This window comes from Cupriavidus sp. DF5525 (assembly GCF_040149425.2).
Taxonomy (GTDB): domain Bacteria; phylum Pseudomonadota; class Gammaproteobacteria; order Burkholderiales; family Burkholderiaceae; genus Cupriavidus; species Cupriavidus pickettii_A.
Window position 1 is genome coordinate 2,768,591 of record NZ_CP168265.1, and the last position, 54,489, is coordinate 2,823,079.

The following is a 54,489-nucleotide window of genomic DNA, read 5'->3' on the forward strand; positions in this document are numbered from 1 at the left end:
GTTAGCGTGGACTGGGCTTCACGCAATGCGGGGATATGCTGGGGCAGACAACGCATGCGCCACTCATCAGCCCGGCCCCGACGGGCCCGCCTGCGGCGGGCAGCCTGCGCGCCGGCTGGTCAGCGCCCGCCACCATTGGCCTGACAGCACGTAGCGCGGGAACGTGATCCATTGCTCGGCCAGGATGCGGCCGGCGATATCGGCCGGGCCCGCGAACGGCTCCGGCGCATTGGCTTCCAGCCGGTGGCCGCGGCCCTGCAGGGCCATCGACATGCCCATGCAGACCAGCCCCAGCGCCACTGCCGGCAGGCTCAGGCGCAGCAGGCCATAGATGGCCAGCACCGTGCCCGCCATGAACATCGGCACGGCCACGATATGCAGCAGCAGGTTGCGGGGATGCTGGTGATTGCGGCCATAGCCGCGCCACTGCCAGCGCAGCAGCGGTTCGTCGCGCATGATGGTCTCTCTCCCTTGCCCCTCTTTCCTGGCCCTCGCCCGAACCTGGACAGTCCTGGGCAGGCAGCCGCGCGCCTTATTTGTTGCGCTGCGGTACACGGCGGCGCTCGCTGTGTTGTGGCGATGCGCGGCACGTGCAAGGACTTTACCCCTCACACGGGCGCGAAGAAAGATGCTTGCGACGAACGGCGGGCACGGGGCGCGAACGGTACCGTGCCGGGGTAGACGGCAGGCCAGCAGGTGCGCGGCACGCCGCCTGGGCGAAGGGGATCAGGCCGCCAGGGCCTGGCGCTCCTGCTCCGACAGGGCGCTAGTCACCGTATCGCGCGACAGGTGCGGCGCGAACATGTTGATAAAGGCATGCGCATAGCCGCGCAGGTAGGCGCCACGGCGCACCGCCACGCTGGTGGTGTTGGAGGCGAACAGGTGGTCGGCCGAAATCCGCACCAGCCCGGAGTCCTTGCGCTCGTCATAGGCCATCGAGGCGATGATGCCCACGCCCAGCTCCAGCTCGGCGTAGGTCTTGATCACGTCGGCGTCCAGCGCGGTCAGCACGATCTCGGGCTGCAGCCCCGCTTCGGCAAAGGCGCTGTCGATCTTGCGGCGGCCGGTGAAGCCGGCGTCATAGGTGATGAGCTGGAAGCCGGCCACGTCTTCCAGCGTCGGTTCGGGCAGGCACGTGAGCGGGTGGTCGGGCGAGACCACCAGCACGTGCTGCCAGGTGTAGGCCTCGAACGAGGTCAGCCCGGCCTCGGTCGCCAGCGCCTCGGTGGCGATGCCGATATCGGCCTGGCCCGTCAGCAGCAGCTCGACGATATGGGTCGGCGACGCCTCCTGCAGGGCCAGCGTCACATGCGGGTATTCGCGGCGGAACGCCTGCACCACGCGCGGCAGCGCATAGCGCGCCTGCGTGTGGGTAGTGGCCACGGTCAGGCGCCCGGTATGGCGGCCGGCGAACTCGTCGCCGGCCTGGCGCAGGTTCTCGGCCTCCTGCAGCAGGCGGTCGACGATGCGCACGATCTCGCGCCCGGGCTCGGTGAGGCCGGTCAGGCGCTTGCCGTAGCGCTCGAAAATCTCCACCCCGAGTTCCTCTTCCAGCTCGCGGATCTGGCGCGATACGCCGGGCTGCGAGGTATAGAGCGCGTTGGCGACTTCGGTCAGGTTGAACTGGCGGCGCACCGCCTCGCGGATCGATCGGAGTTGCTGGAAGTTCATGTCGTCGCCTTTTCTTGTTGGGTGGACGTGGTGCCGCTGGTGCCACTGGTGCCATTCCCGCGCGGTTGCGTAAATACGCGCAGCTGGCGCGGGCGCACCGCGAGCAGCTCGCCTTCACGGAAGCCCGCATGGCGGAAGCGCTCCAGCGGCAGCGCCACTTCGATCACGTCCTGGTTGTCTTCGCGTTCAAGTTCGAGCTGTGCGACCGGGCCCAGCGTCAGCGCGCGGCGCAGCGTGACGGCGATGCCGTCGGCGCCGGGCGCGTAGCGCTCCAGGTCCAGGTCATGGGGGCGCACATAGGCGACCGCATCGCCGGCGGTCTCGTGGCCGCTGCCGACCACCGGCAGCACCGCTTCGCCGGTGTGCAGCAGGCCGCCGCTCTCGCCCACCTCCAGCCGGCCGTGGAACAGGTTCACGTTGCCGAGGAAACCGAACACGAACGGCGTGGCCGGATGGTTGTAGACCGCCTCGGGCGAGCCGTACTGCTCCACGTGGCCGCGATTCATCAGCACCACCTGGTCGGCCACTTCCAGCGCCTCTTCCTGGTCGTGCGTAACGAACACGCTGGTCACGTGCAGCTCATCGTGCAGGCGGCGCAGCCAGCGGCGCAGTTCCTTGCGCACCTTGGCGTCGAGCGCGCCGAAGGGCTCGTCGAGCAGCAGCACGCGCGGCTCCACCGCCAGCGCGCGCGCCAGGGCGATACGCTGGCGCTGGCCACCGGAGAGCTGCGACGGGTAGCGGTCGGCGAGCCAGTCGAGCTGCACCAGCTCCAGCAACGAGCGCACCTTGTCGCGGATCTGCGCTTCGCTCGGGCGCTCCGCGCGCGGCTTGACGCGCAGGCCGAAGGCCACGTTCTCGAACACGCTCATATGCTTGAACAGCGCATAGTGCTGGAACACGAAGCCCACCTGGCGCTGGCGCACATGCTGGTCCGAGGCATCGCGCCCGGCCAGCACGATCTGGCCCGCGTCCGCACGCTCCAGGCCGGCGATGATGCGCAGCAGCGTGGTCTTGCCGCAGCCGGACGGCCCCAGCAGCGCGGTCAGCTCGCCTTCGTCGAAATCGAGCGAGACGTTGTCCAGCGCGACAAAGTCGCCAAAGCGCTTCTCTACGTTCTTGACCTGGATGCTCATGATGCTGTTCCTTGCACGGAAGCTTGCAGTGTTGCCAGCGGACGCTCGGGCGCCGCTTCTTCGGTTTCCTTGCGGGCGCGCCACTCCACCAGCGTCTTGATGCCGAGGGTGACCAGTGCCAGCAGGGTCAGCAGCGAGGCCACCGCAAAGGCTGCCGCAAAGTTGTACTCGTTGTAGAGGATCTCCACGTGCAGCGGCATGGTGTTGGTCAGCCCGCGGATATGGCCCGACACCACCGACACCGCGCCGAACTCGCCCATCGCCCGCGCATTGCACAGGATCACGCCATACAGCAGGCCCCAGCGGATATTGGGCAGCGTGATATGGCGGAAGGTCTGCCAGCCCGAGGCGCCCAGCACGATCGCGGCCTCTTCCTCTTCGCTGCCCTGTGCCTGCATCAGCGGGATCAGCTCGCGCGCCACGAAGGGGAACGTCACGAAGATGGTGGCCAGCACGATGCCCGGCACCGCGAACATGATCTTGATGTCGTGCGCTTCCAGCCACGGACCCAGCCAACCCTGCGCGCCGAACAGCAGCACGTAGACCAGGCCGGAGATCACCGGCGACACCGAGAACGGCAGGTCGATCAGCGTGATCAGCAGGTTCTTGCCGCGGAAGTCGAACTTGGCGATGGCCCACGCCGCCGCCACGCCGAACACCACATTGAGCGGCACCGCGATCGCGGCCACGGTCAGCGTGAGCTGGATCGCGGCGAGCGCGTCCGGCTCGATCAGCGCTTCCCAGTAGGTCTGCACGCCCTTGCGCAAGGCTTCATAGAAGACCGAGGCCAGCGGCACGAACAGGAACAGCGTGAGGAACAGCACTGCCACCGTGATCAGCGTGTAGCGCACCCATGGCGCTTCGCCGGTGGCGTCGAATCTGTGATGGCCCCTGGCGTTGCCCTGCCCGCCCAGGCGTCCGGAAACTGCGCCCGCCATGTCAGAACTCCTTGCCCGTGGCGGGCGCTTCAGGTGCCAGCGCTGCGCGCAAGCCCGACTGGTGGCGGCGCGTCCAGGCCTGCAGCAGGTTGATCAGCAGCAGCAGCGCGAACGAGATCACCAGCATCACCACCGCCACCGCGGTGGCGCCAGCATAGTCGTACTGCTCCAGCTTGGAATAGATCATCAGCGGCGCAATCTCGGACACCATCGGCATGTTGCCGGAGATAAAGACCACCGACCCATACTCGCCGGTCGCACGTGCGAACGACAGCGCAAACCCGGTCAGCAGCGCCGGCAGGATGGCGGGCAGGATCACGCGGTGGAAGGTCTGCAGGCGGTTGGCGCCCAGGCTGGCGGCGGCCTCTTCCAGTTCCTGCTCGACATCCTCCAGCACCGGCTGCACCGTGCGCACCACGAACGGCAGGCCGATAAAGGTCAGCGCCACCACCACGCCCAGCGGCGTGAAGGCGACCTTGATGCCAAGCGGCTCCAGGTAGCGGCCGATCCAGCCATTGCCGGCAAACAGCGCCGTCAGCGCGATACCGGCCACCGCGGTGGGCAGCGCGAACGGCAGGTCCACCAGCGCATCGATCAGACGCTTGCCAGGGAAGCGGTACCGCACCAGTACCCATGCGACCACCAGCCCGAACGCCGTATTGACGATGGCTGCCACCAGCGACGCGCCGAAGCTCAGTTGCAGCGAGGCCACGACGCGCGGCGCCGTGACCGAGGTCCAGAAGGCGTCCCACGTCATCGTGAACGTCTTCAGGAACGTGGCCGACAGCGGGATCAGGACGATCAGCGTCAGGTAGAACAGCGTAAAGCCGAGCGACAGGCCGAAGCCGGGCAGCACCGTGAAACGCTGCGTGGCCGGGCCGCGGGGTGCGCGGGCTGCGCCGGATTCCGGCGCGCGGGGGGCGGCTGGCGGGGGCGCGTCCGCCAGGGAAATGGATGGTGGCATGTCGTCTCGTCTGCGAGCGGTGCGCCGCCGGGCCAGGGATGGCCGGCCCCGGCGGGCCCGTTCCTTATGACGCCGGCGCATATCGCGCTGGCCTACGAGACAGATTCTGCAGAGTCGCCCTTATAAACAGAACGAATCTTTCTGAATTTTCTTAGACGGTTTAGATATAAGGGATGGTTGGGGCGACTTCGACACCCGCTTCCCATGCCGCGCTCGGACCACTTCCGGTGCCCGCTTCACCACCCTGGCCGATCCGCTGGACCAGCGTATCGAGCAGCGCGAGGCCCTCAGGCCACTCGCCAAGCCCGGAATCGGTATTGATGTGACCCAGCATGCCCGAATCGACCAGTTCGCTGCCCCACAGCGTGCCCCAGCTGAAAGCGGTGCGTTGCGGCATCCACGGGTCGTTGCGGCTGGCGACAAGAATCGTCGGGAACGGCAGCCGGAACGCAGGCAGCAGCGCCGCCACGCCAAATTTGTCCGGATCCGCTGGCGCCACCAGCAGCGCGCCGGCAATCCCAACCGGATCCAGCGCCGCCTGGCGCAGCGACGCCAGGCAGCCGAAGCTGTGCGCCACCAGCACCGCGCCCCGCGAGGCCACGCGCTGTGCGCGCATCACCCCTTCGGAGACGCGCTCGGCCCACAGCGGCAGGCTCGGGCGCGACCAGTCGTGCTGCTCCACGCGCTGCCAGTCCGGGAATTTCTGCTCCCAGCGGCTTTGCCAGTGCCCCGGTCCGCTGCCATGCAGCCCTGGCACGGTCAGCACCTGCAGGTGCCGCGGGATCTCCAGTCGCGTGCGCGCCCCGGTCGATGGCGAGAGGGATTGCGTCATACCGGCTCCTTGCTCAGTTCATTGACCGTGGCCGCATGGGTCGCCCGCAGTCCGGCCACGCTCATCGGCGCGCCGGCGAAGGCGCCCTGCCCCAGGCCGATGCCGGCGGCCTGGAGCCGCTCCACGCTCTCGGCATCCTGGAGCCGCCGCCCGATCAGGGTGACGCCGGCGCTGTTGGCGCTGGCGCGCAGGCCGGACAACTGGCGGTCGGTCCAGGTGCGGCGCATGTCGAGCTTGAGCCAGTCAGGCAGCGCGTGCGCCATCAATGCGCCCGCTTCTGCCGGATCGGAAGCCTGCAGGCTCACCGCGAAACCGTTGCGGCGGTAGTTGCCCACCACGTGCAGCAGCAACGGCAGGTCGTCGTTGGCACTGGCCGGCACCTGGATCACGAAGCGCTCCAGCGGCAGCCCCAGCGATTGCAGCGCGCGCCGGAAGGACGCGCCGTGGTCGTCGGCCACCGCGACTAGCAAGCGGTTGTGCACGTTCAGCACCAGTTTTTGCTCGCCGTCGGCGGCAAAGTAGTTGATCGCATGCAGCAGGCGCGAGAGCCGGTCAAGCGACACCAACGTGTGGTCATCGGCCGCCATCGCAAACAGCTTCCACGCAGCCAGGCCTACGCCGTCCTGCGCGTAGGTGTGGACCGAACCCTCGTGAGCCACCACGTGACGGTCAGCCAGCGTCACCAGTGGCTCGAACACGCTGGTCAGCGAGCAGTTGAAGAACTGGCCCTGCACCTGCCCACGCGCGTCGCGCCACAAATGCCGGTCAGCCACGGGCTGGCGCGGCAGCGATTCGAGATAGCGTTGGAGCGCAGGGACTGCGCCCGTCGGTTCATGCACGCCTGGCATGGCGATTCCTTCGGTTGACCGGGCCCCTTGGCCTCAAGGTCTGATTGGTGATGGTGGCGGCTGCAATGTGCGCCGCCGCATCGCGTCCACCCGCTTGCTCATGATAGGAGTTCAGCGGGCGCGAGCGTATGAAGATTCCTTCATGTCGATGTGCGCAGCGCGGCCGAAGCGCTGCGCACGCATCCTGATATGCCGCTACGCAGTCCCGTTACGCAGCCCAGCTGACGGTCAGAGGCGACAGCTGCGTGGCCGCCTCCACTTGCGTGCCGGTTTGCGCAGCCGCCTGTGGCGGCTGCCGCATCACCCGCTGCAACACCGCGGCCTCCAGTTGCGCGAAACCTGCCCCGCCGCGTTCGCGCGGGCGCGACAGCGCCACGCGCTCGTCCATCGCAATGCGCCCGTCCTCGATCAGCACGATGCGGTCGGCCAGCGCCACGGCTTCGGACACATCGTGCGTAACCAGCAGCGCCGTGAAGCCAAGGCGCCGCCACAGCCCCTCGATCAGCCCTTGCATCTCGATCCGTGTCAGTGCGTCGAGCGCACCCAGCGGCTCATCGAGCAACAGCAGTTGCGGGTGGTGCACCAATGCGCGCGCCAGTGCCACGCGTTGGCGTTGCCCGCCGGAAAGCCGTGCGGGCCACGCCTGCGCGCGGTCGGCCAGCCCCACCTGCGCCAGCACCTCCGCCGCTTCGGCGCGGCGCTCGCGCGGCAGGCCCAGCGCGACGTTGTCGAGCACGCGTTTCCACGGCAGCAGCCGCGCGTCCTGGAACATCACGCGCACGTCGGCACTGGTGCGGCCGGTCTCGCCATCAACCGCAATGCTGCCGGCATCGGCTCTCTCCAGCCCCGCCACCAGCCGCAGCAGCGTGCTCTTGCCGCAGCCGCTGCGCCCGACGATCGCCAGGAATTCGCCCGGCGCCACATCGAGCGCCACGTTGTGCAGCACTTCGCGGCCGTCATAGCGCTTGACCACCTGGCTCACGTGCAGCGCCACACCACCTGCCTTGCGCGGCGCCTCTGCCACCGGCCGTGCCGACTCGCGGCGCGCGAGGCCCGCTTCAAGTTCAGCCAGCGCGGCCTGTTCCACCGGGTACATCTGCATATCGATCTCCTTGCCTTGATTGGGGCGCCAGCGCAGCCTTGCATCAGGCGGCGGCGTAGCCCGGGTGCCAGCGCAGCCAGTAACGCTCCAGCCCGCGCGAGAGCAAGTCGGCCAGCTTGCCCAGCAGCGCATAGAGCAGGATGCCCACCAGCACCACGTCGGTCTGCAGGAACTCGCGCGCGTTCATCGTCATGTAGCCGATGCCGGACTGCGCGGAGATGGTCTCCGCCACGATCAGGATCACCCACATCAGCCCGAGCGAGAACCGCACGCCCACCAGGATGCCGGGCAGCGCGCCCGGCAGGATGACTTCGCGGTACAGCCGCCAGCCGGACAACCCATAGCTGCGCGCCATCTCCACCAGCCCTGTATCGACCGAGCGGATGCCGTGATACGTGTTCAGGTAGACCGGGAAGAACACGCCCAGCGCCACCAGGAACAGCTTGGCGGTCTCGTCGATGCCGAACCACAGGATCACCAGCGGGATCAGCGCCAGCGGCGGGATGTTGCGCACCATCTGCAGCGAGCTGTCGAGCAGCGTGGCCGCGGCGCGGAACGTGCCGGTCAGCAGCCCCAGCAGCAGACCGAGCCCGCCGCCGATGGCAAAGCCGGCCAGCGCGCGCCAGGTGCTGACCCACACGTGCTTCCACAGTTCGCCCGAGCGGGCCAGTTCCCATGCGGCCTGCACCACGGCCAGCGGGGCCGGCAGCACGCGGCTGGACAGCCAGCCGTTCTGCGAGGCGGCCTGCCAGACCACGATCAGCAGCACCGGCACGATCCACGGCGCGAGCGCGCGTGCGAGTTGAGGTGAGTGGCGTGGCGGCGGCAATTGCGGGGCGCTCATGGTTGTCCTCCTTCAGCTCTGCGCCGCGCGCGGCACGATGCCGGTCGCCATCACTTCGCCGAACGGGCCCGACAGCACTTTGCCCGGCAGCTTCTCGCGCACCGAGCGCGGCAGCAGCGGGAACACCAGTTCGGCAAAACGGTAGGCCTCTTCCAGGTGCGGATAGCCGGAGAGCACGAAGGTGTCGATGCCAAGTTCTGCGTACTCGCGCATGCGCTCCGCCACGGTGTGCGGGTCGCCCACCAGCGCAGTGCCGGCACCGCCGCGGACCAGGCCGACACCTGCCCACAGGTTGGGGCTGATCTCCAGCGCCTCGCGCGTGCGGCGCGCGCCACCGGCATGCAGCGCTGCCATGCGGCGCTGCCCTTCCGAATCCATCTTGGCGAACACCGCCTGCGCGCGCGCCACGGTGTCGTCGTCGAGCCGGCTGATCAGGTCATCGGCGGCAGCCCAGGCGGCTTCATCGGTCTCGCGCACGATCACGTGGAGGCGGATGCCGAATTTCACCGTGCGGCCGTGGCGCACGGCGTGGCGGCGCACGTCGTCGAGCTTCTTCGCGACGTCGGCCGGCGGCTCGCCCCAGGTCAGGTAGGTATCGACCTGCTCGCCCGCGAGCGCATGCGCCGGCGCCGACGAACCGCCAAAGTACACCGGCGGGTGTGGGCGCTGCAGCGGAGGGTACAGGACGCGCGCGCCCTTCACGCTCAGGTGCTTGCCTTCGAAATCGACCTGGCCGCTGTCATGGCTGGTGGCCAGCACCTCGCGCCAGATGCGCAGGAATTCGGCCGAGGCTTGGTAGCGCGCGGCGTGGTCGAGGAACAGGCCATCGCCTTCCAGTTCGGCGGTGTCGCCGCCGGTGACCAGGTTGATCAGCAGCCGGCCGTTCGAGATGCGGTCGAAGGTCGCCGCCATGCGTGCGGCCAGCGTCGGCGCCATCAACCCCGGGCGCACCGCGACCAGGAATTTCAGGCGCTGCGTGACCGCCGCCAGCGCGGACGCTGCCACCCACGGGTCTTCGCACGAGCGCCCGGTGGGGATCAGCACCCCCTCGTAGCCCAGCGTATCGGCGGCCACGGCGACCTGCTTCAGGTAGTCGAAATTGACCTCGCGTGCGCCCTCGGAGGTGCCGAGGTAGCGGCTGTCGCCGTGGGTGGGGATAAACCAGAATACGTGCATGTCGTTCTCCTTATGTTCTTGCCAGGTGCGCGATGCCTATCGCTGCGCCTGCTGCTGCGGCACGTCCCAGCGCGCATCAGCCACCTTGATCGGCCTGGGGATCAGCTTGAGCGAGTGGAAGACGTCGGCGATGCGCTGCTGCTCGGCCAGCACTTCGGCGCTGACCGGGCGCGCGCCGTAGGAGAAGCGCGATACCGCGAGGTCGAGCACATCGGCGGGCAGGCCGACCTCGCCGGTCAGCACGGCGGTGGCGTCCTTCGAGTTCTTCTCCGCCCAGTTGCCCAGCGTGGCCAGTTCGTCCAGGATCAGCCTGACGATCTCCGGCTTTGCCTGCGCATACGGCCGCGAGGCCAGGTAGAACTGGTGGTTGCTGACCACGTTCTTGCCGTCCGCGCCGCGGCCATCGGCCAGCACGCGCGCGCCCAGTTGCTTCTCTGCGGCCGCGAGGAACGGGTCCCAGATCACCCATGCATCGACCGCGCCGCGCTCGAAGGCCGCGCGTGCATCGGCCGGCGGCAGGTAGACCGGCTGGATCTCGCCATAAGGCACGCCGGCCTTCTCCAGTTGGCGCACCAGCAGGTAATGCACGTTGGAGCCCTTGTTCAGCGCTACGCGCTTGCCGCGCAACTCGGCCACCGAGCGGATCGCCGAGCCCTTGGGCACGACGATGGCTTCAGCGGTCGGCGCCGGCGGCTCGTTGCCGACATAGACCAGCTGCGCACCCGCGGCCTGCGCAAAGATCGGCGGCGCTTCGCCGACGGTGCCGAAGTCGACCGCGCCGACGTTCAGCCCTTCCAGCAGTTGCGGCCCGGCGGGGAACTCGGTCCATTTGACGGTGATGCCTTGCGGCGCCAGCCGCTTTTCCAGCGTGCCGCGCGCCTTGAGCAGCGTCAGCGTGCCGTACTTCTGGTAGCCGATGCGCAGCACCTTGGCGTCGATGTTCTTCGATTGCGCTTGGGCGTGGCCGGGCAGCAGGCCGTAGGCCAGGCCGGTGGCGACCACCAGCGCGGCGGTGATCAGGCGGCGGCGCTGGTTTGCCGCGCGGGACAGGATGCTCGATGTCATGCGAATTCCTCCATGGCCGGGGCGATGCCCTCCGAGGCCAGATTGATGGCTAGGGTGGTGACGGCAGCAGGCCTCCCTGCCGATCCCGCTTGCGGGTGGCATGGCGTGGCTGCCGCTGCGCCGGGCTGGCCGGCGCCACTTCAGTCAGTCAGTTCAGGCGGAACATCGCTCGGCCACCGCGGCGGCCGCGGCGCGCTGCACCAGCGCGCGGGGCACCACGTCTAGCGGCACGTCGATGCGGGCATGCGCCAGCGCATCGCGCACCCGCAGCACGCCTTCGTCGAGGCGCGCCGACAGCGCGGCATCGAAGCGCACCTCGCGCACGTCGGAGGCATCGGAGGTTTCGATCTGCTGGTCCACGGCAAAGATGCCGGGCAGGATCTGGCGCGAGCCCAGCGCGGACAGCACCGGGCGCAGCGCATAGTCGATCGCCAGCGCATGGGCGAGGCTGCCGCCGGTGGCGATCGGCAGCACGATCTTGTCGCGCAGGCCGGTCTGCGGCAGCAGGTCGAGGAAAGCTTTGAGCAGGCCGCTGTAGGCGGCCTTGTACACCGGTGTGGCCAGTACCACCACCTGCGCCTCGGACACGGCGCGCGTGGCGGCGGCGATCGCGGGTTCGTCCACGCGCGCTGCCAGCAGCGGACCCGCCGGCAGTTCGCGCAGGTCGAGATGGCGGGTGCGTTCGCCGGCAGCCTCCAGCGCAGCGCGCAGGTGCCCCAGCACATGGCCGGAACGGGACTGGACCGACGGGCTGCCGGAGAGCGTCAGGATGGACATCGGGGCTTCCTTCTTCTTGTTGGGCCGGTCGGCGCCGCGGCCGCCCCACGCGGCCACGGCCCGCCGGTCTCGTGGGTTATTTCTTGCCGGGCTGATAAATCTGGTCGAACGAGCCGCCATCGGCGAAGTGGGTCTTCTGCGCCTTCTGCCAGCCGCCGAACACTTCATCGATGGTGAACAGCTTCACCTTGGGGAAGTTGGCCGCGTACTTGGCCGCAACCTTCTGCGAGATCGGGCGGTAGTAGTTCTTGGCCGCGATCTCCTGGCCTTCATCGGTGTACAGGAACTGCAGGTAGGCCTCGGCCGCCTTGCGCGTGCCCTTCTTGTCGACCACCTTGTCGACCACGGCCACCGGCGGCTCGGCCAGGATCGAGACCGACGGCGCGACGATATCGAACTTGTCGGGGCCCAGCTCCTTGATAGCCAGGATGGCTTCGTTCTCCCACGCGATCAGCACATCGCCCAGGTTGCGCTCGACAAAGGTGGTGGTGGCCCCGCGCGCGCCCGAATCCAGCACCGGCACATGCTTGAGCAGCTCGCCGACGAACTCGCGCGCCTTGGCGTCGTTGCCGCCCGGCTGGCGCAGGGCATAGCCCCACGCGGCCAGGTAGTTCCAGCGCGCGCCGCCCGAGGTCTTGGGGTTGGGCGTGATCACCTGCACGCCGGGCTTGACCAGGTCGCCCCAGTCCTTGATGCCCTTGGGGTTGCCCTTGCGCACCAGGAACACGATGGTCGAGGTGTACGGCGAGGCGTTGTGCGGCAGGCGCTTCTGCCAGTCCGGCTTGATCAGGCCCTTCTCCGCGATGGCGTCGATGTCATAGCCCAGCGCCAGCGTCACCACGTCGGCATCCAGCCCGTCGATCACCGAGCGCGCCTGCTTGCCCGAGCCGCCGTGCGACTGGCGCACGGTCACGGCGTCGCCGCCCTGGGCCTTCCAGGCCTTGGCGAAGGCGGCGTTGACGTCGACATACAACTCACGCGTCGGATCGTAGGAAACGTTCAGCAGGTTGGCAGCCGAGGCAGTCTGCGCCGCCGTCAGTGCGCCAAGTACAGCCAGGCCGATGGCCAGTTTGCGGATCATCTTGTGTTGCTCCCGTCAGTGTCGTGAATGCGCGCCAGGCGCTGTTTGCTTTGTCCGCCTTGGGGCGCGGACTTGTGTCAGGAGCAAGACTACCGAGGGGGCTATCTGAACGGAACGAATGGTTTCGCCGATCCTTTGCTGTTTTTTGCATAAGATCGGACGGAAATAAGGGCATGCCGGCGCACGGGGGCATGCGGCATGCCTAGGGGAAGGAGGAGGATGCGTCACGCCCCAAAAGAAAACGCCCGCACCGGCAAGCCAGCGCGGGCGAAGTTTCCATTCCGGAAACGGGTAGACAAGTCATGAAGAGCGCCCCCGCATCTCCATGACAGGCAAATGTTATCGGCTTGCCGGCGACCTCGGGTTGATCAAGGTCAAGTGCGGGCAAGCTGCCGCGCCGCCGCCTCAGCCGCCCTGGCGTGCGAGCAGGTCAGCCATTTCGTCGGCATGCTCCTCTTCCACCGCCAGGATGCTTTCCATAAGCCGGCGCGAGGTCGGGTCACGTTCGCCCAGGAACTGGATGATCTCGCGATAGCTGTCGATGGCGATGCGTTCGGCCACCAGGTCTTCCTTGATCATTTCCGTCAGCGAAGTACCCGCCACATATTCAGCGTGGGAGCGGCTGGTCAGGCCGTCGGGCGCGAAGTCGGGCTCGCCGCCGAGTTGGACAATGCGCTCGGCGATCTGGTCGGCATGGCCTTGTTCTTCGTTGGAATGGGCCAGGAATTCATCGGCGACACTCTTGGAGTTCGGCCCCTTGGCCATGTAATAGTGTCGGCGATAGCGCAGCACGCAGACGATTTCGGTGGCCAGCGCGTCGTTGAGCAGCTTCAGCACGGTATCGCGATCCGCGGCATAGCCCGCGGTCACGGCGCCATCATCGATGTGCTGGCGGGCGCGCTCGCGCAGCGTCTTGACGTCTGTGAGGAAAGACTTATCGGTCATTGAAGGGCTCCTTGGGGATGGGGCTGCGTCAGCGCAGCGCCTTGTAGGGAAAATCAACCCTTTTTGCGACGCGAAAAGTGTGCCACTCGGCGGATGGCGCGCAACGGCGCGTCTGGCGACGACCCGTGGGCATGCGGCGTGAAAAAATTGCACGGGGCGGGACCGCCTTACACGCGATGTGCGATGGCAAGACGAAAAAAAGCCCCTGCGCTGTTCCGCAGGGGCCTGACTGTGATCGACCGCTTGTGTGCTCCGGCTGTCTGTCGAGCCGTGGGAAGCCTTAGTCCAGCTTCCGCCCGAACGTGAACTCCCCGTCGACATAATCCACCGGCACCACATCCTTGGCCGTGAACTTGCCTTCCAGGATCGCCCGCGCCACCGGGTTCTCGATCTGCTGCTGGATCGCCCGCTTGAGCGGACGCGCGCCGAACACCGGGTCGTAGCCCGCGCTGGCAATCTTTTCCAGCGCCGTCTCGCTGACCTCCAGCGTCATGTCCATGCGGGCCAGGCGGGCCTGCAGGCGTTGCAGCTGAATGCGCGCGATCGACTCGATATGCTTCTGGTCAAGCGCGTGGAACACCACCACTTCATCGATCCGGTTCAGGAACTCCGGCCGGAAATGCGTGCGCACTTCCTGCCAGACCGCGCCCTTGATCGCTTCCTGCGGCTCGCCGGCCATCGCCTGGATGATCTGCGAACCCAGGTTGGACGTCATCACGATCACCGTGTTCTTGAAGTCCACCGTGCGGCCCTGGCCATCGGTCAGGCGGCCGTCGTCCAGCACCTGCAGCAGCACGTTGAAGACATCCGGGTGGGCCTTCTCGACTTCATCGAGCAGCACCACGCTGTACGGCTTGCGGCGCACGGCCTCGGTCAGGTAGCCGCCTTCCTCGTAGCCCACGTATCCCGGCGGCGCGCCGATCAGGCGGCTGACGCTGTGCTTCTCCATGAATTCGCTCATGTCGATGCGGATCAGGTGCTCTTGGGAATCGAACATGAACTCCGCCAGCGCCTTGCACAGCTCGGTCTTGCCGACGCCAGTCGGGCCCAGGAACAGGAACGAGCCATAGGGCCTGTTCTCGTCCGACAGCCCGGCACGCGAACGGCGGATAGCGTCGGACACCAGCCGCACTGCCTCGTCCTGGCCCACCACGCGCGCATGCAGGCGGTCTTCCATCTTCAGCAGCTTCTCGCGCTCGCCCTGCATCATCTTCGACACAGGAATGCCGGTCGCGCGGCTCACCACTTCGGCGATTTCCTCGGCGCCAACCTGCGTGCGCAGCAGCTTGTTGGGCTGCTTCTGCTCGCTGGCTTCGGCATCGGTCGCGGCCTTGAGCTTGCCTTCCAGGCCGGGCAGCTTGCCGTATTGCAGCTCGGCCACCTTGTCCAGCTTGCCTTCGCGCTGCAGCTTGGTAATCTCGAGCTTGACCTTCTCGATCTCTTCCTTCAGCGCGGCCGTGCCCTGCGCGGCGCCCTTCTCGGCCTTCCAGATCTCGTCCAGGTCGGCGTATTCCTTCTCCAGGCGCGCGATCTCCTGCTCGATCAGGTCCAGGCGTTTGAGCGAGGCTTCGTCGGTCTCTTTCTTGACCGCCTCGCGCTCGATCTTCAGCTGGATGGTGCGGCGCTCGAGCTTGTCCATCGCCTCCGGTTTGGAGTCGATTTCCATCTTGATGCGCGCGGCCGCCTCGTCGATCAGGTCGATGGCCTTGTCGGGCAGAAAGCGGTCGGTGATATAGCGATGCGACAGCTCCGCCGCGGCGACGATGGCCGGGTCGGTGATCTCGACGCCGTGGTGCAGCTCATACTTTTCCTGCAGGCCGCGCAGGATGGCGATGGTGGCTTCAACCGTGGGCTCGTCCACCAGCACTTTCTGGAAGCGGCGCTCCAGCGCGGCGTCCTTCTCGATGTACTTGCGGTATTCGTCCAGCGTGGTCGCCCCGATGCAGTGCAGCTCGCCGCGCGCCAGCGCCGGCTTGAGCATGTTGCCCGCATCGATCGCGCCCTCGGCCTTGCCCGCACCCACCATGGTGTGGATCTCGTCGATGAAGACGATGGTCTGGCCTTCATCCTTGGCGACGTCGTTCAGCACCGCCTTCAGGCGTTCCTCGAACTCGCCGCGGTACTTGGCGCCTGCAAGCAGGCCGGCCATGTCGAGCACCAGCACGCGCTTGTTCTTCAGGCTCTCGGGTACCTCGCCGTTGACGATGCGCTGCGCCAGGCCTTCGACAATGGCGGTCTTGCCCACGCCCGGCTCGCCGATCAGCACCGGGTTGTTCTTGGTGCGGCGCTGCAGGATCTGGATCGCGCGGCGGATTTCGTCGTCGCGGCCGATCACGGGGTCGAGCTTGCCGATGCGGGCGCGCTCGGTGAGGTCGATGGTGTACTTCTTGAGCGCCTCGCGCTGGCCTTCGGCCTCGGCGCTGTTGACGGATTCGCCGCCGCGCACGGCCTGGATGGCCGATTCCAGCGACTTGCGGTTCAGGCCGTTCGCGCGCGCGATGCGGCCGGCCTCGCCCTTGTCGTCGGACACGGCCAGCAGGAACAGCTCGCTGGCGATGAACTGGTCGCCGCGCTTGATGGCTTCTTTCTCGGTGGCGTTGAGCAGGTTCACCAGGTCGCGGCCGATCTGAACCTCGCTGGTGCCCTGCACCTGTGGCAGGCGCTTGATGGCGGCATCCAGCGCCGTCTGCAGGCCCTGCACGTTGACGCCGGCGCGCGACAGCAGCGCCTTGGCGGCGCCGTCGTCCTGCGCCAGCAGGGCGCGCAGCACGTGCTGCGGCTCGATGTATTGGTTGTCGTTGCCCAGTGCCAGGCTTTGCGCATCGGCCAGCGCTTCCTGGAACCGGGTGGTCAGTTTGTCAAGACGCATAGGAATCCCTCTCTCAGATAAGGTCGTGTCCTGATGCGAGGGGGCGTCGGCTCACGGTCTTGGCTGCCGGAGCGCCCGTATGCCCTGCCGGACACTGGATGTCTTACCGAAAGATAAGGCTTCGCCGCGACATTTCAAGGCCGCGAACAGACGCGTTGCTACGTCTTGTTGATACGTCTTCGAGTGCAGCATGCGATACGCCCGGAAGCGCTAAGCGGCCCGGCTCTCGCCCTTGTCCGCCAGGTTGCGCACCAGCACCAGCGACTCGCCCTGCACGACCACCCGGCCGTCGGCGCCGGTGACGACGCTGGCCAGGTTGACCAGGTCCTTGCCGGCGCGCAGCCGCACGATGCGCACGCGCGCGGTCAGCGGCTCATCCAGCCGCGCGGCTGAAGCCAGCCGCAGCGACTGCTTCATCCAGCCGGTGCCGCGCCCGGGCAGTTGCGTGCCGAGCAGGTCCGAGAACATACCGGCCAGCAGCGGCAACGGCACAACCGGGCCGCCAAACCCACGCGCGCGGGCGAAGGCGGGGTCGGCGTGGTACGGGTTGGCGTCACCGGTCAGGGCGATGTATTCGTCCAGATCGGCAGATGAGAAAGCCCGGCTCGCGCTGGCTTGCTGGCCGGGGCGCAGGCGATACAGCGCGGGGTCGCCAGCGCCCTCCGGCGCCGCATCAGCCTCGGGCGGCAAGGCGGCGATCCGCTCCGGCGCGGCGTCCGGCAGCCACAGCGACGCGCCCACCGCCGTCGCCCTCCCCACTGCACCTACCTCACCTCCCTCACCCACCTCGCCCTCCCCGCCGCCACTGCTCACCGTGGTGCCGTAGCCGGCGAGTCCGGCGGGCACCGCCGCCGGTCCCAGCACGATCCGCACCGTGTCGCCGACAAAGGCTGGCGACGGGAACATCAGCGTCTGCCCGACCGGCAGCGCCGGTGCGGGCAACTGCCGCCAGGTATGGGCGCACAGCAGCGAAAACAGGAACATGCCGTGCGCCACCGTGGCACCGAAATGCGTGCCACGGGCAAAGGCCGGATCGCAGTGGATCGGGTTATCGTCGCGCGACAACGCCGCGAAGCGGTCGAAGTCGCGCTGCGTCAGCACGCGCGGTGAAGCGTCGGTCATCAGTCGGGCACCTGGACAGTAGAAGCGTTGACGGTAATCGCGTTGGCGGGCGTCGGCGAGGCCGCGAACGGCGGCACATTGGACGGCAGCAGCGTCGGCGCGGTGGTGGTGTTGGAGCTGCCGCCGCGCGGCGTGGTGCGCACTACCTGCGACGGCGGCAGTGGCTTGTTGGCGGTCAGGTTGTCGTAGACCGCGTCGAGCGCGCGGATTACGTAGATGTGCAGCGGCACATAGCGATTGCTATAGCCCGACACCGCCCCGATGAAGGCATCGAAGTGCTGGGCGTTCTCGACCTCGACATAGGTCAGCTTGCTGGTATCGCCCTCCTGCCGCCGGTTGAAGCCGAGGTATGGTCGTGACGTGTGGTTGACCGGCAGCAGGCCGTCGCTGCGACCGTGCACGATCATCGCGGGCTTGCCGCGCAGGTTGCCCGAGCGCAGCGTCTGGGCGAGGCCGGATTGCAGCGCCTGTGACGGAGCGTCGGTACCCGTCAGCAACGCACGCAGGCAATTGGCGCCGTCGAAGTTCGCGTCGGTGCGCTGGGTCGAGACCGAGACCGACCGGCCGTTAAGGAAAGGCCCGTTGACCGGATCGCGGTCATTGATCAGCTGCACCGTGCTGGTGGGCGGCACGCCGTTGCCAGTGGCGAACATCGATGCCAGAGCCGCCGGCGCAATCACTGCCGGCTTGAAATCCGCCAGCGTCGTCGCAAAACTGTAGCCGCACAGGCGATCCGTCACGCTGGCCCGCGCGTACGAGTTGGCATAGGTGACCGAAATCGAGGCCGCTGTATCGAGCGCGGCGAGCGACGGATGGAGATCGTCCGATTCCGGCTCCCACCCCGCCGCATGCAGCGCAGCCAGTGCGCTGGCAGCCTGGTCGCCCAGTGTGCTCCCCGACACGATGTTCTTGTCCGCCAGCGTCTGGCAGCGATTGGCGAAATTAACGTTCTGGCCAAAGGCTGGCGCGAGGGTCAGGGCCGTCGCCTGCGACGCGCATAGCTGGAGTAGGTTGGCCGTGGTCATGTAGTCATAGAGGATGCGGCCCGAGGCACTGACGTTAGTGCTGCCGCGCTTGATCACGACGCCGGTATCAGGCGGCATGTTCAGGTTTGGCTCACCCACCGCCACGCCGTCGATCAGGCCATCGGTATCCTGCTCGGCCGCGGCGACGGCAGCTCCACCGCCGTTTGACACGCTTGAGGCAATGACCAGAATCTTGTCCTTGTCCATGCTGAACTGGCGAGTGCCATCGGCCGCCACCGCCCCGAAGCGGTCATTCATGGCCCAGATGCCGAACTGGACCGCCTGCAGCGTGAACTTGCCCCAGTCCTTCTCCGGGTTCTGCTGCGAATGGGCGTGCTTGAAGGCCAGCCGGTGCGGCGCAGCGGCGGTAAAGTCTGCCAGCGAGATCACCCCTGGCTTCGCCGCGAACTGGGCGCTCTTGCTGGCTGCGGTGCGCGTGGCGCGAGTGCCGTCAATCAGCGGCACGGTGTCAGTGTCCAGGTCGTGTGGCGCGGCGCCTGTTCCCTTGTCGGTATAGGCCACGGCGCAGCCGCGCTTGAGACCCCACTCGCCGACGGCGATGGCGCCGTAGACGCCGCGCGATCCCGACGAGGTGGCTGTGATCATGCAAGGCTTCGCCGTATTGAACGTGTTCGGGATCTGCACCAGCATCGTCACATTCTGATTGCCGGTGCCGTCGTCCGAATACGCCAGGTATTCCACACCCGCGATCTTGCCTTCGGAGGCGGTGACGTTACCCTGCGCATCCACGTTGGGGCCGTACAGCGAGCCGTAGCCGCCGCCGGACGTGGTATCGACGATGGCGCGGTAATTCGAATGAATCGCATAGCGCCGCAACTCGGCCGCGGTTGGTGAAGTCGGGTTGGCCGGCATCGGCGCCGAGCTGCTGGCCAGGCCGTCCTTGCCGAGGCCAGCAGTCAGCAGGTCGTCGGTGGTGCCGTTGTAGCTGTTGACGGTGACGGCGCCGACAAAGGCGGGCTTGGTGTTGGGGTTGCTGCCGTTGCTGTTGCTGTTCTTGTTGTCGCCGTCGCCCGAGCCGCAGGCGGCTGCGAGCATCGCTGCGCCAGTGGCCAGGACCGTGACTCCGAGGCGGCGCTGCCGCAGCGGCGGAATCTGCGTGGATTGCATGTCACCCTCCTTCTGTCGCCCCGCAAAGGGGGGCAGTCGAGACGTTCGTCAAATGGAAGACTGCGGAGACTGCGAGACTTCGGCAATGCGAAAAGACAGAAACGGCCGGCGCGATGCGCCACGCCTCAGCCGGGAAACCTGGTGCGCAGCTTGTGCTTTTCCACCTTGCCTGACGGCGTGCGCGGCAGTGCGTCGAGAAACCGCACGTGGCGCGGCACCTTGTAGCCGGCCAGTTGCGCCTTGCAGTGGGCGATGACCTGGGCTTCGTCCAGCGTGGCGCCCGGACGCAGCACCACCAGCGCCATGCCGACCTCACCCCAGCGCGCATCGGCGGTGCCGATCACCGCGGCCTCGGCCACGCCGGGGAGCTGGAACAGCACGTTCTCGACCTCGGCCGGATAGACGTTCTCGCCGCCGGAAATAAACATGTCCTTGGCCCGGTCGACGATGTAGTAGTCGCCCTCCTCGTCGCGATACGAGATATCGCCGGAATGCAGCCAGCCGTCGCGGAGCGCGGCAGCCGTCGCTTCGGGCATGTTCCAGTAGCCCGGCGTCACGCCAGGGCCCTTGATCAGCAACTCGCCGCGCTCGCCGGGACCCACGTCCACGCCCAGCGGATCGACGATGCGCGTGAGCATCGACCCGACCGGCTTGCCGATGGTGCCTATCTTGCGGCGCGCAGTTTCCTCGTCGCAGACGAACACCGTCGGGCCCGTCTCGGTCATGCCGAAGCCGAAGCAGATGGTCACGCCCTTGGCCAGGTAGGCTTCCAGCAGCGGCTTCGGCACCGGCGAGCCGCCCGCCGACATATTGCGCACGCCGCCAAAATCCGCCTGCGCAAAGCGCGGGTGCTGGCTCAGGAACAGGTAGACGGCGGGCACCGCAAAGAACATCGTGATGCCCTTGCCGGAGGCCCGGTCGAGCCTGTCGAGCACGACCTGTGGCTCGAACTGGCGCATGATGTGCACCGTGCCGCCGGCATGCAGCACCGGGTTGGCGTACAGGTTCAGCCCGCCGGTATGGAAGAACGGCAGCACGTTGAGGAACACGTCGTCGCGCGTGATCTTGTTGGCCAGCATGGCGTTGACGGCGTTGAAGAACACCATGCCATAGGTCTGGATCACGCCCTTGGGCTTGCCGGTGGTGCCGGAGGTGTAGAGCAGGTGCCAGACCTCGGACTCATCGCGGCACGGCATCTCGATAATGCGGCCGGAAGCGGCATCGAGCACCGCCTCGTACTCGGTCCAGCCGCCGGGCACGTCGGCGGCCTCGTCGTCCGCCAGGTGCAGCACCGTGCGCAGCGGCACTGTGCGCGCCAGCTCAGCCGCCACGGCGAGGAAGCCGTCGCCGGCTACCAGCACCTCGGGCGTGCAGTCCTGCAGGATCGGCAGCAGTTCCGCCGCCGGCAGGCGCCAGTTCAGGCAGACCATCACCACGCCGGCCTTGGCGCAGCCGTACAGCATCTCGAAGTAGTCCGAGCTGTTGTGCGCCAGCACCGCGACGCGCGCGCCGGGCGCCAGGCGCAGGCCCTCGGTCAGGTATTCGGCGAAGCGGCTTGCGCGCTCGTCGAAATGGCGATATGTGACATGGCGGCCGGTCTCGACGTCCACCAGCGCCACCTTGTCGGGAAAGTGCTGCGCGTTCTTGTGCAGCCAGTCGATGACGTACATGCGCGAGCCTCCGCTGCTCAGGTTGCCACGTCCTGCACGGTGTTGTTGCCGCGCAGCCGTCCCACTACGCCCTGAGGGAAATAGTAGACGCTCAGGATAAACAGCAGGCCCAGCCACAGCAGCCAGCGGTCCGGATGCAGCAGCGACGACAGCAGCGGCAGCGCCGAGGTGGCGTCGCTGGCCAGTTTCATCACGTCCTGCAGGTAGGTCTGCGCCACCAGGAACAGCACCGTGCCGATCACCGCGCCGTAGAGCGTGCCCATGCCGCCGATCACCACGATCAGCAGGATATCGACCATGATCTCGAACGACAGCGAGGTGTCTGGTCCGTTATAGCGCAGCCACAGCGCCATCAGCACGCCGGCCAATGTGGCGAACATCGCAGACAGCACCGTCGACACTGTGCGGTAGACCACGGTGCGGTAGCCGATCGCTTCGGCCCGGAAGTCGTTTTCGCGGATCGCTTGCAGTACGCGCCCGAAGGGGGAGTTGACGATGCGCAGCAGCACCAGGAACAGCACCACCGCGCCGGCGAACACCAGGTAGTAGCTCAGCAGCTTGCCGGTCAGCGGCACGCCGAGCCACTCGGCATCGCCCAGCGAAAAGCCCGGCCGCAGCACCTCGGGCACCTTGAAGGTCAGCCCGTCCTCGCCGCCGGTCCATTCCGACAGCTGCGACACCAGCGTGGCAAAGGCGGTCGCCACCGCCAGCGTGATCATGGCGAAGAAGATCGCGCGAACCCGCAGCGAGAATAGCCCGATCAAAAAGGCCAGCAGCGCCGATACTGCCAGCGCGCCCACAGTGCCCGCCAACAGCGCGCCCCACCCCGGCTCCATGCGCGACATCGCGATCGCCACGCCATAGCCGCCGATGCCGAAGAACATGGTATGGGCGAAGGAGACGATGCCGGTATAGCCCAGCAGCAGGTCATAGCTGGCCACCAGCACCACGAAGATGCAGATCTTGGCCGCCATGTTCAGCGCGCGCGCGCCGGGAAATGCGAACGGGGCGCACGCCAGCGCCACCAGGATCACCAGCAGGATCACTGTCAGCACGCGGCTGCGCGGCAGGTCGCCGGAGAGAAGTCGGAGCATGGTCGTATTCCTCCCGTTAGCGCCGCGCCACCGGGAACAGCCCTTGCGGGCGCCACAGCAGGATCAGCATCATCAGCAGGATGTTGGAGAACAGAGCAACCTTGGGAAACAGGAAGCCGGTGTAGTTGGCCATCAGGCCCACCAGCAGCGCGCCGACGAAGCAGCCGGTGGTCGAACCCAATCCGCCGATGATGATGACGATAAAGATCAGCACATTGACCTGCGCGCCGATCGCCGCGGTGATGTTCTGCTGGTACAGGCCCCACAGCACCCCGCCCAGCCCTGCGAGCCCGGCGCCCACGACGAACACGCCGATAAACAGCCGCCGGATGCGGTAGCCGAGCGCCTCCACCATCTCGCGGTTCTCCACGCCTGCGCGGATCAGCAGGCCGATGCGGGTGCGGTTGAGCAACAGCAGCATGGCGATGAAGATCACCAGTCCCAGCGCCATCGCGATCAGCCGGTATTTCTCGATGGCGGCATCGCCCAGCAGCACCGCGCCGCGGAACGTGGTCGGCACCTGCAGCGCGATGGTCTCCGGGCCCCAGATCGCCTTGATCAGCTGCTCGGCCACGATCATGCCGCCCATCGTGATCAGGATCTGCTTCAGGTGCTGGCCGTAGACGGGGCGCACTACCACGCGTTCGAAGAAGAGTCCGACTGCGCCGGCTGCGACCATCGCTGCGATGATCGCGAGCGCGAACACGGACAGGTTCAGCGCCAGGCTGTCGGCCTCGACCCAGCCTGCCAGCGGTAGCAGCACCGAGGCCGCGACATAGGCACCCAGCGCGATAAAAGCACCATGGCCGAAGTTGAGCACGTCCATCAGGCCGAACACGAGCGTCAGACCGGACGACACCACGAAGATGATCATCCCCATCGCCAGCCCGGCGATGGTCAGCGTGAGCCAGGTCGATGGGCTGCCCACCAGCGGAAAGGCCAGCAGCATCAGCAATGGCGCCAGTGCCAGCGGGGTCCAGTCGAGGCGGACCTTCGGCAGGTCGGCCGGGGTGGCGCTTGGTATGGTCGTAGTTGTTGTCATGTGTCTCGTCCTGCCGCGGCACGTCGTCCCGCGCGCTGTGCTACCAACCGCTGAGTGTGTGCTCCCTCTCCCGCAAGCGGGAGGGGGAGAAAACAATCGGTTCGGTGTTACTGGTGCGCTGCCAGCGACAGCCCCAACAGCTTCTGCTGCAGGGACTCGTCGTCAGCCAGCGCCGCCATCGAGCCGGTATGCACCGTCCGCCCGTCATCCATCACCGCCACCGTATCCCCCACCGACTTCGCCATACTGAAGTTCTGCTCCACCAGCAGGATCGAGACCTCGGTCTGCTTAAGTTCGCGGAACACGTGGATCATGTTCTGGATGATGGCCGGCGCCAGGCCCTTGGTGGGCTCGTCCACGATCAGCAGCTTGCGCGGCTCGATGATGGCGCGCGCCACCGACAGCATCTGCTTCTGGCCGCCCGACAGCACGCCGGCGCGCTGGTGCCAGAAGGTCTTCAGCGCCGGGAACATGCGGAACACCCAGTCCAGCCGGCGCTCGTCGATGGCACCGGTGCGCGCGGCCAGCCGCATGTTCTCGGCCACGGTCAGGTCGGAAAACACGCTCATGTTCTCCGGCACGTAGGCAATGCCCGCTTGCGCGATCGCGGGCGTACTGTGGCGCGTGATGTCGGCGCCGTCGAACGTCACCGTGCCGGCGCTCGCCTGCCACAGGCCCATGATGGTGCGTAGCGTGGTGGTCTTGCCTGCGCCGTTGCGCCCAAGCAGCATCGTCACCCCGCCGCGCGGCACGTCGAAGCTGACGCCGTGCAGGATGTGGTACGGGCCGATATGGGTCTGCACGCCATGCAGCCGCAGGATGGGCGCCGCGTTCCGTGGCTCAGCCATGGTTTCCCTCCTCCTCCGCCATGCCCAGGTAGGCCTGCTGCACCACCGGCGAAGCGATCACCTCGGCCGGGTCGCCGTCGGCCACCAGCGTGCCGTTGTGCAGCACGATGATGCGGTCGGCCAGCGAGCGCACCACGTCCATCTTGTGCTCGACCAGCAGCACGGTCTTGCTGCGGTCCTGGCGAATCTCGCGGATCAGGTCCAGGATCACCGGCACTTCATCGACGCTCATGCCCGCGGTGGGTTCGTCGAACATGAACACGCGCGGCTGCAGCGCCAGCAGGATGCCGACCTCCAGCTTGCGCTGGTCGCCGTGCGGCAGCGACGCCACCGTCAGGTGCTGCTTGCCGGCCAGCGCCACGCGCTCCAGGATCGCCAGCGCCTGCGCGCGCACGTCGCGGTGGCTGGTCCACATCGAGAACAAGTCGATGCCGCGCTGCTGGCGCGCCTGCACCGCCAGCCGCACGTTCTCCAGTACGGAAAGCTGTGGGAACAGGCTGGTCAGCTGGAAGGCCCGGCCGATGCCGCGCCGGGTCTTCTGCGACACCGGCAGGCGCGTCACGTCCTCGCCGTCGAGCAGGATCTGGCCGGCGGTGGGCGGCAGCTGGCCCGAGATCAGGTTGAAGTACGTGGTCTTGCCCGCGCCGTTGGGGCCGACAATGCAGGTCAGCTCGCCGGGCCGGAACGCGCACGATACCGCGTTGACGGCCACATGGCCGCCGAAGCGGATGGTCAGCTCGCGCGTTTCCAGCAACGGCTGCGCGCCGGCCGCCGTCGCGGTGCTGCCGCGCTGGCCGGCCGGCTGCGGTGGCACCGGCGCGGCCACTGTGCGGGCGGAAGAAGCAGGCGCGTTCATCAGCGGTGATTGCGCACGGGCACGTTCATTTCCTCCGGCCTGATCTCGCGCACGAGCTCAGGCACGCCCCAGGCAAAGGCCGGATCGACCTTGATCTTGAAGTGGTACATCGACTGCATGGCCTGGTGATCCTCCTTGCGGAAGGTCATCTTGCCCTTGGGCGTGTCGAACGACATGCCCTCCATCGCCGTGATGAGCTTGTCGGTGCCAGTGTCGCCGTTGGTCTTCTTCAGCGCCTCGACCAGCGCAATGCCCGCGGTCATGCCGCCAGCGGTGAAGAAGTCGGGCGGCGACTTGAACTTGCTGTAGTGGTTGGACACCAGCCACTCGTTGGCCTTGTTCTTCGGGATGCCGAAGTAGTAGTACGTGGCCCCTTCCATGCCGGGGAAGTTCTTGTAGCTGGTCATCGCCGGCAGGATATTGCCGCCGGTGGCGATCTCGATGCCGTAGCGCTTGGGATCCAAGTCGGCGATCTTGAACGGGTTGCCGGCGCCGGCCCAGATGATGAAGATCACCTTGCGGCCGGGCTTGTCCTTGAGCGCATCGAACAGGCGCTGCGCGCCGGCGGTGAAGTCGGTGGTGTTGGTCGGCAGGTATTCCTCGTGGACGATCTTGGCGTTCTTCAGCGCGCCCTTGAACGCCTTGACGCCGTCGCGGCCGAAGGCGTAGTCCTGCGCCAGCGTGGCGATTGTCACGCCAGGCTTGTCCAGCGCCACCGCGTTGGAGATTGCGTCCTGCGACGAGTTGCGGCCGGTGCGGAAGATATAGCGGTTCCACTTGTCGCCGGTGATGGAGTCGGCGACGGCGGGCTCGACCAGCAGCACCTTCTTGTATTCCTCGGCCACCGGCAGCATCGCCAGCGCGGTGCCGGAAGAGGTCGGGCCGACCGCGATATCGGCGCGGTCGTCGCTGTAGGCAGCGGCGAGCTGCGCCTTGGCCACGTCCGGCTTGCCCTGGGTGTCCTTCTCGATCACCACCAGCTTGTTGCCATTGACGGTCATGGTGCCGTTGGTGGCGTACTCCAGCCCCATTATCAGGCCGGTCTGGGTCTGCTTGGCGTAGGCCTCGAGCGCGCCGGTCTTGTCGTAGACGTGGGCGATGCGGATGTCTTTCGCCAGCGCCGCGCCGGCGGCGAGCAGCGCGGCCGCCATGACCATGGCTCGTAGGGTGTGGGTGTTGCGTTGCATTGCTGCCTCCTCGATTCGGTCTCGTTTGTGTTTGTTGGGCTGAAACCTGCTGCAACTGCGTGGGGGTGTTGCTTTGCTATTCGCGCGCGCGGCCTGCAAGGAAGTGCCGCATGCCCTCCGCCGTCTCGGCACTCGCCACCTGTGCGACGAAGGCCACGCGCTCACGCTGCAGGCCCGCTGCCAGCGCGTCGGCATCCCAGCGCAGCAATGCGCGCGTGTGCGCGACGCTGCCGGGCACCTTGGCCGCGATGCCGCGTGCCAGCGCGATGGCCTCGGCCTCCGCCGATCCCGGCGCCGCCAGCGCGGCCGCTATGCCGTGCGTGAGCGCATCCGGCGCGGCCACGATCGTATTGTTCAATTGCCAGGCGCGCGCCCGCGGCGCGCCGACCAGTTGCGGCAGCATCGCGGTCCAGCCGCCGTCCGGGCTGAAGCCGACTACGGTGTAGAACGGCGCAATACGCGCATCCTGCGCCAGCACCGCCATGTCGCACGCCAGAACCAGGCCGAGCGAGCCACCGGTGAGCCAGCCTTCCACCGCCGCCACCATCGGGCAGCGCAGCGCGGCAATGCGCAGGATCGACCGGTTCAGCAGCGCCAGCAGCCGGTCCGCATATTCCGCAATGCCATCACCCTGGTCGGCAAAGGCGGCCACATCGCCGCCGGTCGAGAAGTTCGGTCCCGCATGGGTCAGCACCGCCACGCGGATCGACGGGTCGGCCTCGATTTCATCCAGCGCGTCGAGCAGCGCCTCCAGCAACTCGGGCACCAGGCTGTTGTGCCGCTGCGGCCGGTTCAGGCGCAGCAGCGCCACGCCGTCGGCGCAATCCAGCAGGACCAACGGCTCGCCGTGCGTGCTCATCGCGGCTGCAGGCCGTGCGAGATCAGGTCGAAGGCGGTATCGACCACCTTCTCCATCGATGCGGGCCGCTTCCAGCGCGCATAGCGCATGCCCAGGAAGTTGCTGATGCCGATCAGGCACCAGGCGCGCACCTCGGCATCGCCGGGGACGATCTCGCCCTGCTCTTCGGCGCGCTCGAGGCGCCGGCTGTAGAGCTCGGCAAAGACCTGGAAATAACTGCTGTAGATGGTCTCGTCCACCGAGTAGGAATCGAGCACGATCCGGTACAGGTTCTTGTGGCGCGAAACGAAAGAGAGGAAGGCCTTCAGGCCGAGGCGCTCGGCCTCCATCTGGCTGGCGGCGTTGGCCACGTGCTTGCGCAGGTGCGCGCGCACCAGTTCCAGCATATGGGCGACCAGCGCGCGGAAGATGTCTTCCTTGTCCTTGAAGTACAGGTAGAAGGTGCCCATCGCCACCTTGGCTTCCTGCGTGATTTCGGAGATCGATGCGGCGTAGTAGCCTTTCTCGCCGAACACTTTCTCGGCAGCGCGCAGCAGTGCTTCGCGGGTCTTCTGCCCGCGCGCGGTCTTGGGCGGGCAGATGGCGCCGGCCAAGCCGGGTTCGCGGACTTCGCCAGTCTCGCCAGTTTCGGTCTGGGACATCGTGTCTCCGGTGGCGCTGTGCGCCTTGTCATTGGAATGCCAGCCGCTTCATGTCCTGCAGGCGGTGTCCCGTTCTTGGCAAGTACCTCCTCGCACCTGCCGCCGCCTTTGAATCACTGCCTTGAATCGTTATGCAGGCAAAACCTGATATCTGATTCATGTTTCATCGTATAAATTCACCACGAAGGATGTCAATAGGGATCACCCTCCACCGGGGCAGGTTGCGCGCGGTGGCATCCAGGCCACTTTCCCGACCCACCGCCAGGAGATACCCGTCGTTGGACGCTCCCGCTTCGGCCCCCGCAAGCACCGCGCCCCCGCCTTTTGCCAGCCATCCGGCCGCCGGCGCCCTGCCAGGCTGGCGCGAAACCGGCCAGGGCCGGCCACTGCTGTTACTGCACGGTTGGTCGGTCAGTGGCGAGGCCTTCGACGGCCAGCGTGCGCTGGCGCTGGCGGGATTCCGCGTGATCGCGCCTGACCACGCCGGCCATGGCCTGTCCCGCTACCGCGCCGGCACCACGATCACGGCGCTGGCGCAGGATGTGGCCGGCCTGGTCGCGCACCTGGGGCTCGCTGACGTGGTGGTGGCAGGCTGGTCGATGGGAGCAATGGTGGCATGGGCACTGCTGCGTGACCATCCGGGTCTTCCGCTGGCGGCGGTCGGCAGCATCGACATGACGCCCCGGCTGGTGACGGATCCGGACTGGCCGCATGGCCTGCACGGCGACTATGACATCGAGCACGCCGCGCAGATGGCGGCCCGTATCCGGGCCGACTGGGTCCGGCTGGCGCCGTCTTTCGCGCTGGGATTGTGGGCGGCGGGACGGCGCCCGGACGGCGCCGCAATGCAGCGCATCGCGCAGATGGCAAGCCAGTGCGATGCCGCGGCGCTCGCCGCGCAGTGGGAGGATATGGCGCGCCAGGATTTTCGCGCGACGCTGCGTACGGCGGCCTTGCCGCTGTTCCACCTGTACGGTGCGGCCAGCCGCTTGTACGCGCCGGCGGTCGGCACGGCCACGTTAGCGCTGCAACCTTCGGCAGGATTCAGCGTGGTAGCCGGTGCAGGCCACAGCCCGCATATGGAGCAGCCGCAGGCGTTCAATGCCGCGTTGCTCGCGCTGATCGCTCAGGCCAGCACGCGGTAAGTCCAGAGGCCAAACGCTGTGAGCAGCAGCGAGCCACCCAAGTGCAGCAGCAGGTGCATCGCCGCCCAGCCATAGTCGCCGGCGATCAGGTTCGCCACTACTTCACTGGAAAAGGTCGAGAACGTGGTCAGCCCGCCGAGGAAACCGGTGACGGCCAGCAGGCGCCATTCCGACGGCAGGGCGGCGTGCGTGTCGAAGTAACCCACCGCCAGCCCGATCAGGTAGCCGCCCAGCAGGTTCGCCGCCAGCGTGCCGTAGGGCATGGCCGGGTTGATGGCATTCCACAGCACCGAGAACCCCCAGCGCAGCCACGCACCTACCGCGGCGCCTACGCCCACGGCGACAAACCCCAACGGACCCATCAGGACCGGCTCCCGCCGTCGCCGCCCTCTCCTTGCTGCTCGTCATCGCCGCTGGCGTTGAACGACGCGATGCCCCAGCGCTTGAGCGCGGCTTCGTCGGTGACGCGGGCATCGACCCAGCGCGCGCCTTCCGGCGTTTCTTCCTTCTTCCAGAACGGCGCTTCGGACTTAAGATAGTCCATGATGAATTCGCACGCAGCGAAGGCATTGCCGCGATGCGCGGACGCGACCGCCACCAGCACGATCTGGTCCTGCGGCAGCAGCGGGCCGACGCGATGGATGATGGTCACGCCCAGCAGCGCCCAGCGCGCGCACGCGGCCGCCTCGATCTGAGTCAGCGCCTTCTCGGTCATGCCCGGGTAGTGCTCCAGCTCCATCGCGCTGACGGCGCTGCCGTCGCTGATATCGCGCACCGTGCCGATAAAGCTGGCCACCGCGCCTACCGCCGGGTTGCCGGCGCGCAGGGCCGTTACCTCGGCACCCAGGTCGAAATCCTCGCGCTGTACCCTGACGCTCATCTCAGCCTCCGGTGACGGGCGGGAAGAAGGCGACCTCGCAGCCGTCGGCGATCGCCGTATCGGGCCGCGCCACCGCGTGGTCGACGGCCATGCGCAGCGCGCGGCCTTCGGCCAGGGTCTCGGCCCAGGCGCCGCCGCGCTGGATCAGCCAGTGGCGCAGCTCGCCCACGGTGCGCACGCCCGTCGGCACCTCGATGCGCTCTTCGGCCACGCCGAGTTGTTCGCGCACGCTGGCGAAGAATCGTAGTTCGATGGTCATCACTGCTTCTGCGTCCTGATGATGCGGGCCCGCTATGCGAGCAGGCCGTCAAACGGAATGAACTGCACGGTGTCGCCGCGCGCGATCGCCTGGTTGGGCGGGTTGTCGATCAGGCCATCGCCCCACACGGTAGAGGTCAGCACGCCGGAGCTCTGGTTCGGGAACAAGTCCAGCCCACCCTCCGTGTTGATGCGCGCGCGCAGGAACTCGTTGCGGCGGTCGCCCTTCTTCAGCTCGAAATCGGCACGCAGCGGCAGGCGGCGCGGCGCCACGTCGGCCACGCCCTGCAGGCGCAGAATGAAGGGCCGCACGAACAGCAGGAAGGTGACGAAGCTCGACACCGGGTTGCCCGGCAACCCCAGGAAGAAGGCCGGCTCGGCACCGGCGCTGGTGACCTGCCCGAACGCCAGCGGCTTGCCCGGCTTGATCGCGATCTGCCACATGTCGAGCCGCCCTTCGGCCTCGACCGCGGGCTTGATATGGTCTTCCTCGCCGACCGACACGCCGCCCGAGGTGATGATCAGGTCGTGGCCTTGCGCCGCGCGGCGCAGCGTCTCGCGCGTGGCCGCCAGCGTATCCGGCACGATGCCGAAGTCGCTGACCTCGCAGCCCAGGTTTTCCAGCAGGCCGCGCAGCGTGAAGCGATTCGAGTTGTAGATCGCGCCCGGCTTGAGCGGCTCGCCCGGCATCGCCAGTTCGTCGCCGGTGAAGAACACCGCCACCCGCACGCGCCGCACCACGTCAAGCCTTGCCTGGCCGACCGAGGCACCCAGCCCCAGCGCCTGCGGTGTAAGCCGCGTGCCGGCCGGCAGGATCACGCTGCCGGACTCGATGTCTTCGCCAGCGCGCCGCACCCATTCGCCGGACTGCGGCACATGGTTGACGATCACGTCCTCGCCCTCGGCCGTGCATTGTTCCTGCATCACCACGGCATCGGCACCCGGCGGAATCAGCCCGCCAGTGAAGATGCGCGCGGCGGTGCCGGGTTCAAGCTCAGAACCGACATGCCCTGCCGGAATGCGCTGCGACACGCGCAGCCGCGTGCCCGCGGCCGGCACATCGGCGGCACGCATGGCATAGCCATCCATCGAGGTGTTGTCCGCCGGCGGCACGCGCAGCGTACTGGTCACGGGCGCGGCCAGCACGCGGCCGTTGGCGTCAAGCGTGTCGACCGACTCCACCTGGGCCAGCGGACGGGCGGCAGCGAGCAAGGCGTCGAGCGCCTGCGCCATTGTCAGCATCGGGGGACGGGAAGGTGCTGCGGCTTGGGTCATGGTGCGATGTGCAAAATGGGTTGGCCCATGCGGGTTGACCCAAAAGAAACGGCCCGCGCATTGCCGCCCTCCAGCAAACTGGCGGCGTGCAATCCGGGGGCCGAGGCTCGGGCCCGCAGCCTGATTGTAGCGAGTTGGCACGGACCCGGCACGCGGCAGCGCCGCAGCCCGGTCCCCGCGCCCATGCGTCGCTTACAGGCCGGTGTGGCGGGCGATATAGGCCTTGACCTGCGCGGCGTCGGCCGGCATCACTTCGAAGCGCTGTGGGAGGCGCTCGATGCCCTCGAACTTTGCCGGGCGCTCCGGCTCGTGGCCAAGCGCTTCGCGGATGGTGTCGGCAAACTTGGCGGGCAGCGCGGTTTCCAGCACCACCATCGGCACGCCGGCGCTGAGATGCTCGCGCGCCACCTTGACGCCATCGGCGGTATGGGTATCGATGGTGATGCCATAGCGCGACGACAGGTCGCGGATGGTCGCCACGCGGTCGTCATGCGTGCTGCGGCCCGAGACAAAGCCGTACTCGCGGATGCGGTCGAATTCCGGCGTGCCCGACAGGTCGAAACCGCCCTTCTCTTCCACGTCGCGGAACAGCGCCGCCAGCTTGTCGGCATCCTGGCCCAGCAAGTCGAACACGAAGCGCTCGAAGTTCGAGGCCTTGGAGATATCCATGCTCGGGCTCGACGTGTGGTACGTCTCGGCCGACTTGCGCACGCGGTACGCGCCGGTGCGGAAGAACTCGTCGAGCACGTCGTTCTCGTTGGTGGCAACCACCAGCTTGTCGATCGGCAGGCCCATCATGCGCGCGATATGGCCGGCGCAGACGTTGCCGAAATTGCCGGACGGCACGCAGAACGAGACCTTCTGGCCGGGGCCGCTGGTCGCCAGCAGCCAGCCCTTGAAGTAGTAGACCACCTGGGCCACCACGCGCGCCCAGTTGATCGAGTTGACCGTGCCGATCTTCTGGCGCGCCTTGTAGTCGAGGTCGTTGGAGACCGCCTTGACGATGTCCTGGCAGTCGTCGAACACGCCTTCGACCGCCAGATTGAAGATGTTGGCGTCCTGCAGGCTGAACATCTGCGCGGTCTGGAACGCGCTCATCTTGCGGTGCGGGCTCAGCATGAACACGCGGATGCCGCGCTTGCCACGCATCGCGTACTCGGCGGCGCTGCCGGTATCGCCGGAAGTCGCGCCCAGGATGTTCATCTCCTGCCCGGCACGGCCCAGCGCGTACTCGAACAGGTTGCCGAGCAGCTGCATCGCCATGTCCTTGAAGGCCAGCGTCGGGCCATTGGACAGGCCCAGCAGTTGCAGCTTCGTACCGCACTCTTCGCCCAGGGTGCGCAGCGGCGTGATGTCGGCGGTGTTGTCGCCTTCGCGCGCGTTGCAATACACCTCGGGGGTATAGGTCTTGCGCGTCAGCGCGCGCAGGTCTTCGGCGGGAATGTCGTCGCTGAACTTGCGCAGGATCTCGTAGGCCAGGTCGGCATACGACAGCTTGCGCCAGGCTTCGAGCTCGTCGGCACTGACTTGCGGGTACTCGACGGGCAGGTACAGGCCGCCGTCCGGCGCCAGGCCGCCCAGCAGGATCTCGGAGAAGGTTTGCGGCAGTTCGTGGCCGCGGGTCGACTTGTATTTCATCTGAATCTGCTGGTCCGGCCCTTAGTTCAGTTCTTCCATGCGCAGCCGCGTCACGTCGGACAGCACGGTCTGCAGCGCCTCGATCTTCGCGATGGCGGCGTTGACATGCTTCTCGCGCGTGATGTGGGTCAGGATGATGATGTCGGTCTGCGGCTCGCCTTCGCGGGATTCCTTCTGCAGCATGGCGTCGATCGAAATACCGCCTTCGGCCAGGATGCGGGTGATCTCGGCCAGCACACCGGTCTCGTCCGACACGCGCATGCGCAGGTAGTACGAGCTGTTGATCTCTTCGATCGGCAGCACCGGCACGCTCGACAGCTCGTCCGGCTGGAACGCAAGGTGCGGCACGCGGTGGTTCGGATCGGCGGTGTGCAGGCGGGTCACGTCGACCAGGTCGGCGATCACGGCCGAGGCGGTCGGCTCGGCGCCGGCGCCCTTGCCGTAGTAGAGCGTCGCGCCCACGGCGTCGCCCTGCACCAGCACGGCGTTCATTGCGCCTTCGACGTTGGCGATCAGGCGCGAGGCCGGCACCAGCGTCGGATGCACGCGCAGCTCCACGCCGTCGTCGCGGCGGCGGGTGATGCCCAGCAGCTTGATGCGGTAGCCCAGTTCCTCGGCGTACTTGATGTCGGTGGCAGCCAGCTTGGTGATGCCTTCCACGTGGGCCTTGTCGAACTGCACCGGCATGCCGAAGGCGATCGCGCTCATCAGCGTGACCTTGTGCGCGGCGTCGATGCCTTCAATGTCGAAGGTCGGGTCGGCTTCGGCATAGCCGAGCTGCTGGGCTTCCTTCAGCACCACATCGAAGTCCAGGCCCTTGTCGCGCATCTCGGACAGGATGAAGTTGGTGGTGCCGTTGATGATGCCGGCGATCCACTGGATGCGGTTGGCGGTCAGGCCTTCGCGCAGCGCCTTGATGATGGGGATACCGCCGGCAACCGCGGCCTCGAAGGCGACGATCACGCCCTTGCGGCGCGCGGCTTCGAAGATCTCGTTGCCGTGCACGGCCAGCAGCGCCTTGTTGGCGGTGACCACGTGCTTGCCGTTCTCGATCGCCTTGAGCACCAGCTCGCGCGCGATGCCGTAGCCGCCGATCAGTTCGATGACGATGTCGATGTCCGGGCGGTTGACCACCTCGTTGGCATCGCTGACGATCTCCACTTCCCCGTTGGTCAGTTCGCGCGCGCGTTCGGTGTTGAGATCGGCCACGATGGCAATCTCGATGCCGCGGCCCGCGCGGCGGCGAATTTCTTCCTGATTACGCTTGAGCACGTTGTACGTGCCGCTACCGACGGTACCGATGCCGAGCAGGCCAACTTTGATGGGGTTCATGGACAATCTTCTGAGTTGCTAAGGATGAGTTGCGGCGCGGCCCGCGAATTCAGGCCGCTACCTTGCCGTGGCGTTTTCGGTACGCCTCGAGGAAGCGCGCGATGCGGCCGATGGCCTCGCGCAGGTCTTCCTCGTGCGGCAGGAACACGATGCGGAAATGATCGGGCTTGGCCCAGTTGAAGCCCGAGCCCTGCACCAGCAGCACCTTGGACTCCTGCAGCAGTTCGTAGATAAACTCCTGGTCGTCCTGCACCGGGTACATCGACAGGTCGAGCTTGGGGAACAGGTACAGCGCGGCCTTGGGCTTGACGCAGGTCACGCCCGGGATCGCGGTGATCAGTTCGTAGGCCAGGTCGCGCTGGCGGCGCAGGCGCCCGCCTTCCGCCACCAGGTCGTTGATGCTCTGGTAGCCGCCCAGCGCGGTCTGGATCGCCCACTGGCCCGGCACGTTGGCGCACAGGCGCATCGACGACAGCATGTTCAGGCCTTCGATGTAATCGATCGCCGGACGCTTGTCGCCGGACACCACCATCCAGCCGGCACGGTAGCCGCACGAGCGGTAGTTCTTCGACAGGCCGTTGAAGGTCACCGTCAGCACGTCGGTCGACAGCGAGGCGATCGAGGTGTGGGTGTTGCCGTCGTACAGGACCTTGTCGTAGATCTCGTCGGCGAAGATGATCAGGTCATGCTCGCGCGCGATCGCGACGATCTCGAGCAGCAGTTCGTCCGAATACAGCGCCCCGGTCGGGTTGTTCGGGTTGATGATGACGATGGCCTTGGTGTGCGGCGTGATGCGGGCCCGGATATCGGCGGGGTCGGGCATCCAGTCGTTGGCTTCGTCGCAGATATAGTGCACCGGCGTGCCGCCGGAGAGGCTCACCGCGGCGGTCCACAGCGGGTAGTCCGGCGCCGGCACCAGCACTTCATCGCCGGTATTGAGCAACGCGTTGACCGCCATCACGATCAGTTCGGAGGCGCCATTGCCGACATAAATGTCGTCCAGGCCAACGCCCTCGATATTTTTTTGCTGGGTATAGTGCATGATCGCCTTGCGCGCGGCGAAAATACCCTTGGAATCAGAATAACCTGCCGAATTTGGCAGATTTCGCATCATGTCCTGCTGAATCTCTTCCGGCGCGTCAAAGCCGAACACGGCCAGGTTGCCGATATTCAGCTTGATGATCTTGTGCCCTTCTTCCTCCATCTGCTTGGCCTTTTCCAGCACCGGACCGCGGATGTCGTAGCAAACATTATTGAGTTTGTTGGATTTCTGGATGGGTTTCACGGCGATGTCGGGGCAGGCTGTCGGGGCTGGCGATAGGTGTGCCGCGTCGGCGGCACCGAACAGGGGAATCCGGGCGAATCTGACGAATGCGGAGGTGCCGTCCGCTGCAATGCAACGCGAACGTGGCAGACAGGGAGGCAAAAGCTATAATTTATCGGATTATGACAGACTTCGGCAGGGATTCTTGCATTGCAGCGTGCGCCAGCGGCGCGCACGGCAACGGCCTGCGGGCGGATGCCCACCCCGTCGCCGATCCTGTCGTCTGTCCTGTCCTTCACACCATGCCCGTCCGCGCTGCCGGCCATCCGTCCCACGGGCCGGCCAACCAGCCCGCGGCGGCCGCCGCAGAGGCCTCCAAGTGAAACTCCACGCCGACCAGCCCCAGTCGCTCAATACCGTCACGGCCTATGGGCCGGGATATATCGAAATCAATCTCGTCCGTCACACCACCTCGCTGCTGGTCATGCCCGAAGGCGAAGTCCGACCCTGGCCGGTCAGCCGCTTCGAAGACCTGGAGCCGGCACATTTCGAGCAACTCGCCGAGCTCGGCCCGGAAGTGGTGCTGCTCGGCACCGGCGCCCGGCTGCGCTTCCCGCACCCGCGCCTGACCGCCTCGCTGTCGCGCCGCCATGTCGGCGTCGACGCCATGGACTTGCAGGCCGCCTGCCGCACCTACAACATCCTGATGGCCGAGGGCCGCAAGGTGGCCGCGGTGCTGCTGCTGGAGCCCGAAGCTGGCGCCGCCTGACCCGGCGCGCCCTGCCGGCCGCGATTGCGAAAGTTGAGCCGGCGCCACGCTTGAAGTCTGGCCGCGCGCCCCAATCTGCTCCCGCTAAGGTGGCAGCCCCCTCCTTCCTGATCCCTCTGCCCCTCGCCCAGGAGCCACAAGCATGACCGTCAGTCTCAACAAGGCCGTATCCGACTTCAGCGCGCCGATGACCGGCGACGCCACCTTCCGTCCTGCCGACTACCGCGGCAAGACGGTGGTGCTGTACTTCTATCCGAAGGACAACACGCCGGGCTGCACCACCGAGGCCATGAACTTCCGCGACCAGTACGACGACTTCACCAAGGCCGGCGTGCAGGTATTTGGCATCTCGCGCGACAGCATTCGCTCGCATGAGAACTTCAAGGCCAAGCTCGAACTGCCCTTCGAACTGATCTCCGACGCCGATGAAGCCGTGTGCTCGCTGTTCGATGTCATCAAGATGAAAAAGCTTTATGGCAAGGAGCACCGGGGCATCGAGCGCAGCACCTTTATCATCGACGGCAAGGGCATCCTGCGCCACGAACTGCGCGGCATCAAGGTGCCGAACCACGTCGACGAAGTGCTGGAGATCGTGCGCGGACTGTGAGTCCTTGCACATGACGCCGCGGGTCATTTGGCGTTGCCGCGACACTGCATCCGGGTGGTGTTGCAAGCGATTGCCAAACCCAAAACCTTCGGATACATTGGCCCGTAATGAGTTCAGATTCCGGATGCCACGCTGCTTCGACTTCCCGGCCCAGGCGGTTCGCGCCACAGGCCGGTAGCGGACCTGCCGTGTCGCCGGTCCGCAAGATAGCCGCCACACCTGTTATGCAGGCATGGCGGCTTTTTTGTTTGCACTCATCCCTGTCCGCGCCGGATGCCTCGCGCATGCATGCCCCGGCCATGGCCCGCGACGCCGTTGCGCACCGCGGCCCGGACGTCTACGCCCCCTTCTTGTCCCCCTGAAAGGAAAGCCAAGCATGCCGCTGCCTACCATGCCCGCCAAGCCTGCCCAATTGCTGGACCCGAGCGAATTCGCTCCGGTTACCGCGGTGCCCAAGGCCAAATCCGCGACACAGGGCAAGAAACCTGTGCCGGCACTCGAGCGCGTGGCATTGCTGGAAACCGGCGACACCCAGGCGCCTGAAGTCCAGGCACGCGCCGCCGGTGGCACCCGCGCCCGCAGCACTGAAACCCCGACCGCACCCGCGCCGGCCGTCAGCGCCGCGCCGGTCAGCCTGCTCAAGCCGTCCGCCGGCCCCACCCGCCGCGCCCGCAAGTCCGAAGGGCCGAGCAAGCTGTTCGTGCTCGACACCAACGTGCTGATGCACGACCCCGCCTCGCTCTTCCGCTTCGAGGAACACGACATCTATCTGCCGATGATGACGCTCGAAGAACTGGACAACCATAAGAAGGGCATGAGCGAAGTCGCGCGCAATGCGCGCATGGTCAGCCGCACGCTCGATTCGCTGGTGGGCGGCACCGATGGCGTTCTCGACGAAGGGCTGCCGCTGGAAAAGCTCGGCAACCGCGATGCGCAGGGCAAGCTGTTCTTCCAGACGCGCCTGAACGACATCAAGCTGCCCGAGGGCCTTCCGCAAGGCAAGGCCGACAACCAGATCCTGGGCGTGGTCAGCGCGCTGCAGCAGCAGTACCCCGAGCGCCAGGTAGTGCTGGTGTCGAAAGACATCAACATGCGCATCAAGGCGCGCGCGCTCGGCCTGCCGGCAGAGGACTACTTCAACGACCAGGTCCTGGAAGACAAGGACCTGCTCTACGCCGGCGTGATGCAGCTGCCCGGCGACTTCTGGACCAGGCACGGCAAGGGCGTGGAAAGCTGGCAGGACCCGAAGTCCGGAGCCATGTTCTATCGCCTGACCGGGCCGCTGGTGCCATCCTTCCTGGTCAACCAGTTCGTCTACCTTGAGCCGGTCGACGGCAGCCTGCCGCTGTACGCGCAGGTCAAGGAGATCAACGGCAAGACCGCGCTGCTGCAGACGCTGAAGGACTACACGCACCACAAGAACAATGTATGGAGCGTGACCGCTCGCAACCGCGAGCAGAATTTCGCGCTCAACCTGCTGATGAACCCGGACATCGACTTCGTCACGCTGCTGGGCCAGGCCGGTACCGGCAAGACCCTGCTGGCGCTGGCTGCGGGCCTGGAGCAAGTACTCGACCAGAAGCTCTACAACGAGATCATCGTCACCCGCGCCACCGTGCCGGTGGGCGAAGACATCGGCTTCCTGCCCGGCACCGAGGAAGAGAAGATGCAGCCGTGGATGGGCGCATTCGACGATAACCTCGAGGTGCTGCAGAAGAGCGACGACAGCGCCGGCGACTGGGGCCGCGCCGCCACGCAGGAGCTCATCCGCTCGCGCATCAAGGTCAAGAGCATGAACTTCATGCGCGGCCGCACCTTCGTCAACAAATTCGTCATCATCGACGAGGCGCAAAACCTGACGCCCAAGCAGATGAAGACGCTGGTGACGCGCGCCGGCCCGGGCACCAAGATCATCTGCCTCGGCAATATCGCGCAGATCGACACGCCGTACCTGACCGAGGGTTCGTCGGGCCTGACCTACGTGGTCGACCGCTTCAAGGGCTGGAGCCACAGCGGCCATATCACGCTGGCGCGCGGCGAGCGCTCGCGCCTGGCTGACCACGCGGGCGACGTGCTCTGACGCGAGCGCTGTCCGGCGCGCCCTGCCTCGGTGGGGTGCGCCGGCGCACCGTGCTGCTGCCCCTGTCGTCAACGGCAAGCGCTTTGCGGCTATGATTGCCGCATGGATGCGCACTGCCTTGCTTCCCGTACCGCATCCCCACTGGAGGCTTCGATGAACCACCAGCATCTGTCCGGCAGGCCTGCGCCTGCCGCCCAGCGTCGCGCGGGCGCTGTCATCGCCCGCAGCCGGCTCAGGCAGCGCCTGGCCCTGGCCATGCTCGCCGCGGCCGGCATGGCCCTGGCTGTCAGTTCGCGCCCCGCCCGCGCCGCGCCCGAGGACATGGTGATCCGCACCATGGGCCCGGTCAGCTACGTTTGCGGCGGCGTTGCCGAAGACGAGCGCCAGGCGCTGGCCGCCAAGGAAAAAGACTTCAATATCGGCATCGTGTTCACCCAGGGCACTGCCGGCGAATACCTGTCCGACGTCGCGGTCAAGCTGGTGCGCGACGAACAGGAAGTCGCCAGCTTCCGCGCCGCCGGCCCGCGTTGCCTGATACGTGCGCCAGAAGGCAGCTACAATATCGAGGCCAGTTACAAGGGCCAGGCCAAGTCCATCAAGGTCAGCACCGGTATGCGCAACGCCCAGCTACGCTGGTAGCGGCAAGCCTCTCCGGTGCGCCGGCAGGCCGGCGACCGGAACCACAGGATGCCATTGCGCCGTACCCGTCTTTTCTCCGACTCCCTGCGCCGACAGGGCCCGCTCGCCAGGGCCCGGCTGCCGCTGCTTTGCGCTACCGCCCTGTTGCTCGCGGCCTGCGCCAGTTCCCCGCCTTCCCGCCATGCAGGCTTGCCGCGCACGCCGGGCAAGCCGATGGTCGACCCCAGCGCCGGCCTGGAAGAAATCTCGATCCAGGCGATGTCGCTGGTCGGCACCCCATACCGCTATGGCGGCAATACGCCGGACGCCGGCTTCGACTGCAGCGGGCTGGTGCGCTACGTGGTCTCGCGCGCGGCCAACGTCAACCTCCCGCGCACGACCGAGGCGATGGGCACGCGCGGCAGCGCGCTGGACCGCAGCGAAGTGGCCTCCGGCGACCTGGTGTTCTTCAATACCACCGGCCGGGCCAATTCGCACGTGGGCATCTACGTCGGGCAGAACCGCTTTGTCCACGCGCCCTCTTCCGGCGGCACAGTGCGGCTGGAGGACATGAGCAAGCCCTACTGGGCGTCGCGCTACAACGGCGCGCGCCGCGTGGTGGCGGCGATCAACCAGCCGCCCGAACCCGCTTCACCGCCGGCGCCATCGGTAGCACCGGTCGCGCCGCCGCTTCCCGTGCCTGCCCCCGCGCCCGCGCCAGTGCAGGACGACGACGATCCCATCGCCGCCTTCGCCAATCGCTGAAGCCAACATGAAGCGCCAAAGCAAAAAGCCAGGCATCTGCCTGGCTTTTTGCTTTGCTGGTCAATTCGGCGTTACAGGATATGCCGGCCGATCCACCATGCGATCGCGGCCATGAAGGCCGACGCCGGAATGGTCAGCACCCAGGCCCAGACGATATTGCCGGCCACGCCCCAGCGCACCGCCGACATCTTCTGTGCCGAGCCCACTCCGACGATGGCGCCCGTGATCGTATGCGTGGTCGACACCGGCACGCCTAGCGCCGAGGCAAAGAACAGCGTCAGCGCACCGCCTGTCTCGGCGCAGAAACCGCCGACCGGCTTGAGCTTGGTGATCTTCTGCCCCATGGTGCGCACGATGCGCCAGCCGCCGAACAGCGTACCCATGCCGATAGCCACGTAGCAGCTCACGATCACCCAGGTCGGCGGCTGACCGCCGGCCATCACATGGCCGCTGGCGATCAGCAACATCCAGATTATGCCGATGGTCTTCTGCGCGTCATTGCCGCCGTGCCCCAGGCTATACAGCGACGCCGACACCAGCTGCAGCCGGCGGAACCAGCGGTCCACCCGCGACGGCGGCGTGCGGAAGAAGGTCCAGCCCACCATCACCATCATCAGCGAGCCCAGCAGGAAGCCCAGCAACGGCGAGATCAGGATAAAGGCCACGGTCTTCAGCAGGCCGCTGCCCACCAGCGCGCCGGTGCCGGCCTTGGCCACCGCCGCGCCCACCAGCCCGCCGATCAGCGCGTGCGACGACGACGACGGGATGCCGTAGTACCAGGTGATGACGTTCCAGGCGATCGCCCCCACCAGGGCGCCGAAGATCACGTAGTGGTCGACGATGCCGACATCGATGGTGCCGGTGCCCACCGTGGCGGCCACCTTCAGGTGAAAGACAAAGATCGCGACAACGTTGCACATCGCCGCCATCGCCACCGCATGGTGCGGCTTGAGCACGCCCGTGGACACCACCGTGGCAATCGAGTTGGCCGCGTCGTGGAAGCCGTTCATAAAGTCGAACAGCAGCGCGAGCGCCACCAGCAGGGCGATCACCCACAGGCTCATTTGAATGGTCTGCATGCCGATTGCCGCCTCAGGCGTTTTCCAGGACGATGCCTTCGATGATGTTGGCGACGTCCTCGCACTTGTCGGTGATCGTCTCGAGCTGCTCGTAGATGGCCTTCAGCTTGATCAGGCGCTTGACGTCGGTCTCGTCGCGGAACAGCTTGGACATCGCCGAGCGCATCACGCGATCTGCTTCGGACTCGAGCTGGTCGATCTGCTGGGCGGTCTTCAGGATGGTACTGGCGTTGCCCATGTCCTCGAGCAGCCCCACTGCGATCTTGACCTGGTCGCAGCACTGCACGCAGATCGCCGCCAGGCGCAGCGCCTCGTCGGTCAGGTTGGTCACGTCGTACAGCGAGATGGTTTCGGCCACGTCTTCCATCAGGTCCAGGATGTCGTCCATGGTCGTGATGAGCTTGTGGATCTCGTCGCGGTCCAGCGGCGTGATAAAGGTCTTGTGCAGCAGGTCGATGGTGTCGTGCGTGATCCGGTCGGCTTTCTTCTCGGTGGCCTGGACACGGCGGGCATGCGCCTCGGCGTTGGGCAAGTCGTTGACCAGTGCCTGCAGTTCATGGGCGGCGGTCACCGCGCAGTCGGCGTGCTGGTTGAAATATTCGAAGAACTTGCCCTCGGTGGGCATGAATCGGCCGAACATGGAATGTCCTTGTTGCAGCGGGAGAGACGCTGCTTTGTGTTGCAGATTGGGAGACGCGTTGCATGACAGCCACCGGGTAGGCGGCTGTCATCAAAGCGCAATATTTTACAGGGTTACGGGGATATTGCCCGCTGAATTGGCACAAACGAGACGGCGCCGCCGCGACTATTGCGCGCAGGCTTGACTTCGTCAGGTGTCGTTGTCGAAGAAAGCCGGGCCGCCGCTGAAGTTGTCGAACTTCGTGAACTGGCCGAGGAAGGTCAGGCGCACGGTGCCGATCGGGCCGTTACGCTGCTTGCCGATAATGATTTCAGCCGTGCCCTTGTCCTGGGAGTCCGGGTTATAGACTTCGTCGCGGTAGATGAACAGGATCACGTCGGCATCCTGTTCGATAGCACCGGATTCACGCAGGTCGGACATCACCGGACGCTTGTTGGGGCGCTGTTCCAGGCTTCGGTTGAGCTGCGACAGTGCGATCACCGGGCAGTTCAGTTCCTTGGCCAGGCCCTTGAGCGAACGGGAGATTTCGGAAATTTCCGTCGCGCGGTTTTCGCCGCCACCGGAACCCGACATCAGCTGGAGGTAATCGATGATGATCAGGCCAAGCTGCCCGCACTGACGCGCCAGGCGCCGCGAACGGGCACGGAGCTCCATCGGGTTCAGCGCCGGCGTTTCGTCGATGAACAGCTGGGCGTCGTTCATGCGCTGGATCGCATGTGTCAGCCGCGGCCAGTCTTCGTCCAGCAGGCGGCCAGTACGTAGCCGGTGCTGGTCGAGGCGGCCTACCGAGCCGAGCATACGCATGGCCAACTGGGTGCCCGCCATTTCCATCGAGAACACTGCCACCGGCAAGCCCTGCTCCACCGCCACGTGTTCGCCGATGTTCAGCGAGAACGCCGTCTTACCCATCGAGGGGCGGCCGGCCACGATGATCAGGTCACCACCCTGCATGCCGCTGGTCATCTTGTCCAGGTCGATGAAGCCGGTCGGCACGCCGGTAACGTCGGTGGTGGAATCGCGGTGGTACAGCTCGTCGATGCGCTCGACCACCTGGGTCAGCAGCGGCTGGATTTCCTGGAAACCCTTCTGTCCGCGCGAGCCTTCTTCGGCAATCGCAAAGACCTTGGATTCGGCCTCGTCGAGCAGCTCACGGACTTCACGCCCCTTCGGCGCAAAGGCCGCCGAGGCGATATCGTCCGCCACCGTCACCAGCTTGCGCAGCACCGAGCGCTCGCGCACGATCTCCGCATAGCGGCGGATATTGGCCGCGCTGGGCGTGTTCTGCGCCAGCGAATTCAGGTACGCCAGGCCGCCCACCTCCTCGGACTTGCCGGCGACCTGCAGCATCTCGTACACCGTGATCACGTCGGCCGGCTTGGTGGCCGAGATCAGCCGGGCGATGCTCTGGAAGATCATCCGGTGGTCGAAGCGGTAGAAGTCCGCCTCCGACAGGAAGTCCGCGATGCGGTCCCAGGCGGCGTTGTCCAGCAGCAGGCCACCCAGCACCGATTGCTCGGCTTCGATGGAGTGCGGCGGGACCTTGAGATTCTCGAGTTGGGAGTCGGCGACGGGCGCGTTCATGGGGAGGGATTATAACGGCGGGCGGACGCACTTCGCCGGACATTTGGCGCTTGCGGTCGGATTACATTCCGGTATCAGCGCAGGCACGGCCTGCGGAGTGCCGCGGGGGTACCGCAACCGTGGCGCGATAGGGACGCCGGCAACAAAAAAGGCAGGAGCCGGGGCTCCTGCCTTCTTGCTTGCAGTGCTTGCGGTGCTTCGGCCGGCGCCAGGGCGCAGGCGAGGCTGCAGAGCTTAGACCTGCTCGCCCAGCACCGACACGGTAACGTCGACCACGACGTCCGTGTGCAGGGCAACGCTGACCGGGTGGTCGCCCACCGTCTTCAGCGGGCCGTTCGGCATGCGAACCTGCGACTTCTCGACCTTGAAGCCTTGGCCTTCCAGGGCCTCAGCGACGTCGGCGTTGGTGACCGAACCGAACAGGCGGCCGTCCACACCCGACTTCTGGCTGATCTGGACGGTCAGGCCGTTCAGCTTCTCGCCTTCGGCTTGCGCGGCGGCCAGCTTCGCGGCAGCGGACTTTTCCAGCTCGGCGCGCTTGACTTCGAACTCGGCGATCGCGGTTTGCGTGGCGCGGCGCGCCTTCTTCGACGGGATCAGGAAGTTACGCGCGTAACCGTCCTTCACCTTGACGATGTCACCCAGGTTGCCCAGGTTGATGACTTTTTCCAGCAGAATGACTTGCATCGTGTTTTCTCCGTTACGGACCTAGGGCCTATCAGTTCTTGTGCAGGTCGGTGTACGGCAGCAGCGCGAGGAAACGCGCACGCTTGATCGCCGTATCCAGCTGACGCTGATAGTGGGCCTTGGTACCGGTCAGGCGGGCCGGCGTGATCTTGCCGTTGTCGCCGATGAAGTCCTTCAGGGTGTCCAGATCCTTGTAGTCGATCTGTTCCACGCCAGCCACGGTGAAGCGGCAGAAGCGCTTGCGCTTGAACAGCGGGTTCTGTTGCTGGAAGCGCTTCTTGTTCTTGTTGTCACGTTTGATGAATGCCATGATTCAATCCTTTTCGAATGCTTTACATCCGGTGATGTGAAAGACGAGAGCCTTGCTGTTGCGGTGCTTGCGGGCGAGGAATCCTTCGCAGTCCAGCAGCGTGCCGAGCGGTAGTCGCTCAAGCCGCTGGCCGACCGGCCCGATCCCCATCGCTGCGATGGCAAACTCGACCTGGCGCGGCGTTTCCGCCTCGACGGCCTCGCCGCTGTACTGCAGGATGCAGTTCACGACGGGCACCCCGGCCGGGGTATAGCGCAGGGCATCGCGTTCCGCCAAGGTGGCGGCAAGCCGAAGCTGGTTCAACGCGGGGCCTCTTGCTGTTTGCCATCGGTGCCGCCGTGGCCGACGCTGTCAGCCGTGGCACGCACCGCAGTCCGCACTCAGGCGGGCTGGCCTTCGGTGGTCGTTTGCGCGGCCTTGCGGGCTTCTTCGCGCTGCACTTCCTTCATCATCGGCGAAGGAGCGGTCTCGGCCTTCTTGGTCTGCACGATCAGGTGGCGCAGGACGGCGTCGTTGAACTTGAACGCGTGTTCCAGTTCAGCCAGGGTTTCCTTGCCGCATTCGATGTTCAGGCAAACGTAGTGAGCCTTGGCCAGCTTCTGGATCATGTAGGCCATCTGGCGACGGCCCCAGTCTTCCACGCGGTGAACGTTGCCGCTCTGCGAGGTGACGAGCTGCTTGTAGCGCTCGATCATGGCCGGCACTTGTTCGCTCTGGTCCGGGTGGACGATGAAGACGATTTCGTAATGACGCATTGACGCTCCTTTTGGGATTAGCCACCCGGGCGTCACGAGTCCGGTGTGGCAAGGTTGAATAGCCTTAAAGTATAGCCCGGAAGCGGCCGAGCGTGCAAGCCGCCTGCCTGTTGGAGCCCCGGGGTCGCACTGGCTCAGGCCCGGGCGAAGACCGCCTGCAGGCGCGCCGGGTCGCGCGCGAGGCCGGGATCCGCCGCCAGCGCCACCACCAGCAGCACCCGCGCCTTGTACGGGTTGAGGTCGGCCGCGGAGACGAATACGCCATCCGCCGGACTGGGTTGCGGCGGGATCGACACATGACCCGCCATGGTGCGCGAGCTGCGCACGACCGCCACGCCGGCGTCGGCGGCATCGGCCAGCGCGGCCGCGAGCCCTTCATGCACAGAGCCGTTGCCGGCCGCAGCCACCACTAGTCCGTCGACACCGGCCTGCACCAGCGCATCCACGGCTACCCTCCCCGGCTGCGCGTAGCTCGCCACGATCTCCACCGTCGGCCAGGCCTCCGGCATCGGGCCAATCGCCCAGGCAGCGCGCGGCGCGCGGGCGAAGCGCACATAGTCGTCCTGCACGAAGCCCAGCGGCCCACTGGCGGAAACAAAGGCATCAATAGCCGAGGTGTGGGTCTTGGCCACGTCGCGTGCCGCGTGGATCTGCTGGTTCAGCACCACCAGCACGCCCTTGCCGCGCGCATCGGGGTGCGTGGCTACGCGGACCGCGTCCAGCAGGTTCAGCGGACCGTCGGCGGACAGCGAGGTCGACGGGCGCATCGCCGCCGTCATCACCACGGGCACCGGGCACGCCTGCGTCAGGTGCAACGCCATCGCGGTTTCTTCCAGCGTGTCGGTCCCGTGTGTGATGACGATGCCGGCGACATCGGCTTGCGCCGACCAGTGCTCCAGCCGCGCGGCCAGCATGCCCCACAGGGCGAAGGTCATGTCCTTGCTATCGACCTGCGCCACCTGCTCCGCCTCGATACGGGCGACGGACTGCAGCGCCGGCAGCGCGCCCAGCAGCGAGGACACGGGCACGGTCGCCGCCTGGTAGCGCGCGCTGCTGGCGGGATTGCCGGACGCGCCGGCAATGGTGCCGCCGGTGGCCAGGACGACAATGCGAGGCAGTTGGGTCATGGGGGCTCAGGAATTCAATACAGGAGGGATGCGAATAGCCGATTGTAACGGCGGACTTGCCGAGGGCCGCGGCCTGAGCGGTCCACCGGCATGCCTATCCATGCGACAGCCCCGAAAAATTCTGCTTGCGCTCAGGCCGATACTGTATAAAATCACAGCATACTGTTTAAACATACAGTGCCCGGCCCGCCGGATGCAGGATTTCCGATTGTCTCGATCCCTTCGATCCCGACGGAATCCCATGCTCCTGGATCTTCCTGCGCGGCCCTGCACGGAACGGCGATCCCATGGCGACCCTGACACCCCGGCAGCAGCAGATTTTCGATCTGATCCGCAACACGATCCGCCGTACCGGCTTCCCGCCCACCCGCGCCGAGATTGCCGCCGAGTTCGGCTTCTCATCCCCCAACGCGGCAGAAGAACACCTGCGCGCGCTGGCCCGCAAGGGCGTGATTGAACTGACGCCGGGCGCCTCGCGCGGCATCCGCCTGAAGGTGTCGCGCAGCGATTCGGAGATGCCGGACCAGTTCTCGCTGCCGATCCCCGGCGTGATGCAGCTGACGCTGCCGCTGGTGGGCCGCGTCGCAGCCGGCAGCCCCATCCTCGCCGCGGAACATATCGACCGCCAGTACCAGGTCGACGCCTCGGTATTTGACGAACGCCCCGATTACCTGCTGCGCGTACGTGGCCTGAGCATGCGCGACGCCGGCATCCTTGACGGCGACCTGCTCGCCGTGCGCCGCGCCAGCGAAGCCCCCAACGGCAAGATCGTGGTGGCGCGCCTCGGTGACGACGTGACGGTCAAGCGCCTGCAACGGCGCGGCGGCCATATCGAACTGATTGCAGAGAACCCGGACTTCGCCAACATCATCGTGGAGCCCGGCCGCGAGGAGTTCTCGCTGGAAGGCATTGCAGTCGGCCTGATCCGCTCTTCCGGCTTCTAGCCGGGCACCGCGGGCCACAGGCCTGCGCGGGCCCGCCCCCGCTTCCATTGTTTTTTGCAGACGCCGCCCGGCTCGCCGGGTGTTGACCCCGCTTTTGCCTGAAAAAGAGGTGCAGCCATGCCGCAAATCCACCACGCCGCCATCCGCCGTCCGGTCAAGCCCGTGCCGTTCCGCCAGTGCAAGGGCGTGCGCGTCTACCAGGGCGCGCAGCGCCGCACCATGGTCGGCAGCATGGCCGCCATCTGCCGGATGCTGGAACTCGAAACCTCCGACAAGCTCGTTGCCTGATCGACAACGCGCGCCGGCACATGCCGGCGCTGGCGGCCGCCATGCATGTCGTTGCACCTTGGCTGCTGCTTAGCTGCGTGCGCAGGCCTTGGTTTCGGTTTCCAGCTCCTGCGGCGTCAGCTGCGGGAACCATGTGTCGCTCTTGCGCAGTTCCAGCGCCGTTCCATCGGGCTTGGCCGTCAGTGAAATCAGGTAGGCGTACTCGAACTGGCCGGTGGCGTTTACCTGGCCAATCCGGATCTCAGTCTGGCTCTTCGCCGGATAGCTAACGACCGTGGCCTCATCGCCGAGGTTATTGCGCAGGCATTTCGCCACATCGCCCATCTGCGCGGGCGTGAACAAGCGCATCGGAGGGCGCGCGCGAATATCCTTTTCGGACGTGCCGCTGGCGCACCCGGCCATCATTGCCGCGATCGCCACGCTGCAGCCGATCACCTTCGCTCGAACAGACATACCAACCCCTTGGGAATGCAAGGCGGGTATGGTACAGGAGGCACACGGATTTCGCGCGGGCTGCGGACGGCCTGCGCGCCGCCCTGACGCAAGCGCCACACATTGCCGGACATCGACCGATACCTCGACGCGCGGCGCCCGCGCCAGACTGTCGGCATCCACCCCAAAAGAGACCGACCGTGGCATCCCGCAATATCCACGTCATACCCGCCGGCGACCAGGGCTGGGCAGTAGCCGTCGCAGGAAGAAGCCATCGCTGCAGGGACCGAGAAAGCATGGCAGGATCGCGTCGAACTGTTCATTCATGGACGCGACGGGCAGATTCGGGAAAGGAATTCCTTCGGGAACGATCCGCGCAATATCCGGGGCTGACCAGGCTCGCAGAGAGCCAAGGCAATACCTGCGAAATATTCGCGCGACGAAGCAAAACGGGCGCCCTTGCGCGGCGCCGTTTTGGAGAAAACGATTTCCCGTCGCCCGACAGTCACGTCAACCTGCATTTCAGTACAGTCCATTGGTGCAGCGGCTTCTAACGTGGCAGCATCCCCCTACAGGCAAAATGAAGGAGAAGACATGAACATTTCGTCGCGCGCCGTTGACGACTTGATCCGCATAGCTACGGCCGGGGGTGGGTTTCGCGTTGACGCTACCGTCCATACACTCGACGACCTGATCAGAATTGCTGCCGCCGCAGGCGCAAAGAGATCGCGTGTCACAGTCGTAGGAGCCTCGATTCACGGCACCGACAGCCTGGTCCGCATCGCGGCCGCAGGCAATGGAGCCGTCGAGTTCTTGGACTAAGTTTTGTAGCTTGACCAGGGTGAGTGCATGCTGCGTTGCCCAGATGCGCGGCGCCTCACCTCACTCTCCGATCTGTCAACTGGTCTGCCTGTGCTGGGCCGGGAGCCCTACGGACATGCCGCGCCAGATCTACCTGGTCGTCATGGCGCTCGCCTTCTTCGGCGCAGTCGCCTTCGGCGCCTATTCCAACTACCGCTGGATGAAGCGGCAGGTAGAGGAATTCTCTCACTGACGCAAACTCCATTGAAGGTCTGACTGGCATCGGACCAAATCATTCTCGTAGCGCTGCAAACTCAGGGCTGACGCATCAATCCTTGTCTCTGCCGCGACCGTTGCCACCATCGGCATCACGATTCCGCCCACGGTCATCACCACGGTCATCACCGCGGTCACCGCCACGGCCATTGCCCCGGCCATTGCCCCGGCCCTCGCCATGATCGCCTCGTCGGTCCCGGCCGCGATTCTCCGCTCGCTCATCGCCGCGATTCCACCCACGCTTCTCGCCGCGGTTTTCGCCTTGATCTCCACCACGGTTCCAGCTGCGGTTGTCACGGTCGCTCCAATCACGGCTCCTGTTTCGCTTCTCGTCCCGGTCCCAACCTCGATCCCAGTCACCGCCCCACTTTCGGTTGCCGCCGTAGTACCTGCCGCCGTCCCAATCGGAGTAACCGCCGCCGTAAATGGGGCGCGAGTGACCGCGGTGATAGTAGCCGTCATCGTAGGGAGCGACGGCGCAGCCGGTGAGAAGTGCTGCCGTGGCCACGGTGAGCACAAGAAGGGGTTTCATGGTGACCTGCGTTTGCAGTTAGCTAATTTGCCGCAAGGATACCGACGGGCACCTCCCCCTGTTGTAAGAAATCGTGTCCCACTGCGCGAGGTCGCGGCATGATCCGCGACCAGTTTCTGCTCGACATCGCACCCGAAAACATCGTCGATAACTTCGCCGGTGGCTGCGGTGCCAGCTGCGGCATTGAACTCGCTCTCGGCCGGCACGTCGACATCGATCATTGACCCCGCCGATCCCACGCTTGCGTTCGTACGCGAGGCACTGATGCGCATCGGCAAGATGAAGGCTTACCGCCTGCCGCAGCACGCCCAGGTTCGCATGTGCGCCAACAGCGTCAGCCCGCCGATGGCGGCAGCACTGGTAAGCGCCAACGTGCCTGAGATGGCGAGCTGGTCGGCGAAGGAATCGAAACGATTTGGAGTAGCCGCATGAGGCTACAAGCCAGTCTTAGTGTTCTCGACGCAAGCCTTTGCGTAAGCAATTGCTTCGGTCATCGCCTCTTCCTCGCTATTGAACGTGGCTTTGATCTTGTGTCGCAAGCCTGGGACAAACTCGTTTGCGTGATCGATTCTGCGCTCGAACAATACGGATGCCTCCCAGGCTCCAGATTTCGACTTCCAGACCGTGCAGTGGCAGTAGTACTCCCCCTCTTCGACCCAGGCATGGCTCGACATGGCGCCCTCCCATCGTTCCGAGGAATCCTAGTATGACGAAAGAACGTTCTTTGGCAAGATGGCGTCCCGTCCACGGCTACTTCGCCGCCATGGACACAGATTCGCGTACATGCCGGCGCGCACGGACTTGCCTTCCTTCGACTGGTCCTGGAAGTGCGTGGGATCGACCTCTTTCTTGAAATGTCGGCAACGGAGCCGGCGACGGTCTGCCCGGCTTGAATGTCCAGGGCTTTCCGCTTTGCCCGGTCATGCTGTGTATGGCAGCGGCCGGACTAATCCGCCCTGCAGCGATCACGGCAAAGCTGGAGCGGCGCGGCTGATGCGTGCGACTTTGCGGCGCACGCAAACCCGGCGACGACGCACCGCCACTACAACAGGAGAGAGGTGAAACGGGCTGCTGCGACGGAGTAGAAAACGAAAACGGCGCCGTGGGCGCCGCTGGAAGATTTCCGCTTTCGTTGGGATGTTCGCATCGAGAACTTACCCACACTGCATAAGTTATTGATGCGAAAGAGAATTTTGGGGTGGCTGATGGGACTCGAACCCACGACGACAGGAATCACAATCCTTGTTCAATCTCCATTGAAATCAATGGCCTAGCTCGTTTCTTTGGAAATCAGCATACCCTGCCACCCGCACCATAACTAGGGCCATTTTGCCAAGTTCCAAAGAAAGTTGATACCAATGCTGTATATCCGTACAGTGTATCCATGGCCAAATCTGACTACTCCATCCCCGAGAACTGGGACCGGATCTATATCCTCGACGACAGCGGCAACCCCGTTCGTGTCTTCGACTTCGGTGTCAAGGTCGACTGGGAGGTCAGCGTCGGCAAGCAGTACGCACTTCGCGACGAGCTGCCGGAGTATGGCGTCGTCGTTCGAACCTATTTCTCGTGCTGGGCCAGCATGCACGATGACAAGCCGCCGACGTTCTGGACCATCCTCAAGGGCAATGGCCTAGATCACACCTACCACTCCGCGACCTGGAATGAGGCCCAGGACAAGCATCGACGGGTGGTTGAGAAGGTGCACCGAACGCTACCTCGTACTGGCACGCTGTCGGACGGCGACTGATACCGGCGCCCGTGCGGCGCGCGGAGACTGGCTCCATAACTTCAGGAGACAAGCCATGCCTGGACAGAACATCCACGTTGTACCCGCCGGTGACGGCTGGGCCGTTGAGGTTGAAGGCGGCCATGGCAAGGAAACGTTCGAGACCCAGGAAGCAGCCGTTGCCGCAGGTACCGAGAGAGCAAAGCAGATGAAGGTCGAGCTGCTGATCCACGGCCGCGATGGACAGATCCGCCAACGCAACAGCTTCGGCCACGACACGCGCGATGTGAAGGGCTGACGCCATGCCGCCGCGCGAGGCCGCGCACCTGAACCTGGCCAGCTTCCCCCTGATGCTGGCCAAGCGCGGCGTGATGCCGCACGGTGACGACTGGCTCTACGAACTGAAATACGACGGATATCGCCTGCTGGCGCGCACGGGTGACCCGGCGCTACGTCTGCGCGAAGGCGGCGAGGCCACCAGCTGGTTCCCTGAACTGCACGATTCCCTGGCGGCGCTGCCCGCCGGCTGCGTGCTCGACGCCGAGGGCGTGGTGTTCGATGATATCGGCCGCCCTGACTTCAACGCCTTCCATGCGCGGGCCTTGCGCAGGCGCTGGTATCGCGGTGCGCGGCCGGTGGCCCTGGCCGCCTTTGACCTCCTAGTCCTGCGCGGCCGGGACATCCGCGACTGGCCCATCGAGAAACGCAAGGCGGCGCTGCAGAAGCTGCTGGCCGGCGTGACCGTGGGTCTGCTGTACGTAAGCGCCGTGGACGACGGCGAAGGGCTCTACCAGCATGTGCGGGCCCTCGGCATGGAGGGCATCGTCGCCAAGCGCGCCGGCAGCTTGTACCGCGGCGGCGCGTCCGACGATTGGCGAAAGATCAAGGTGCCGGGCTACCACCGCCCGGGCAAGTTCACGCGCGCCCCTCTCCCGCCTGCCTGAATCGGGTATGCTCACGGCCAGCGCTGGCGGCCACAGCCCGCCGTCAACAGGGGTCCACATGCACAAGATTTTTGCCGCCGCCGTCCTGGCGAGCGGTCTCGCCGGCTGCGCCACAGCCATTGATCCGGCTGCGGAGCGGGTCAGCATCATGACAGCCAACCAGAAGGAGCGTTGCACGTCGCTGGGCGTCATCACGACCGAGCAGCGCATGGGGCCAAACAAGCCCGGCAGCGCAATGAACAAGGCGATCAACGAAGTCGCCAGGCGCGGCGGCAACGGTATCTACGTCGTGGCGAATACCATGGACTGGGCCGAGGGCGCCACTGTCACCGCCGAGGCGCTGAACTGCCCCGGCGCCACCGCCAGCGTCCAGCGATAAGGGCCAGAATGCGTAAAATTCTCGCCACCTTCATCCTGGCCGCCACGCTCGCCGGGTGCGCAACGCCTACCGTCTTCCGCGATCCAGCCACCGGCCAGGTTGCGCAGTGCAATGCGACGACGCCGGGCATTTTCCCGATCATTGCGCAGTACGAGATCACCAACTGCTCGCAGGCCTACGCGAAGATGGGCTGGCAGCAGCAGTAATCAGTCGGCGAGCGCAGCGTCTTCGCCCTCGTCCGCCTCGATGGAGCGGGCGCAGTGGTCGCGCTCGAACCAATCCAGCATGCGGCAGAGGATGCAACCCCAGCGCCGGCCGGCGGCCTGCGCCTTGCCGGCGCGGCTGCTGATTGTCTCATCGGGACTACCAGCGGCCAGCGCGTTGCCGAACTGGTCGAGCGCGATCAATATGTTCCAGAGATATCGGCGCATGTTCATTTCCCCGGCGTGGTGGCATCGATCAACCCGTTGATCTGATCCCGGAACGCCCCCGCCTGGCGCTGCAAGTCGAGGGTGAAGGTCAGCAGATCGCCCATCGTGGGGCCGGCCGGCTCACTGAGCACCGGCTCCGGGCGCTGGCGCAGGCTGGCCGGTATTTGCGATGGCGGCGTTGTCCCGAAGCAGGCGCAGCCCGTCAGAGTCAAGGCGGCAAGCAGCATAGTCAGGGTTCGCATGGATCACCCTCTCCTTCGTCACGGTCACGGTGCGGTACTGAGGCGCCTTCTTGGCGCGCTCTGCCTCATAGAGTTCCGCCGCCGCCTCGGCATTCACCCGCCAGGCGTCAAGCTCGTCGCGCCGCTCGGCTTGGCAGGCCGCCACACCGACCGTCCTGCCGTGCTGGTAGACCCATGCCAGGCCTGCCAACACGGCCAGGGCGGCGACAACTGCCGCGATCAGACGGGCGCTCATGACACCCCCGAGAGGCAGAGCTGCCGCTCAGCGGCACGCCGCTTGATCAGCCCGGGCAGCTCCACTCCTTTCGCATACGTCCACCGCGGCAGCTCATTGCACGCGCCGGCATAGTCGCCCGCGTTCAACTTGCGCACCAGCGTCGAGCCGCAGAAGTTCTGCGGGCCGACGTTGTAGACGAAGCTGGTGAAGGCGGTGCGCTGGTTGGAGTTGAGCGGCACGGTGACGCACCGACTGACGGCACCGGTCGCTTGCAGCAGCTCGGCAGCGAGCAGGTTCTCGCATTGCTCGAGGCTGTAGGTCTGCCCCATCCGGACGCCGGCCGTTGTGCCGAAGCATGCTGTGGGGATTCCGACTGGGTCGAGATAGGCTTTCTGCCGCAGCCCCTCAAACCCCGCTACCAGCGGAACCGCTGCCGCAATACCAGCCACCACTAGACGGTTGCGCAGGCTCGGGTTCATTTCCAGAGTCCTTTGACCCCCGACCACGCAGCCACGATGCCCGAGACAGCTGCGGCCACGTAGCCCACCGGGCGCGCGATCCTGCCAATCCAGTTCAGCGCCTTGAATGCCCCGGCGGCAGCCTGGAAAGCCTCGACAATGTCCGCGGTGTTCGCCTCGACTCGGGCAGTGGCCTCGGTGTTGAGCTTCAGCTCCGACTCGATCGTGTTGACCCTTGCTACCAACGCCTGAAAGTTTTCTTCGTTCATGGTGTTGACCCCGTCCAAAA

62 protein-coding genes and 1 pseudogene are annotated in these 54,489 nt (G+C 66.2%); 17 read left to right on the top strand and 46 right to left on the bottom strand.

All coding sequences use genetic code 11. From position 1 onward, the window contains the following. Window positions 1–66 precede the first annotated feature (66 nt). The 25 genes from ABNX08_RS12865 to ABNX08_RS12985 form a co-directional block, all read right to left on the bottom strand. Window positions 67–456 carry a terminase gene (locus ABNX08_RS12865; protein WP_349609215.1) on the bottom strand — a complete coding sequence of 130 codons (390 nt, stop codon included), beginning with the start codon at window positions 454–456 and terminating at the stop codon, window positions 67–69. Between the two features lie 270 nt (window positions 457–726). Next, entirely contained in the window at window positions 727–1,671 is a 945-nt protein-coding gene (locus ABNX08_RS12870; protein ID WP_349609213.1) for a CysB family HTH-type transcriptional regulator, read from the bottom strand. Next, window positions 1,668–2,804, bottom strand: coding sequence for a sulfate/molybdate ABC transporter ATP-binding protein (locus ABNX08_RS12875; protein WP_022535642.1), 1,137 nt, complete (start codon window positions 2,802–2,804; stop codon window positions 1,668–1,670). The genes ABNX08_RS12870 and ABNX08_RS12875 overlap by 4 nt, the downstream gene beginning before the upstream one ends. Further along, window positions 2,801–3,742 (bottom strand): sulfate ABC transporter permease subunit CysW, encoded by a 942-nt coding sequence (cysW, locus tag ABNX08_RS12880; RefSeq protein ID WP_022535643.1) that lies wholly within the window; start codon window positions 3,740–3,742, stop codon window positions 2,801–2,803. Before cysW ends, ABNX08_RS12875 begins: the two co-directional genes overlap by 4 nt. A gap of 1 nt (window position 3,743) precedes the next feature. Then, window positions 3,744–4,706, bottom strand: coding sequence for a sulfate ABC transporter permease subunit CysT (gene cysT / locus ABNX08_RS12885; protein WP_022535644.1), 963 nt, complete (start codon window positions 4,704–4,706; stop codon window positions 3,744–3,746). 160 nt (window positions 4,707–4,866) lie between these two features. Next, window positions 4,867–5,538: an alpha/beta hydrolase gene (locus tag ABNX08_RS12890; protein WP_022535645.1), complete on the bottom strand. Its 672-nt coding sequence runs from the start codon at window positions 5,536–5,538 to the stop codon at window positions 4,867–4,869. Then, on the bottom strand, window positions 5,535–6,386 hold the full coding sequence (locus ABNX08_RS12895; RefSeq protein WP_349609210.1) for an EAL domain-containing protein: 852 nt from the start codon (window positions 6,384–6,386) through the stop codon (window positions 5,535–5,537). The genes ABNX08_RS12890 and ABNX08_RS12895 overlap by 4 nt, the downstream gene beginning before the upstream one ends. A 208-nt stretch (window positions 6,387–6,594) precedes the next feature. Further along, a complete protein-coding gene (locus ABNX08_RS12900) occupies window positions 6,595–7,488 on the bottom strand; it encodes an ATP-binding cassette domain-containing protein (RefSeq protein WP_349609208.1) in 894 nt (297 codons plus the stop codon). A 43-nt stretch (window positions 7,489–7,531) separates the two neighbouring features. Continuing rightward, a complete protein-coding gene (ssuC, locus tag ABNX08_RS12905; protein ID WP_022535648.1) occupies window positions 7,532–8,332 on the bottom strand; it encodes an aliphatic sulfonate ABC transporter permease SsuC in 801 nt (266 codons plus the stop codon). 12 nt (window positions 8,333–8,344) lie between these two features. Beyond that, entirely contained in the window at window positions 8,345–9,508 is a 1,164-nt protein-coding gene (gene ssuD / locus ABNX08_RS12910) for an FMNH2-dependent alkanesulfonate monooxygenase (protein WP_022535649.1), read from the bottom strand. 36 nt (window positions 9,509–9,544) lie between these two features. Then, entirely contained in the window at window positions 9,545–10,573 is a 1,029-nt protein-coding gene (locus ABNX08_RS12915) for a sulfonate ABC transporter substrate-binding protein (RefSeq protein ID WP_349609206.1), read from the bottom strand. A 153-nt stretch (window positions 10,574–10,726) separates the two neighbouring features. Next, on the bottom strand, window positions 10,727–11,350 hold the full coding sequence (ssuE, locus tag ABNX08_RS12920) for an NADPH-dependent FMN reductase (protein WP_349609266.1): 624 nt from the start codon (window positions 11,348–11,350) through the stop codon (window positions 10,727–10,729). A 76-nt stretch (window positions 11,351–11,426) separates the two neighbouring features. Beyond that, window positions 11,427–12,431: a sulfate ABC transporter substrate-binding protein gene (locus tag ABNX08_RS12925; protein WP_022535652.1), complete on the bottom strand. Its 1,005-nt coding sequence runs from the start codon at window positions 12,429–12,431 to the stop codon at window positions 11,427–11,429. Window positions 12,432–12,836: 405 nt separating this feature from the next. Then, window positions 12,837–13,376: a bacterioferritin gene (locus tag ABNX08_RS12930; protein ID WP_022535653.1), complete on the bottom strand. Its 540-nt coding sequence runs from the start codon at window positions 13,374–13,376 to the stop codon at window positions 12,837–12,839. Between the two features lie 280 nt (window positions 13,377–13,656). Next, entirely contained in the window at window positions 13,657–16,245 is a 2,589-nt protein-coding gene (clpB, locus tag ABNX08_RS12935; protein ID WP_349609203.1) for an ATP-dependent chaperone ClpB, read from the bottom strand. Window positions 16,246–16,455: 210 nt separating this feature from the next. Then, on the bottom strand, window positions 16,456–17,367 hold the full coding sequence (locus ABNX08_RS12940) for a MaoC/PaaZ C-terminal domain-containing protein (RefSeq protein WP_022535655.1): 912 nt from the start codon (window positions 17,365–17,367) through the stop codon (window positions 16,456–16,458). Further along, window positions 17,367–19,520, bottom strand: coding sequence for a 3-hydroxybutyrate oligomer hydrolase family protein (locus ABNX08_RS12945; protein ID WP_374063605.1), 2,154 nt, complete (start codon window positions 19,518–19,520; stop codon window positions 17,367–17,369). The genes ABNX08_RS12940 and ABNX08_RS12945 overlap by 1 nt, the downstream gene beginning before the upstream one ends. Before the next feature lie 125 nt (window positions 19,521–19,645). After that, the gene (locus tag ABNX08_RS12950; RefSeq protein ID WP_349609201.1) at window positions 19,646–21,190 is read right to left on the bottom strand and encodes a long-chain fatty acid--CoA ligase; all 1,545 of its coding nucleotides are present in this window, start codon (window positions 21,188–21,190) and stop codon (window positions 19,646–19,648) included. 17 nt (window positions 21,191–21,207) lie between these two features. Further along, on the bottom strand, window positions 21,208–22,284 hold the full coding sequence (locus ABNX08_RS12955; protein ID WP_022535658.1) for a branched-chain amino acid ABC transporter permease: 1,077 nt from the start codon (window positions 22,282–22,284) through the stop codon (window positions 21,208–21,210). A 16-nt stretch (window positions 22,285–22,300) separates the two neighbouring features. Beyond that, entirely contained in the window at window positions 22,301–23,326 is a 1,026-nt protein-coding gene (locus ABNX08_RS12960) for a branched-chain amino acid ABC transporter permease (RefSeq protein ID WP_022535659.1), read from the bottom strand. A 107-nt stretch (window positions 23,327–23,433) separates the two neighbouring features. After that, window positions 23,434–24,174 carry an ABC transporter ATP-binding protein gene (locus ABNX08_RS12965; RefSeq protein WP_022535660.1) on the bottom strand — a complete coding sequence of 247 codons (741 nt, stop codon included), beginning with the start codon at window positions 24,172–24,174 and terminating at the stop codon, window positions 23,434–23,436. After that, window positions 24,167–24,928 (bottom strand): ABC transporter ATP-binding protein, encoded by a 762-nt coding sequence (locus ABNX08_RS12970; protein ID WP_041681519.1) that lies wholly within the window; start codon window positions 24,926–24,928, stop codon window positions 24,167–24,169. Before ABNX08_RS12970 ends, ABNX08_RS12965 begins: the two co-directional genes overlap by 8 nt. A 101-nt stretch (window positions 24,929–25,029) precedes the next feature. After that, window positions 25,030–26,217 carry a substrate-binding domain-containing protein gene (locus tag ABNX08_RS12975; protein WP_022535662.1) on the bottom strand — a complete coding sequence of 396 codons (1,188 nt, stop codon included), beginning with the start codon at window positions 26,215–26,217 and terminating at the stop codon, window positions 25,030–25,032. Window positions 26,218–26,293: 76 nt separating this feature from the next. Continuing rightward, window positions 26,294–27,076, bottom strand: coding sequence for an enoyl-CoA hydratase/isomerase family protein (locus ABNX08_RS12980; RefSeq protein WP_022535663.1), 783 nt, complete (start codon window positions 27,074–27,076; stop codon window positions 26,294–26,296). Further along, a complete protein-coding gene (locus ABNX08_RS12985; RefSeq protein ID WP_022535664.1) occupies window positions 27,073–27,717 on the bottom strand; it encodes a TetR/AcrR family transcriptional regulator in 645 nt (214 codons plus the stop codon). Before ABNX08_RS12985 ends, ABNX08_RS12980 begins: the two co-directional genes overlap by 4 nt. Window positions 27,718–27,995: 278 nt before the next feature. Between ABNX08_RS12985 and ABNX08_RS12990 the strand changes: the two genes are divergently transcribed. Further along, window positions 27,996–28,862 (top strand): alpha/beta fold hydrolase, encoded by an 867-nt coding sequence (locus ABNX08_RS12990; protein ID WP_022535665.1) that lies wholly within the window; start codon window positions 27,996–27,998, stop codon window positions 28,860–28,862. On the opposite strand, the gene crcB is transcribed toward ABNX08_RS12990, so the two are convergent. The 7 genes from crcB to ABNX08_RS13025 all read right to left on the bottom strand — a co-directional run bounded on the left by crcB (window position 28,844) and on the right by ABNX08_RS13025 (window position 35,530). Further along, window positions 28,844–29,224: a fluoride efflux transporter CrcB gene (crcB, locus tag ABNX08_RS12995; protein ID WP_022535666.1), complete on the bottom strand. Its 381-nt coding sequence runs from the start codon at window positions 29,222–29,224 to the stop codon at window positions 28,844–28,846. The genes ABNX08_RS12990 and crcB overlap by 19 nt on opposite strands. Then, complete coding sequence (gene moaE / locus ABNX08_RS13000) at window positions 29,224–29,742, bottom strand: molybdopterin synthase catalytic subunit MoaE (protein ID WP_022535667.1); 519 nt, start codon at window positions 29,740–29,742, stop codon at window positions 29,224–29,226. Before moaE ends, crcB begins: the two co-directional genes overlap by 1 nt. 1 nt (window position 29,743) lies before the next feature. Then, complete coding sequence (gene moaD, locus ABNX08_RS13005) at window positions 29,744–30,001, bottom strand: molybdopterin converting factor subunit 1 (RefSeq protein ID WP_022535668.1); 258 nt, start codon at window positions 29,999–30,001, stop codon at window positions 29,744–29,746. A 32-nt stretch (window positions 30,002–30,033) separates the two neighbouring features. Then, window positions 30,034–31,275, bottom strand: coding sequence for a gephyrin-like molybdotransferase Glp (gene glp, locus ABNX08_RS13010; RefSeq protein ID WP_022535669.1), 1,242 nt, complete (start codon window positions 31,273–31,275; stop codon window positions 30,034–30,036). A gap of 192 nt (window positions 31,276–31,467) precedes the next feature. After that, window positions 31,468–32,913, bottom strand: coding sequence for a threonine synthase (gene thrC / locus ABNX08_RS13015; RefSeq protein WP_349609196.1), 1,446 nt, complete (start codon window positions 32,911–32,913; stop codon window positions 31,468–31,470). Window positions 32,914–32,934: 21 nt separating this feature from the next. After that, window positions 32,935–34,245, bottom strand: a complete 1,311-nt coding sequence (locus ABNX08_RS13020; protein ID WP_349609194.1) for a homoserine dehydrogenase — start codon at window positions 34,243–34,245, stop codon at window positions 32,935–32,937. Window positions 34,246–34,294: 49 nt separating this feature from the next. Beyond that, on the bottom strand, window positions 34,295–35,530 hold the full coding sequence (locus ABNX08_RS13025) for a pyridoxal phosphate-dependent aminotransferase (RefSeq protein ID WP_022535672.1): 1,236 nt from the start codon (window positions 35,528–35,530) through the stop codon (window positions 34,295–34,297). 358 nt (window positions 35,531–35,888) lie between these two features. On the opposite strand from ABNX08_RS13025, the gene ABNX08_RS13030 reads away from it, so the two are divergent. From ABNX08_RS13030 to ABNX08_RS13050, 5 genes are all read left to right on the top strand, one after another. Continuing rightward, a complete protein-coding gene (locus ABNX08_RS13030; protein ID WP_022535673.1) occupies window positions 35,889–36,278 on the top strand; it encodes an Mth938-like domain-containing protein in 390 nt (129 codons plus the stop codon). Between the two features lie 142 nt (window positions 36,279–36,420). Continuing rightward, window positions 36,421–36,885, top strand: coding sequence for a peroxiredoxin (locus ABNX08_RS13035; RefSeq protein WP_022535674.1), 465 nt, complete (start codon window positions 36,421–36,423; stop codon window positions 36,883–36,885). A gap of 376 nt (window positions 36,886–37,261) precedes the next feature. Next, the gene (locus tag ABNX08_RS13040; RefSeq protein WP_022535675.1) at window positions 37,262–38,965 is read left to right on the top strand and encodes a PhoH family protein; all 1,704 of its coding nucleotides are present in this window, start codon (window positions 37,262–37,264) and stop codon (window positions 38,963–38,965) included. 153 nt (window positions 38,966–39,118) lie between these two features. Beyond that, window positions 39,119–39,604 (top strand): hypothetical protein, encoded by a 486-nt coding sequence (locus ABNX08_RS13045; protein WP_022535676.1) that lies wholly within the window; start codon window positions 39,119–39,121, stop codon window positions 39,602–39,604. Window positions 39,605–39,652: 48 nt separating this feature from the next. Continuing rightward, a complete protein-coding gene (locus ABNX08_RS13050; RefSeq protein WP_022535677.1) occupies window positions 39,653–40,348 on the top strand; it encodes a C40 family peptidase in 696 nt (231 codons plus the stop codon). Between the two features lie 71 nt (window positions 40,349–40,419). Here ABNX08_RS13050 and ABNX08_RS13055 read toward each other — a convergent pair whose 3' ends face one another. From ABNX08_RS13055 to ABNX08_RS13090, 8 genes are all read right to left on the bottom strand, one after another. Beyond that, complete coding sequence (locus ABNX08_RS13055) at window positions 40,420–41,427, bottom strand: inorganic phosphate transporter (RefSeq protein WP_022535678.1); 1,008 nt, start codon at window positions 41,425–41,427, stop codon at window positions 40,420–40,422. A gap of 13 nt (window positions 41,428–41,440) precedes the next feature. Further along, entirely contained in the window at window positions 41,441–42,067 is a 627-nt protein-coding gene (locus tag ABNX08_RS13060) for a DUF47 domain-containing protein (RefSeq protein ID WP_010809517.1), read from the bottom strand. A 189-nt stretch (window positions 42,068–42,256) separates the two neighbouring features. Further along, window positions 42,257–43,648 (bottom strand): replicative DNA helicase, encoded by a 1,392-nt coding sequence (locus tag ABNX08_RS13065; protein ID WP_022535679.1) that lies wholly within the window; start codon window positions 43,646–43,648, stop codon window positions 42,257–42,259. Between the two features lie 234 nt (window positions 43,649–43,882). Next, complete coding sequence (gene rplI / locus ABNX08_RS13070) at window positions 43,883–44,335, bottom strand: 50S ribosomal protein L9 (protein WP_022535680.1); 453 nt, start codon at window positions 44,333–44,335, stop codon at window positions 43,883–43,885. Between the two features lie 31 nt (window positions 44,336–44,366). Continuing rightward, entirely contained in the window at window positions 44,367–44,645 is a 279-nt protein-coding gene (gene rpsR, locus ABNX08_RS13075) for a 30S ribosomal protein S18 (protein ID WP_022535681.1), read from the bottom strand. 3 nt (window positions 44,646–44,648) lie between these two features. Next, on the bottom strand, window positions 44,649–44,948 hold the full coding sequence (gene priB, locus ABNX08_RS13080) for a primosomal replication protein N (protein WP_022535682.1): 300 nt from the start codon (window positions 44,946–44,948) through the stop codon (window positions 44,649–44,651). 77 nt (window positions 44,949–45,025) lie between these two features. Then, window positions 45,026–45,400 carry a 30S ribosomal protein S6 gene (gene rpsF, locus ABNX08_RS13085; RefSeq protein WP_022535683.1) on the bottom strand — a complete coding sequence of 125 codons (375 nt, stop codon included), beginning with the start codon at window positions 45,398–45,400 and terminating at the stop codon, window positions 45,026–45,028. Between the two features lie 134 nt (window positions 45,401–45,534). Next, window positions 45,535–46,527 carry an asparaginase gene (locus tag ABNX08_RS13090; protein WP_022535684.1) on the bottom strand — a complete coding sequence of 331 codons (993 nt, stop codon included), beginning with the start codon at window positions 46,525–46,527 and terminating at the stop codon, window positions 45,535–45,537. 287 nt (window positions 46,528–46,814) lie between these two features. Here ABNX08_RS13090 and lexA point away from each other — a divergent pair, with 287 nt between their 5' ends. Then, window positions 46,815–47,471 carry a transcriptional repressor LexA gene (gene lexA, locus ABNX08_RS13095; RefSeq protein ID WP_022535685.1) on the top strand — a complete coding sequence of 219 codons (657 nt, stop codon included), beginning with the start codon at window positions 46,815–46,817 and terminating at the stop codon, window positions 47,469–47,471. Between the two features lie 117 nt (window positions 47,472–47,588). Then, window positions 47,589–47,759, top strand: coding sequence for a hypothetical protein (locus ABNX08_RS13100; RefSeq protein ID WP_022535686.1), 171 nt, complete (start codon window positions 47,589–47,591; stop codon window positions 47,757–47,759). A 69-nt stretch (window positions 47,760–47,828) separates the two neighbouring features. Here the strand turns inward: ABNX08_RS13100 and ABNX08_RS13105 are convergent, their stop codons facing one another. After that, window positions 47,829–48,179, bottom strand: a complete 351-nt coding sequence (locus ABNX08_RS13105) for a hypothetical protein (RefSeq protein ID WP_374063606.1) — start codon at window positions 48,177–48,179, stop codon at window positions 47,829–47,831. Between the two features lie 212 nt (window positions 48,180–48,391). Here ABNX08_RS13105 and ABNX08_RS13110 point away from each other — a divergent pair. Further along, window positions 48,392–48,584 (top strand): annotated as a pseudogene (locus ABNX08_RS13110) (DUF2188 domain-containing protein). A 201-nt stretch (window positions 48,585–48,785) separates the two neighbouring features. Beyond that, entirely contained in the window at window positions 48,786–49,013 is a 228-nt protein-coding gene (locus tag ABNX08_RS13115; RefSeq protein WP_022535688.1) for a hypothetical protein, read from the top strand. Window positions 49,014–49,238: 225 nt separating this feature from the next. On the opposite strand, the gene ABNX08_RS13120 is transcribed toward ABNX08_RS13115, so the two are convergent. Next, entirely contained in the window at window positions 49,239–49,565 is a 327-nt protein-coding gene (locus ABNX08_RS13120; RefSeq protein WP_349609186.1) for a hypothetical protein, read from the bottom strand. Window positions 49,566–49,898: 333 nt separating this feature from the next. Here ABNX08_RS13120 and ABNX08_RS13125 point away from each other — a divergent pair, with 333 nt between their 5' ends. The 7 genes from ABNX08_RS13125 to ABNX08_RS13155 all read left to right on the top strand — a co-directional run bounded on the left by ABNX08_RS13125 (window position 49,899) and on the right by ABNX08_RS13155 (window position 53,058). Then, a complete protein-coding gene (locus tag ABNX08_RS13125; RefSeq protein WP_022535691.1) occupies window positions 49,899–50,024 on the top strand; it encodes a hypothetical protein in 126 nt (41 codons plus the stop codon). Window positions 50,025–50,064: 40 nt separating this feature from the next. Next, entirely contained in the window at window positions 50,065–50,232 is a 168-nt protein-coding gene (locus ABNX08_RS13130) for a hypothetical protein (protein ID WP_349609184.1), read from the top strand. A gap of 952 nt (window positions 50,233–51,184) precedes the next feature. After that, window positions 51,185–51,550 (top strand): hypothetical protein, encoded by a 366-nt coding sequence (locus tag ABNX08_RS13135; RefSeq protein WP_349609182.1) that lies wholly within the window; start codon window positions 51,185–51,187, stop codon window positions 51,548–51,550. A gap of 55 nt (window positions 51,551–51,605) precedes the next feature. After that, entirely contained in the window at window positions 51,606–51,827 is a 222-nt protein-coding gene (locus ABNX08_RS13140) for a DUF2188 domain-containing protein (protein ID WP_349609180.1), read from the top strand. Between the two features lie 4 nt (window positions 51,828–51,831). After that, the gene (locus ABNX08_RS13145) at window positions 51,832–52,473 is read left to right on the top strand and encodes a hypothetical protein (protein WP_349609178.1); all 642 of its coding nucleotides are present in this window, start codon (window positions 51,832–51,834) and stop codon (window positions 52,471–52,473) included. Window positions 52,474–52,531: 58 nt separating this feature from the next. Continuing rightward, window positions 52,532–52,852 carry a hypothetical protein gene (locus ABNX08_RS13150; RefSeq protein ID WP_349609176.1) on the top strand — a complete coding sequence of 107 codons (321 nt, stop codon included), beginning with the start codon at window positions 52,532–52,534 and terminating at the stop codon, window positions 52,850–52,852. An 8-nt stretch (window positions 52,853–52,860) separates the two neighbouring features. Further along, entirely contained in the window at window positions 52,861–53,058 is a 198-nt protein-coding gene (locus tag ABNX08_RS13155; protein ID WP_349609174.1) for a lipoprotein, read from the top strand. On the opposite strand, the gene ABNX08_RS13160 is transcribed toward ABNX08_RS13155, so the two are convergent. The 4 genes from ABNX08_RS13160 to ABNX08_RS13175 all read right to left on the bottom strand — a co-directional run bounded on the left by ABNX08_RS13160 (window position 53,059) and on the right by ABNX08_RS13175 (window position 54,469). Beyond that, complete coding sequence (locus tag ABNX08_RS13160) at window positions 53,059–53,283, bottom strand: hypothetical protein (protein WP_349609172.1); 225 nt, start codon at window positions 53,281–53,283, stop codon at window positions 53,059–53,061. Window positions 53,284–53,403: 120 nt separating this feature from the next. Continuing rightward, window positions 53,404–53,760, bottom strand: a complete 357-nt coding sequence (locus ABNX08_RS13165; protein ID WP_349609170.1) for a hypothetical protein — start codon at window positions 53,758–53,760, stop codon at window positions 53,404–53,406. After that, on the bottom strand, window positions 53,757–54,221 hold the full coding sequence (locus ABNX08_RS13170) for a lysozyme (protein WP_349609168.1): 465 nt from the start codon (window positions 54,219–54,221) through the stop codon (window positions 53,757–53,759). The genes ABNX08_RS13165 and ABNX08_RS13170 overlap by 4 nt, the downstream gene beginning before the upstream one ends. Further along, a complete protein-coding gene (locus ABNX08_RS13175) occupies window positions 54,218–54,469 on the bottom strand; it encodes a hypothetical protein (RefSeq protein WP_349609166.1) in 252 nt (83 codons plus the stop codon). The genes ABNX08_RS13170 and ABNX08_RS13175 overlap by 4 nt, the downstream gene beginning before the upstream one ends. Window positions 54,470–54,489 lie beyond the last annotated feature (20 nt).

Bases quoted from the DNA above. Each gene is read 5' to 3' on its own strand.
- ABNX08_RS13055 (WP_022535678.1), bottom strand. From the start codon at position 41,427: ATGCAGACCATTCAAATGAGCCTGTGGGTGATCGCCCTGCTGGTGGCG.
- thrC (WP_349609196.1), bottom strand. From the start codon at position 32,913: ATGAAATACAAGTCGACCCGCGGCCACGAACTGCCGCAAACCTTCTCC.
- ABNX08_RS12965 (WP_022535660.1), bottom strand. From the start codon at position 24,174: ATGGCTGAGCCACGGAACGCGGCGCCCATCCTGCGGCTGCATGGCGTG.
- rpsR (WP_022535681.1), bottom strand. From the start codon at position 44,645: ATGGCATTCATCAAACGTGACAACAAGAACAAGAAGCGCTTCCAGCAA.
- clpB (WP_349609203.1), bottom strand. From the start codon at position 16,245: ATGCGTCTTGACAAACTGACCACCCGGTTCCAGGAAGCGCTGGCCGAT.
- cysW (WP_022535643.1), bottom strand. From the start codon at position 3,742: ATGGCGGGCGCAGTTTCCGGACGCCTGGGCGGGCAGGGCAACGCCAGG.
- ABNX08_RS12940 (WP_022535655.1), bottom strand. From the start codon at position 17,367: ATGACCGACGCTTCACCGCGCGTGCTGACGCAGCGCGACTTCGACCGC.
- ABNX08_RS12945 (WP_374063605.1), bottom strand. From the start codon at position 19,520: ATGCAATCCACGCAGATTCCGCCGCTGCGGCAGCGCCGCCTCGGAGTC.
- ABNX08_RS12890 (WP_022535645.1), bottom strand. From the start codon at position 5,538: ATGACGCAATCCCTCTCGCCATCGACCGGGGCGCGCACGCGACTGGAG.
- ABNX08_RS12925 (WP_022535652.1), bottom strand. From the start codon at position 12,431: ATGATCCGCAAACTGGCCATCGGCCTGGCTGTACTTGGCGCACTGACG.
- ssuD (WP_022535649.1), bottom strand. From the start codon at position 9,508: ATGCACGTATTCTGGTTTATCCCCACCCACGGCGACAGCCGCTACCTC.
- cysT (WP_022535644.1), bottom strand. From the start codon at position 4,706: ATGCCACCATCCATTTCCCTGGCGGACGCGCCCCCGCCAGCCGCCCCC.
- ABNX08_RS12865 (WP_349609215.1), bottom strand. From the start codon at position 456: ATGCGCGACGAACCGCTGCTGCGCTGGCAGTGGCGCGGCTATGGCCGC.
- ABNX08_RS12875 (WP_022535642.1), bottom strand. From the start codon at position 2,804: ATGAGCATCCAGGTCAAGAACGTAGAGAAGCGCTTTGGCGACTTTGTC.
- ssuE (WP_349609266.1), bottom strand. From the start codon at position 11,350: ATGTCCATCCTGACGCTCTCCGGCAGCCCGTCGGTCCAGTCCCGTTCC.
- moaE (WP_022535667.1), bottom strand. From the start codon at position 29,742: ATGAGCGTCAGGGTACAGCGCGAGGATTTCGACCTGGGTGCCGAGGTA.
- ABNX08_RS13145 (WP_349609178.1), top strand. From the start codon at position 51,832: ATGCCGCCGCGCGAGGCCGCGCACCTGAACCTGGCCAGCTTCCCCCTG.
- ABNX08_RS12960 (WP_022535659.1), bottom strand. From the start codon at position 23,326: ATGACAACAACTACGACCATACCAAGCGCCACCCCGGCCGACCTGCCG.
- ABNX08_RS13140 (WP_349609180.1), top strand. From the start codon at position 51,606: ATGCCTGGACAGAACATCCACGTTGTACCCGCCGGTGACGGCTGGGCC.
- lexA (WP_022535685.1), top strand. From the start codon at position 46,815: ATGGCGACCCTGACACCCCGGCAGCAGCAGATTTTCGATCTGATCCGC.
- ABNX08_RS13090 (WP_022535684.1), bottom strand. From the start codon at position 46,527: ATGACCCAACTGCCTCGCATTGTCGTCCTGGCCACCGGCGGCACCATT.
- ABNX08_RS12930 (WP_022535653.1), bottom strand. From the start codon at position 13,376: ATGACCGATAAGTCTTTCCTCACAGACGTCAAGACGCTGCGCGAGCGC.
- ABNX08_RS12895 (WP_349609210.1), bottom strand. From the start codon at position 6,386: ATGCCAGGCGTGCATGAACCGACGGGCGCAGTCCCTGCGCTCCAACGC.
- ABNX08_RS12900 (WP_349609208.1), bottom strand. From the start codon at position 7,488: ATGCAGATGTACCCGGTGGAACAGGCCGCGCTGGCTGAACTTGAAGCG.
- ABNX08_RS12915 (WP_349609206.1), bottom strand. From the start codon at position 10,573: ATGACATCGAGCATCCTGTCCCGCGCGGCAAACCAGCGCCGCCGCCTG.
- ABNX08_RS13155 (WP_349609174.1), top strand. From the start codon at position 52,861: ATGCGTAAAATTCTCGCCACCTTCATCCTGGCCGCCACGCTCGCCGGG.
- ABNX08_RS12870 (WP_349609213.1), bottom strand. From the start codon at position 1,671: ATGAACTTCCAGCAACTCCGATCGATCCGCGAGGCGGTGCGCCGCCAG.
- ABNX08_RS12985 (WP_022535664.1), bottom strand. From the start codon at position 27,717: ATGTCCCAGACCGAAACTGGCGAGACTGGCGAAGTCCGCGAACCCGGC.
- ABNX08_RS13170 (WP_349609168.1), bottom strand. From the start codon at position 54,221: ATGAACCCGAGCCTGCGCAACCGTCTAGTGGTGGCTGGTATTGCGGCA.
- ABNX08_RS13035 (WP_022535674.1), top strand. From the start codon at position 36,421: ATGACCGTCAGTCTCAACAAGGCCGTATCCGACTTCAGCGCGCCGATG.
- ABNX08_RS13150 (WP_349609176.1), top strand. From the start codon at position 52,532: ATGCACAAGATTTTTGCCGCCGCCGTCCTGGCGAGCGGTCTCGCCGGC.
- ABNX08_RS13020 (WP_349609194.1), bottom strand. From the start codon at position 34,245: ATGAACCCCATCAAAGTTGGCCTGCTCGGCATCGGTACCGTCGGTAGC.
- ABNX08_RS12975 (WP_022535662.1), bottom strand. From the start codon at position 26,217: ATGCAACGCAACACCCACACCCTACGAGCCATGGTCATGGCGGCCGCG.
- rplI (WP_022535680.1), bottom strand. From the start codon at position 44,335: ATGCAAGTCATTCTGCTGGAAAAAGTCATCAACCTGGGCAACCTGGGT.
- ABNX08_RS13135 (WP_349609182.1), top strand. From the start codon at position 51,185: ATGGCCAAATCTGACTACTCCATCCCCGAGAACTGGGACCGGATCTAT.
- ABNX08_RS13130 (WP_349609184.1), top strand. From the start codon at position 50,065: ATGCGCATCGGCAAGATGAAGGCTTACCGCCTGCCGCAGCACGCCCAG.
- ABNX08_RS13175 (WP_349609166.1), bottom strand. From the start codon at position 54,469: ATGAACGAAGAAAACTTTCAGGCGTTGGTAGCAAGGGTCAACACGATC.
- ABNX08_RS12950 (WP_349609201.1), bottom strand. From the start codon at position 21,190: ATGTACGTCATCGACTGGCTGCACAAGAACGCGCAGCACTTTCCCGAC.
- ABNX08_RS13040 (WP_022535675.1), top strand. From the start codon at position 37,262: ATGCCGCTGCCTACCATGCCCGCCAAGCCTGCCCAATTGCTGGACCCG.
- ABNX08_RS12955 (WP_022535658.1), bottom strand. From the start codon at position 22,284: ATGCTCCGACTTCTCTCCGGCGACCTGCCGCGCAGCCGCGTGCTGACA.
- ABNX08_RS13065 (WP_022535679.1), bottom strand. From the start codon at position 43,648: ATGAACGCGCCCGTCGCCGACTCCCAACTCGAGAATCTCAAGGTCCCG.
- ABNX08_RS13125 (WP_022535691.1), top strand. From the start codon at position 49,899: ATGATCCGCGACCAGTTTCTGCTCGACATCGCACCCGAAAACATCGTC.
- rpsF (WP_022535683.1), bottom strand. From the start codon at position 45,400: ATGCGTCATTACGAAATCGTCTTCATCGTCCACCCGGACCAGAGCGAA.
- ABNX08_RS13160 (WP_349609172.1), bottom strand. From the start codon at position 53,283: ATGCGCCGATATCTCTGGAACATATTGATCGCGCTCGACCAGTTCGGC.
- glp (WP_022535669.1), bottom strand. From the start codon at position 31,275: ATGACCCAAGCCGCAGCACCTTCCCGTCCCCCGATGCTGACAATGGCG.
- ABNX08_RS13050 (WP_022535677.1), top strand. From the start codon at position 39,653: ATGCCATTGCGCCGTACCCGTCTTTTCTCCGACTCCCTGCGCCGACAG.
- ABNX08_RS13165 (WP_349609170.1), bottom strand. From the start codon at position 53,760: ATGAGCGCCCGTCTGATCGCGGCAGTTGTCGCCGCCCTGGCCGTGTTG.
- moaD (WP_022535668.1), bottom strand. From the start codon at position 30,001: ATGACCATCGAACTACGATTCTTCGCCAGCGTGCGCGAACAACTCGGC.
- ABNX08_RS12980 (WP_022535663.1), bottom strand. From the start codon at position 27,076: ATGAGCACGCACGGCGAGCCGTTGGTCCTGCTGGATTGCGCCGACGGC.
- ABNX08_RS13100 (WP_022535686.1), top strand. From the start codon at position 47,589: ATGCCGCAAATCCACCACGCCGCCATCCGCCGTCCGGTCAAGCCCGTG.
- ABNX08_RS13060 (WP_010809517.1), bottom strand. From the start codon at position 42,067: ATGTTCGGCCGATTCATGCCCACCGAGGGCAAGTTCTTCGAATATTTC.
- ABNX08_RS13045 (WP_022535676.1), top strand. From the start codon at position 39,119: ATGAACCACCAGCATCTGTCCGGCAGGCCTGCGCCTGCCGCCCAGCGT.
- ABNX08_RS13115 (WP_022535688.1), top strand. From the start codon at position 48,786: ATGAACATTTCGTCGCGCGCCGTTGACGACTTGATCCGCATAGCTACG.
- ssuC (WP_022535648.1), bottom strand. From the start codon at position 8,332: ATGAGCGCCCCGCAATTGCCGCCGCCACGCCACTCACCTCAACTCGCA.
- crcB (WP_022535666.1), bottom strand. From the start codon at position 29,224: ATGGGTCCGTTGGGGTTTGTCGCCGTGGGCGTAGGCGCCGCGGTAGGT.